This window comes from Streptosporangium sp. NPDC003464 (genome assembly GCF_053588315.1).
Map to the genome: position 1 here is coordinate 1 of NZ_JBSFPS010000038.1, position 46,799 is coordinate 46,799.

Here is a 46,799-nt window from a genome sequence, read left to right on the forward strand (position 1 = left end):
CGTCGAAGGGCGCGCTGATCGTGGACTGCCTCCTCGACGCGTTCGGCCCGGCGCCGCTGGAGGGTGCTACTCGAGCCGAGCTCATGTCCTCGGCCCGCCGCCGACGGCCTCCGCGACGTCGACCTCGTCGTCCCCGGCGGATGCGCGGTGGCCGTGGTCGGCCGGTCGGGCGCCGGCAAGTCGCTGCTGGCCGCCCTCGCCGGACGCCTGGTGGACCCCCTCCACGGGACCGTCCGCCTCGACGGCGTGCCGCTGCCCGACCTCTCCCGCGAGGCGCTGCGCCGGGCCGTCGGGCACGCCTTCGAACGCCCCGTCCTGGTCGGGGAGACCGTCGCCGACGCCATCGGCCTCGGCCTCGACGGCCCCGCCCCGGAGACCGTGCGCGCGGCCGCCCGCGCGGCGCGCGCCGACGCCTTCGTCCGGCGGCTCCCGCTGGGATACGACACCCCGCTGCGGGAGGCTCCGATGTCCGGCGGGGAGCGGCAGCGGATCGGCCTGGCCCGCGCCTTCGCGCAGGGGGAGCGCCTGCTCGTCCTGGACGACGCCACCTCCAGCCTGGACACCGTCACCGAACGGCAGGTCGGCAGGGCGCTCGCCGGCGAGCTGCGCGGCCGTACCCGCCTGATCGTGACCCACCGGGTGGCGACCGCGGCGGCCGCCGACCGGGTGATCTGGCTGGACGGCGGCCGGGTGCGCGCCTACGACACGCACCGGGCGCTGTGGGACGACCCCGGATACCGGGCCGTCTTCCAGGCGGACGCCCCGTGAGCCGCGGCCGCCGTCCCCCGCCCCGGACTGCCCCCGCCGACGGCCCCCGCGCCCGCCCCGCGACCGGTCCTGCGGGCGGCAGCCACCGCGCCCGCCCCGCGACCGGCCCCACGGGCGGCGGCCACCGCGCCCCCGCCCAGGCCGGCCCGGTCGACCGCCCGATCCGCCGGGCGCTCCGGCGGGACCCCCGCCTGCTTGTCAGGCTCGGCCTCTGGTCGGTCGCGGAGGCCGCGCCCGCCCTCGTCATCGGCCTCGCCATCGCGCGGGCCGTCGACGAGGGGTTCGCCGCCGGCCGGCCCGGCACCGGGGCCGCCTGGCTGGCCGTCCTCGCCGGCGCCTGGCTGCTGGCCGCGGCGGGCGCGCGGCAGGTCGTGCTGGCCGTCGCCGCCATCGTGGAGCCGTTCCGGGAGGAGCTGCTCGGCCACGTCGTCGAGAGCACGCTGGAGCGGTCGGCGGCATCCGGGCACGGGGCGGACACCGCGGCGGTGGCCCGGTCGAACCTGCAGGTCGAGCTGGCCCGCGACGCCCTGGCCTCGGTCATCACCGTCGTCAGGTCCTTCGTCTTCACCGTGGCCGGCGTCGCGCTCGGCCTGATGACGTTGATCCCCCAGGTGCTCGTGCTGGTCCTGCCGCCCTTCGTCGCCGGCCTGGGCCTCTTCCTGCTCTCGCTGCCGGCCATGGCCCGGCGGCAGCGGGCGTTCCTGCTGGCCGACGAGCGCACCGCCGAGGCGGTCACCGCCGTGACCGGCGGGCTGCGCGACGTCGCCGCCTGCGTGGCGGACGACCGGGTGGCCGCCGGGGTCGGCCGGCAGGTGGCGGAGCAGGCCGCCGCCGGGCGCGCGCTCGCCAGGGTCACCGCCGTGCGGACGCTGTCGCTGGCGGTGGGCGGCCGGCTGCCGGTCCTGCTCGTGCTGGCCGGCACCCCCTGGCTGCTGGGCCAGGGGGCCGGGGCCGGGGTGATCCTCGGCGCCCTGGCCTACGTCACGCAGTCACTGGCGCCGGCGCTCGGCAACCTCGTGGAGGGCCTGGGCATCAGCGGGGTCCGGCTGCGCGTGTCGCTCGACCGCATCCTCCGCTCCGGCGCGCCCGCCCGCCCGGCGACCGCGCGGAGCACGGCCCGGGACGTGGAGGTGCGGCTGAGCGGCGTGAGGTTCGCCTACGGCCCGCACGCCGAACCGGTCATCTCCGATCTCGACCTGTCCGTCCCCGAGGGGGACCACATCGCCGTGGTGGGGCCCAGCGGCATCGGCAAGTCCACCCTCGCCGCGCTCGTCACCGGCGTGCTCCGGCCGGACGCGGGGCAGGTCACCGTCGGCGGCGTCCCGGCCGACCGGCTCGACCCGGCCCAGCGGGTGCTCATCCCCCAGGAGGCCTACGTCTTCCGGGGCACGCTCCTGGAGAACCTGACCTACCTGGCGCAGGCGCCGCGGCAGGCCGTCGACGACGCCGTGGCGGCGGTCGGCCTGACCGCCCTGGTGGCCCGGCTGGGCGGCCACCACGCCGAGATCCACTCCGGCCTGCTGTCGCCGGCCGAGCGCCAGCTGGTGGCCCTGGCCCGGGCCTATCTGACCCCGGCCCGCCTGGTCATCCTCGACGAGGCGACCTGCCATCTGGACCCGGCGGCCGAGGCCCGCGCGGAGGAGGCGTTCGCCCGCCGCGGGGGCACCCTCCTCGTCATCGCCCACCGGCTGACCTCCGCGCGGCGCGCCCGGCGGATCCTCGTCATGGACGGCACGAGCGTCCGGCTGGGAGGGCACGAGGAGATGCTCGCCGCCTCGCCGCTCTACGCCGACCTGGTCGGCCACTGGAACCCCTCGGACACCCAGGAGCTGGTGCCATGATCTACCCACCCGCCGGGCGGCAGCCGATCGTCGACCACCTCCACGGTCACGCCGTACCCGATCCCTACCGATGGCTGGAGGATCCGGCGAGCGCGGCGACCCGGGACTGGCTGGCCGCCCAGGACGGGCTGTGGCGCGACCACGCCGCCACGCTCGCCGGGCGCGACGCGTGGCACGCCCGGGTGGCCGAGCTCTCCGGCGCCGGGACGGTCAGCCCGCCGGTCTGGCGCGGGCAGCACCGCTTCCTGCTGCGCCGTACGGCCCGGCAGGAGCACGCGGTGCTCTACACCGCCGGGCCGGGACAGGCCGAACAGGCGCTGGTCGACCCGGCGGAGCTCGATCCCAGCGGCCTGACCACGCTCGACCACTGGCAGCCCGACCTCGACGGCCGGCTGCTGGCCTACCAGCTGTCCAGGAGCGGTGACGAGCGGTCGGAGCTGTACGTCATGGACGTCGGCACCCGGCAGGTCGTCGACGGTCCCATCGACCGCTGCCGCTACGCGCCGGTGGCCTGGCTGCCGGACGGGAAGGCGTTCTTCTACGTCCGCTCCCGCCAGGTCTGCCTGCACCGGGTCGGCACCCCGGCCGGCGACGACGTGGTGATCTGCCCCGCCGACCGCTCCTACGGCCTGGGGATCAGCCACGACGGCCGCTGGCTGACGGTGGCGGCGGCGGCCGACGGCGGCGGCAACGACCTGTGGCTGGCCGACCTGTCCGCCGCCCCTCCCGACCGCCCCGAACTGCGGGTGGTCCAGGAGGGGACGGGCGCGGTGACGGCGCCCGCCGTCGGCCGCGACGGGCGCCTGTACCTCCTCACCACCCTGGGCGCGCCCCGGGGCCGCCTGTGCGTCGCCGACCCGGCGCGCCCCGGACCCGAGCACTGGCGCGAGCTGGTCGGCCCGGATCCGGAGGCGGTGATCGGCGACTTCGCGGTCCTCGACGGCTCGGTGCTCCTGGTCGGCTGGACCCGGCACGCGATCAGTGAGATCAGCGTCCACGACCTGGCGACCGGCGAGCCGCTCGGCCAGGTGCCGCTGCCCGGTCTCGGGACGGCCGGGCGGATGTCCACCCGGCCCGAGGGCGGCCACGAGGTCTGGTTCACCTACACCGACAGCGTCACCCCCGGGAGCGTGCACCGCTACGACGCGCGCACCGGCCGCAGCTCGCTCTGGGCCGCCGCGCCCGGCACGGTCGAGGTGCCGGAGCTGTCGGCCCGCCGGCTCGTCTACACCTCGGCGGACGGCACGCCGGTGCGGATGGTCGTGCTGGCCCGGCCCGGGACCGGCCCCCGCCCGACGATCCTGTACGGCTACGGCGGGTTCGGCCTCTCGCTCACCCCCTCCTACTCCAGCTACGTCCTGCCCTGGGTCGAGGCCGGCGGGGTCTTCGCCTTCGCCCAGCTGCGCGGCGGCGGCGAGCAGGGCGCGCAGTGGCACCGCGACGGAATGCTCGACCGCAAGCAGAACGTCTTCGACGACTTCGTGGCGGCGGCCGAACGGCTCATCGCCGACGGCTGGACCAGCGCCGACCGGCTGGGCATCTGCGGCGAGTCGAACGGCGGGCTGCTGGTCGGAGCCGCCCTGACGCAGCGGCCGGACCTGTTCGCCGCGGCGGTCTGCTCGGCCCCGCTGCTCGACATGGTCCGCTACGAGCGCTCCGGGCTCGGCCTCTCCTGGCGCTCGGAGTACGGCACGGCCGCCGACCCCGAGCAGCTCGGCTGGCTGCTGGGCTACTCCCCCTACCACCGGGTCAGGGACGGGGTGGACTACCCGGCGACGCTGCTGACCGCCTTCGGCGGCGACTCCCGAGTGGACCCCTTCCACGCCCGCAAGATGTGCGCGGCGCTGCAGGGGGCGACCTCGGGCTCCCGGCCGATCCTGCTGCGCCATGAGAGCGACGTCGGGCACGGGCCCCGGGCGGTCAGCCGGTCGGTCGGGCTGGCGGGCGACATGCTCGCCTTCCTCGCCGCGCACACCGGCCTCGAACGGCCCCGCTAGCCGGCCTCCGCCGGCCTCAGTTGACGTCCCGGTAGCGGATCAGCCCGATCTCCCGCACGTCGTCCGGCCACAGCCAGCCGGCCTCCCGGGCCATGGTGACCGCCTCCACCCGCGTCCGGGCACCGATCTTGGACAGGATCCGCGACAGGTAGTTGCGGACCGTGCCGCCGGACAGGAAGAGCCGGTCGGCGATCTCGCTGACCGGCGCCCCCTCGGCCGCGGCCTTGAGGACCTCCAGTTCCCGGGTGGTGAGCGGGTTCTGCCTGGCGTTGAGCGCGGCGACGGCGAGGTCGGGGTCGATGACCCGCTCACCGGCGGCCACCCGGCGCACGCACTCGGCGAGCTGCCCGGCCGGGGTGTCCTTGACGACGAACCCGCGCGCCCCGGCGTCCAGCGCCCGGCGCAGCGCGGCCGGCGTCGCCAGCCCGGTCAGGATCACCGCCTTGCACGAGGGGAGCCTGCGGTTCAGCTCCGCCGTGGCGGCCAGGCCGTCGGTGCCCGGCAGGCCGATGTCGACGAGCGCGATGTCGGGCCTGTGGACCAGGCAGGAGGGCACCACGTCGTCGCCGTGCCCGACGTCGTCGACCACTTTGATGTCGTGCTCGGCGGAGAGCAGGGCGACCATCGCTCCACGGATGAGATGCATGTCCTCGGCGATCAGGACGCTTATCACCGGTTTTTCCCCTTTTCGGTGACCCAGTGGTGTCTCCCGGAGCATGACTGCTACCCCAGGCAGTCAGCCGACTACCCTGGATAGCCGAGTTAAGCACCGGATCATCGATTCCGGGTGGGAAATCATGGCCTTCCCGGAGACGGCCCGCCTCACACCCCCGTCCCTCGGACCGGAACGACAGGCAGCCATGACCGTATTGCCCTTATCGTCCGGTCCGCTGATGATGAAGGTCGTGTCCGCCGCGCCGGAATGAGGGCCTGTTGCTCTACAACCCGTTCGACCACGCGCTGCAAGAGAACCCCTACCCCACCTACGCGCGGCTCCGCGAGGAGGCGCCGCTGTACCACAACGCCGAGCTGGACTTCTGGGCGCTGTCACGGCACGCCGACGTCAACGCGGCCTTCCGGGACCCGGCCCTGTTCTCCAGCGCGCACGGCGTCACCCTGGAGATGTGGGACGCCGGCGCGTCCGAGCTGGTGGGGTTCCTGGCGATGGACCCGCCCCGCCACACCCGGATGCGGGCCCTCGTCTCCCGGGGCTTCACCCCCGCCCGGGTGGCCGGCCTGGAGCCCGCCGTACGGGCGCTCACCCGCGAGCTCCTGGCCCCGGCGCTGGAGGCGGGCAGGTTCGACTTCGCCGGGGTGGTCTCGGCGGTCCCGGTGTACGTCATCTCCGAGCTGCTCGGCGTCCCGCGGGAGGACCGGGCGGAGATGCTGCGCCTGTCCGAGATCATCATCACCCGCTACGACGGGGACACCGGGATACCGCAGACGTTCTGGGACGCCGCCACCGCCCTGACCGCCTTCTACGAGGAGCTGATCGCCGAACGGCGGGCCCGGCCGCGCGAGGACCTCGTCAGCGCGCTCGTCCTGGCCGAGATCGACGGGGACCGGCTCGGCGACGACGAGATCGCCGCCGTGCTGTCGTTGATCGGCGTCGCGGGCAACGAGTCGGTGACCAAGCTGGCGGCCAACGCCTGGTACCAGGGCTGGCTCCATCCCGGCCAGCGCGCGATCGCCTGGGCGGGCGCCGTCGCGGCGTGGGTGGAGGAGACGCTCCGCTACGACGGGTCCGCCCAGATGGTCGCCCGCCGCCTCACCCGCGACACCGTCCTGCACGGCACGACGGTCCCGGCCGGCGCCCGCATGGTGCTGCTCGGCGCGTCCGCCAACCGCGACCCCCGGGCCTTCCCGCACGCCGACCGCTACGACCTGACCCGCGACACCGGTCAGGCCATCGCGTTCGGGTCCGGCCCGCACTTCTGCCTCGGAGCGGCCCTGGCCCGCCTCCAGCTCAGGGTCGTCCTGGAGGAGCTCGTCGCCGCGGTGGAGGGCTATGACGTCGACGAGACGGGCATCGAGTTCGTGCACTCACCGAACCTGCGCGGCTTCCGCGCGCTGCCCACCTCGGTCAAACTCCGCTAGGGAGCCTGCCGACCCCGCCGTACAGCCCCGTGGGCGCGGGGGCGGGGTCGGTGGGACGCCAGAACGCCAGGTCCACCATGCCCGGCTCCAGCAGCTCGAACCCGGCGAACAGGTCGGCGACCTCGTCGCGGGTGCGCACGTAGGCCTGCGACGCCTTGCGGATCTGCTCCTTGCGGTCCTCCCAGCCCTCCACCACGCCGTGGGAGATCGCCAGGAAGCTCCCGTCGGGGAGGGCGTCGCGGAAGGTGCGCACGATCCGCGCGGGGTCGGCCTCGTCGGGGACGAAGTGCAGCAGCGCCACCATCAGCAGGCCGACCGGCTGGGACCAGTCGATGAAGTCCCGCACCACCGGCTCGTCCAGGATCTCCCGCGGCCTCGTGGCGTCGCCGCCGACGATGCGCACCCGGTCGGAGCCGGCCATGAGCGCGCGGGCGTGCGCCAGCACGATCTCGTCGTGGTCGACGTAGACGACGCGGGTGTCGGGCGCGACGGCGTGGGCGATCTCATGGACGTTGCCGCTGGCCGGCAGGCCCGCCCCGATGTCGAGGAACTGGCGGACCCCCTGGTCCACGAGGTGGCCGACCACCCGGCCGAGGAAGCGGCGGTTCTCCACGAACGACCTGCGCGCGTCCGGGTTGAGCTCCAGGATCCGCTGCGCGGCCTCGCGGTCCGCGGGGAAGTTCTCCCTGCCGCCGATCATCCAGTCGTAGACGCGCGCCGGGTGCGGTCTGGCCGTGTCGAAGTTCACGCGTGATCACCTTCACTGTCGGGGGGCGGTGCGCGCCGCCACAGTAGTCCCCCGGCAGTCCCCCGGCGCGGGCCGGGCGGCCGGGACACCGGTCACGTCAGCGCGCAGAGCCTGTCGCGGATCTCCGTGAGCACGTCCGGTGTCTCCTGCGGCATGCACGCCGCCACCGTCAGCCTGGCGAACGCCTCGTGGTAGCCGTCCACGTCCGTGCCGTCCAGCACGAAGTCGTTGTCGAACTGGTGGACCGAGACCACCGGGTCCATGTCGGGGAAGCGGAACATCGTGAACGGCGCCGACCTCGGCACGTACGACGACACCAGCCGCGTCACCTGCAGCGTGACGTGCGACAGCTTCGACACTCCGATCAGGTGGCTCAGCTGGTCGGCCTGGACCTGCGGCCCGGCGATGCAGCGCATCAGCGCCGCCTCGTCGACGACCGCCCACAGCGCCGGGCCGCCCTCCCGGGCCAGCGCGTCCTGCCGGCGCGCCGTCGTCTCCACCGCCCCCGCGATCAGCTCGGGTGACGGGAACGGGTTCTGGGAGACGCGGACCGCGGCCGTCGCGTATTCGGCGGTCTGCAGCAGCGGGGGGACGAACTGGAGCTGGTAGGTGCGGATCAGCTCCGCGCGCTGTTCCAGCCCGAACGTCGCCGACACCCACAGCGGGATGGCGGGCATGTCCCACCAGCCGGGCTCACGCTCGCCACGGGCGATCGACAGGATCGCCTCCCGCTGGAAGCGGGCGGTCACGCCGTAGAGGGTGAGCAGCGCTTCGACGTCGTCGAGTGGGGTCTCAGCCTCGGCGGCGCCGTTCTCCACGGACATGACCACCCGCTCATCGACGTCGACCATGTCCCCGGCTTGCGCCGGAGACAGCCCGCGCGCCTCCCGCAGGAGCCGCAGCCGCTCGCCCAGAACAGCGCGCTGGCCGGCGTCGAGCTTTCCGACGAGGCGCGGCGGGTTCTCCTCGATGTCGGGGAGGACCGGACCGCTGTCGCCGGAAGAGAAAGGGCTAGGGATGTCATCCCCCACAAGCCATCCCACAGGCACCTGCAACAGCACGGCGAGCGCCGTGAGCTGCTCCAGGGTCGGATTGGTCCGCTGGCCCTTGCTCAGCTGGTGAATGTAGACGTGAGTGGTCTGTACTCCCGCGTCCGTGACGGCTCTCGCTGCCCTCCGGGTGGAGTAGCCGCGATGACGCAGCGCCTCCCCCAGCCGGTCGGCGAGGTTCGCCACACATACCTCCTGTCCGGAACAGCCTGTACATGACGCGAGAAGGTCAGAATACGCGCGTTAACCCTCAGTTAACAAGGGTCGGTTTGGCACTCGACAAACGCTCTGATCTGCTGATATAGGCATCACACCTAATCAAAACCCGGTGCATGTAGGTGCATGTAGTCGGCAGTCCCGATAATCGCCGTCTCCGCCGGTAACTCAGATCAGCACCGGCCCGACCAGAAGACGCCCATGCCCGACAGCCGGCCGGTGACGGTGACATGCGGAATCGACCGGACGGAAAAACACCATGACGTCGCCCTGCTCGACAAGACCGGCAAACCGGTGGCCGAACGGCGCATCAGCGACGACGCCGACGGCTGGCGAGTTCTGGTCGAACTGCTGACGAACACGGCGGCCGAGCTCATGCGCCCCGCCGAGGCCGCCTCCGACGAGACCCTCGTCCGGCTCCTGCATCCCGGCTGGATGACACAGAGATTCAGGCCGAGGTGGACCAGATCTCCGATGCGCGGCCGGCGCCGGTGCTGGATCCGTCCGCGTCGCCTGGGGAAATGACCGAGCCCGGCCAGGACAGCGGGGATCCGGCCGCGTACGAGCAGCAGGACGGGCCCCGATCAGAAGTCGACAGGTAGGGAATCGCCGGCCGCTTACGCCTTATCTCGTTCATGAAGGAACTGAGCAATGGCCACCCACGAGTCAGCGAGACGTTCGAGTCGCTCCATCAGCGCCAGATCAGTGATCGTTTCTGCGTTGTAGAGCAGACGAGCAGCATTCGCGATCGCGATATCCACCGTTGTGGTGATGTCTGGCTGGTTCACCGTAGGTTCCATCCATCTTGCTGGCAAAGGGGCCCGGCGGCGCGCCGCAGCACGAGGAGCCTAAGGCACGACGATATGCCCGGTCGCCAGGGTTTTGACCGTCGCGAGGAGGCCTTCTCCTGGCTGTCGAACAGGACCTCCTCGACCAGGCGGAAGATCCGCGCTGAGAAGGAGAAGGCGCTCGGTGCCCTTACCCCTGAGGCGGAGGAGGCTGCGAACGCTCGCGTGCGCGCCGCCCAGGCCCAGCTACGCGACCACCTCGCCGGCATGTCCCAAGCTCGCGCGCCTGCCGTACCGGGAGCAGATCGGGCCGGCAGCGTCCAGGGCCCCGCGGACCCGAGGGAGGCCCCGTCAGCGACCTACAACCGCCCGTGGCCCAGACACTGCCCTAGCTGGGAATCTTGTCCTGGTGACGCGGGCACAGGGTGACGACAGCCGCACCTGCCACGTATCCGGAAGTCTCAGCGCCAAGCTCATCGGCGTTGCTCACTGCAACATCGATCAGGCTCTGCCCTCCGTCCATGGCTTTGCATACCGCTCGGCCGAGCCGTATGAGGTCAGCCGCGCTCTTGTCCTTCAGATCAGCCCGCTGCCGCATGGTGGCCATGAACGCAGTCCTGTTCTCCTTGTCCTTCCCACCCGGCAGGTCAGTCGAGGTGTTCTTCCCGTCCGGCAGATCAGTCGAGGTCGTCGTCGGCTTCTCGCCCGGCTCAGCCTCGGCCGTACTGGACGGCTTGGCGCTCACCGATGCGCTCGTCGACGCGACCGGCTTCTCATCCCTGCCCAGCAGGGCGACCAGTCCCCCCAGCAAGGCAAGGACACCCACCACCGCGATGACCACACCGATCACCGCTCCCTTCCCGCTCTTCTTCGGCGGCCGGTGCTGGCCTGGGCCCGGCTGCCATCCGGGCGGCGGCCCCATCGGAGGCTGTTGCTGCCAGCCCGGCGGTGGCCCCGGCTGCGGATACTGCTGAGTCGGCTGCCCGTATTGCTGGGGCTGTCCGTACTGCTGAGTCGGCTGCTCGTACTGTTGGGGGTACCCGTACTGTTGGGGCTGAGTCGGCTGCTCGTACTGCTGAGGCTGCCCGTATTGCTGAGGCTGCTCGTGCTGTTGGGGGTGCCCGTACTGTTGGGGCTGAGTCGGGTACGGCTGCTGCGGAGGCTGGCCCGGCCACTGCTGGGGCTGCTGCGGAGGATGCACCCGCGCACCATACGCCCCACCCCTGACATTTCATCCCAAAACGCCGGGATGGATACCCAAAAGGAGTGCCGGAGCGGTCCAAAACACTCCGGTCGGCCAGGCACGGCCGTCCACCACCGCGCCCCCAAGGAGCTTCGCCGGGCAGGACCCGAAGCCCCCATCGGCGAACAGACCGAATAAGTCTTGTCAATCGTTGACTACGCAGTCCAAGCGCGGACTCGCTGTCCGGCCTTTCCATGCAGTCATTCGGTGCGTAACCCTCAGTTGACAGCCCTGATCTCAGATGTTCGGCGGGCGGTCCTTCTCCGGACGCGTCAGCGACCGGGGTGCGGGGAGGCGTCCCGGCCGGGCTCCGCGAGGGCGAGGGGACGGCCGAGGAAGCGGGCGACGTCCTCGACCTCGGCCGCGAGCAGGGGCCCCGCCCCGGCGGGGAGCGTCTCGAACGGGCGGACCGCGAGCCCGGCACCGGTCAGGCTCCAGGTGCCCCGCAGGACCCCGTCGACGAGCACCGTGGGACGCAGGACGCCTCCGCCGGGGTGGACCGCGCGGGCGTGGGCGTCGGCCAGGACGGCGGAGCGGGTGTGCCAGCCCAGGAGATACTCGTCGAAGGCGGGCAGGAGCCGTACGACGTGCGGCGCGGGTCCAGGTTCGGACCCGGGGCCGGGGTCAGGGGTGCTCCCCCGCAGGCGCCAGCCGCCCCCGGGCGCCTGCTCCAGCGAGCCGGCGATCAACCGCCAGCCGGTCCGGGCGTCCCCGAGCGGCAGGCCGGACCAGGCGGCGAGGTCGGCGGGGGTCGCGGGGGCGTGCGCGCGCAGATAGCGGCGGGCGAGTTCGGCCAGGGAGCGGTCCCGGTCGAACGGGGAGAGCACCGGGGCGCCGAGCCAGTCGGCCGCGTGCACGTAGGTCGGCTTCCCCGCGCCCGGCGCGCCGCCCCGTCCGGAGCTCCCCGTCCCCGGGGCGGGAGCGGCCGGCCCGCGGGCCCCGTCCGGCCGCCTGCAGGGACCGAGGACGGCCAGGCCGTGGGCCGCGGCCAGCGCGGCCAGATGGACGATCGCCTGGCCCGTGGCGGGGACGCCGCGGGAGGCCAGCCGCTCCCCCAGCTCGGCCTTGGTCAGCGGCCCCTGCCCTTCGAGGGCCAGGGTGACGGCGGCCAGCAGCGCCTCGGGAGACCCGCTCACCCCCTCCTGGCCGATCCGGCGGACCGCCTGGCGCGCCAGCGCCGGGCCGGACAGGGACGTCAGCCAGCCCAGGTCCTCGGGCAGGACGTAGTGCAGGGTGCCGCGCGGCCCCCAGGCGCGGACGATCGAGCGGTCTTGACGGGCGCTCTCGACGTCCGCCCGGGTCAGGGCGGTCGAGCGGGCGCGGAAGGCCAGAGCCGCCGCGGCGACGTCCTGGGCCTGTACGGCCAGCAGCCGCCCGACGAGTTCGGGCACGCCCACGGGGCCGGGCCGGTACAGCGACTGCGCCGCGAGCCGTTCCCTCCGAAGGTCGTCCATGTCGCCCCCTACCCGTGCCGTCCGGCCGCGGCGCGGGTGGCGAGGGCCCGGCCGGACCCGTGCCCGAGTGCCGCGGCGCGGGAGGCGGGCGCCGCCGCCACGGCGGGCGCGGCTGCGATCCCGGCGGCCGTCCGATCGCCCCGCGACGGGGGGATACTCATCGGTAACTCACCCTGTATGCCACTATTAATTGACCTTCATCCCCGTTTACCGGGGTTACCCTAGCGTGTCGGTGACGGCGGTCGCAGCGTGGACGCTCACCCGGCGTACGGGCCTGGATTGTCGGGCGAAAGCCTTACGGTAGGGCGCGTGCCAGACACCAACCACGAGATCACGCTCGACTCGGCCCTCACCGAGGAGGCCGTGCTCGCGACCTACCGCCGGATGTTCGCCGCGCTGGCGCGCGACAGCGGCGCGGTGGTCGACGAGCCCGCGCTGGTCGACATCGCCGAGACGCTGTTCGCGGCGTTCGCCGAGGCCGGCGAGGAGTGGCTGACCCACGAGCAGATGCGCCACGTCTGCCGGGCCTACCCGCTCGACCAGTTCGAGAACCGGCTGCGGGTGCTCAAGGGTCTCGGCGCGATCCGCGAGGTGTTCCCCAAGCCCAACCAGCTCCGCTACCGCGCGTCGTTCACCAGCGTGGTGGGGCTGATGTTCATCCGGCGGATGATGGACGACGGCGGCCAGTCGGAGATGCACCGGCTGCTCGCGCTGGAGGACCTCAACGTCGCCGACCCCCGCACGACCATGGAGGAGGCGCGGCTCAGCGCGCAGAACCTGTCGCGGGCCTTCCGGCTCTGGGCGCTGGAGCTGATCACGCTGACCAGCGGCACCATCGAGGAGCTGCGCGAGCAGGCCCCCAAGCTCTGGGGCACCGAGGAGATCGCCCGCAGGGCGCAGAGCCTGCACGGCACGATCCTCACCCGCTGGCCGGATCTCGACCGCACCTGCACCGAGCTGCGCGCGGCGATCTACGCCTACAGCGACGCCTCCCGCCGGGCCGCCGGGCGGCTGGCCGACTCGGCCGGCACGACCAGGAACCTGACGCTGCTGCCCGCGGAGACCTGGCGCACCTTCGCGCAGACCGCCACCAAGGAGCGCCTGGCCGCCGTGCTCGACGGATTCGTCTTCGACGCTCCCGCCCCCTGGCACGACCCGGCGGCGATCGTCCGGGCGGTGGACGAGAGTCCCCGGCCGGCGCCCGCCCAGCCCACTCCCCCGCGCTCGGCCCTGCCCGATCCCGGGCCCGCCGACTCCTACGACCCCGGCACCGGAGGTCTCGACCACCTGAGCGCCGTCGCCGAGGCCGCGCTCGCCGGACGCGACTCCGCCCGGCTGGAGGAGCTGCTCACCGCCGACGGCGAGTGGGTCTCCGCCCGCCGCCTGCTGGCCGATCTCGTCTCGGCCGACCTGCGCCCCGAGTCCCCCTACTGCCTGCGCTGGTCCGACTCGCTCACCGCCGCCCCCGACGCCGAACCCACCTGGCTGTCGCACGGCCGCCTGGAGAGGACCGGACATGACGCCTGAGCTGGCACACACGCGGGCCAGGGCGGCCGGCCCGCTCCCGCTCGACGCGGGCGAGCCCGCTCCCCCGGGCATGGCCCGGCTGGCGCACGGCGACGGGACGGGCCTGGCGCTGCCGGTCTGGCCGGACGGGGCGACCCCCTCGCTGCTGGAGGAATACCAGGTCGCACCGGTGAACGTGGAGCGGTCGGGTGAGACCCGGCGGGTGCTGGCCGCGGCGCTGAAGTGCTGCTGGCGCGACCTGACCGCCGACCCGTGGCCGGGCGTCCCCGCGCCGGTGGACGACGTGCTGGCGGCCTACCGGGCCCTGATCGGGCGCGGCGACGACCTCATGCGCAACTGGGCGGTCGGCGCGCTGCGCCGTCTGCACGACTCGGCCTGGCTGGAGGTGGACGGCGGTGTCGTACGGCTCGGCCCCCGCTGCGCCTGCTGGCCCGCCGGCTCCCACGCCCAGCTCAGGGAGCTGATGCGCCGCCTGCCCACCGGTGAGGAGGAGCTCACCGGGCTGGACGTGCTCCCGGCGGCCGAGCCCGCCCCCGCCGGGGCGGCCGCGAGCGTCGTGGTCCCCGAGAGCGTGGACGAGGACCTGCTCGGCCCGTTCGACGAGCGGCGCAGGGCCGAGATCGTGGCGGCGTTCATGGCGGTCGAGCACGCCGCCGAGCCGGTCCACGAGGCGCGCCTGCCCGCGCTGCGCGACCCGGTGCTCCGCCGTACTCTCGCGGAGATGCTGCAGCGGCGCGGCCGGGTCCTGATCCAGGACCGTGAGGCGTGGACCTCGGGCTACGCCCCCGAGACGGCCGCCGAGACGGGCACGACGGTGGGCGAGGCCGAGCGGGCGGTGCTGGTGCTGGTGCTGATCCACTCGGTGGCGATCCCGCGGGCCGACGGCCTGCTGCCCGCCGACAGCTGGCTGTCGCCGTTCCCCGCCCAGCTGGAGGAGCTGCGCCGGCACACCAGGCTGCCGATCGGCGAGCTGGAGGCCGCGCTCCGGACCCTGCGCCACGCGGGCCTGGTGACCCAGGTCAAGGCGGGCGAGGAGGCCGGGGGATACACCCCCGGCCCGCAGTTCCACCGACTGACCCCGCAGGCCAGACGCCGCCTGCAGGAAGAGCTGATCCTCGCCGCGGGGCCGCACACCCCGCTGGCGGCGGCAGTGAGAGCGAACCGCAGATGAAGGGAACGACGGGGTTGACCGGACAGCCGGGCCAGGCGGCCAGGAGCTCGCGCAAGCGCGGAGCGGACGCGGCCCAGGACGAGGAGAGCGCCAAGCGGACGCACGGGAGCCAGGCGAGCCTGGTGCCGGTGGAGGTCCGGGCCGACGCTCCGAGCGAGAACGTGGTCGGCGACCGCGTGCTGATCGCCGTGCAGGCGGTCAACATCTCCCGGCTGTCGACCCATCCGGTGCCGACCGTGCCGGGCACGCTGATCGTGGTCGCGGGCGCGGGGCCGAAGGACTCCAACGGCGCGGGCAAGTCCTCGTTCATCGCGATGATCACCGCGCTGCTCGGCGACGAGCAGTGGCGTTTCGCCTCCGGCGCCAAGTCGGTGTCGGAGCTGCTGTTCAACGCCGAGCTCGCCGCGGGCGGCGGCGGCAGGTCGTGGGCCAGCGCCGACCACGGCTACATCGTCGGCGTCTTCGCCGGGGCCGGATCCGTGGACGACGCGGTGACGGTGTGGCTGCGGGTCAACCAGGAGGCGCCGCACCTGGAGATCAGATGGGTCCCGGGGGTGCGCGTGGCGGCGGCCGCCTCGGAGGCGGAGCGGGTGGCGCGGGCCGACGAGGTGTGGGCGGCGCTGCCCCGCTCGGCGGGGCGCCGCGACGTGGTGGCGCGCGACCTCACCAGGTTCCTCTACGGCGACCGGGTCAGGTGCGTGTCGTTCCTGTCCACCTCGGTGCGGAGCAAGGTCGCCACGAACCTGCTCTCCCAGCCGCTCAACGAGATCTCCCCGGAGCGGGTCTTCGAGGCGATCGCCGCGCTGACCGGGCTGGACACCGAGCTCGACCAGGAGCGGGAGGCCCGGCGCGACGAGCACGTCAAACGGGGGCGGGCGGCACAGGCCGTGGAGCTGCTCAGGGAGTTCGAAGACGAGTCCCGGACGCTGCTGGAGACCTTCGACCGGCGCGACCGGGCCCGGACGCGGCTGGCGGAGGCGCTGCGCTGCTGGCGGGGACGGCTGGCGCGCAGGCTCGCCGACGCGGCGCAGCGGGACGGGGTGCTCGCCGCCGACCTGGAGCGCTCCCGCGCGGCGGGCGAGCGGGCGGTGGAGGCGATCGGCGTGGTCAAGGCGGAGATCGCCACGCTCAAGGACGACACTCTGGAGCGGGCCCTGTCCGAGGCGCGCAGGGAACTGGCCGCCCTGCAGTCCCGGGCGGCCAAGCTCGACGCCGACCGGGCCGTCGCGGAGAACTCGGCCGACGAGCTGCGCGGCTGGATCCCCGGGCTGGAGGAGCAGCGGCGGCTGGCCGACGGCCGCGACGTGAAGACCGCCGACGCCGAGCTGGCCCAGGCCAGGCTCCGGCTCAACGAGGCGCTGAAGGCGCTGGGCGTGGCCGACCGGGAGGTCGAGGGGGCCAGGGCCGCGCTCGACGACGCCGAGGGCGGCCCGGCGGCGGCCCAGCTCAACGCGCTCGCCGGGGCCGGTGTCGGGGCGACCGGGCTGCTCGACGCGGTCGACGTGGCCGAGCACGCCCGCGACGAGGAGTCGGCGTCCGGCCGCGCGGGGCAGGCGGCGACGGCCCTGGGGGCCCGTGGCTGGCCGCAGGAGCACGCGGTGATCGTGGACGCGTCCGACCTGGCGGCGGCGGCCCGGGCACTGGCCGCCCTGCCCGGATCGGTGCTGGTCAGCGCGGCGGGCGTCACCGTCGTGGGCTCGTTCGAGGCGGTGGCCACCGGCCGGGAGGCCCGGATCAAGGCCGCCGAGCAGCGGCTGCACCGGGCACGCGACGCGCAGGAGACGGCCGCCGCGGCCGTGCGGGGCGCCGAGGACGGGGTGGCCGAGGCCGGCCGGCGGCTGGAGGGCGCCCGGGCCGCCGTGCAGCTGGCCGACATCGAGCGGCGGATGGCCGAGCGGCGGGCCGCGCTCACCGAGCTGACCGAGGCGCTGGCCGAGGTCGGGCCGAAGGTGGGCGAGGCGGAGCGGCGGGCGAGCGCGCTGGACTTCCGCGCCCGGACCAGGAACATGGAGGTCGAACGGCTGGAGGGCCGCCGGGCCCGGCACGAGGCCGAGCGCGACCAGGCCAGGGACCAGGCGGCGAAGGTCACCGCGGACCGCGACGCACTGGGGATGGACGCGCTGGCCAGGGACTGGGGCGGCACGGTCGACGGGGCCCGCGAGTGGCTGGAGGCGCTGAGCGAGCAGGAGCGCCCGCTGACGGCCGAGGAGTGGTGGCGGGCCGCCGAGCGCCGCCTCGACGAGGCGCTGCGCGACACCTTCCCGGGTGAGGACGGGGAGATGCCCGAGGAGCTGCGCTTCCTGGTCAGGGAGCGGACCGAGCCCGGCGCCGGGCGCACGGCGCGCGAGCAGGCGACCTTCCCCGGCGTCTGTGCGGCGCTCTCGTCCTACCTGCGCGGCCAGGAGGAGTACGAACGGCACCAGCGCCGCCAGATCCAGACCCAGATCGCCACCCGGCAGCGTGACCTGACCGCCGCGGCCAAGGGCGCCGAGGAGGCCGCGCAGTCCACCGCCGTGCACCGGGCCGCGCTGACCGCGGCGATCAAGGCGCGGCTGACCCGGGTCGCCGAGGAGTTCGACAAGCTCGACACCTCCTACGGCGGCTACGGCGCGACGCTGGAGTTCCCGGTGCCGGCCGCGCCCGCCGACCCGGAGCAGCGCTGGGCGTGGCGGGTCACGCCCAAGTGGCGCCGGGGAGAGGGCCAGGGCTACGTGCCCTACAACCGGCGGGCCAACACCGCTCTGATGGACGAGAAGGCGGTGAAGCTGGTCTGCGCGGCGGCGATCGCCTCCTCCGGCGGCGGGCACCTGTGCCTGGTCCTCGACGAGCTGGGCCGCAACCTCGGCAAGGAGCACCGCCGGGAGGCGGTGGCACTGTTCCGGCGGATCGGCGAGACCTACGGGATCACGGTGATCGGCGCGCTCCAGGACGACATGGAGCCCTACGCCGTCGACGCCTGCGGGCAGTACATCAAGCTGCGCCGCTCCTCCGACGCCATGCCGTACAACGAACCGCCGGTGATCATCGGTCACGACGACCATGCCGAGCGCGTACGTGTTCTGGCCTCCGCGGTGAGCAGATAACCTCAGCGGAGGTTGGTCTCGGAGAGGATCGAGGGAGATCGGTGTCGGCGTCGTCGCTGGAGCAGTCCCCTCCCCGGCCCGACCTCTACCGGGCCATGGTGCTGGCCCTGCGCGTGGGCGAGCTGCTGCTCGGCAGCGGGGAGGGCACCGAGACGGTGTCCGGCAGCATGCGCAGGATCACCAACGCCTACGGCGTGCCGCACTGCGAGGCCGACGTCAACCTGTCGGCCATCACGCTGTCGCACGTCCCCTCGGACGGCAGCGCACCGGTCACCGCCGAGCGGCGGGTCCGCCGGCGCCTGCCCGACTACGACCGGCTGATCGCGGTCCACGACATGGTCAAGGAGGCCTCCGGCGGCTCGCTGCCGCTCGACGACGCCGAGAACCGGCTGCGGGAGATCACCCGGCGGGTCCCGGTCTACCCGAACTGGGTCCTGATCACGGCGCTCGCGCTGATCGCCTCCTCGGCGAGCATCCTGGTCGGCGGCGGCGTGCCCGTCGCGGTGGCCGCCTTCTGCGCCACCGTGCTGGGCGACCGGGCCGGCGCCTGGCTGGCCCGGCGGGGTGTGGCGGAGTTCTTCCAGCTCGCGGTGGCGGCGATGCTCGGCTCGCTGGTCGCGGTGCTCATGATCTGGCTCGACGCACCGGTGCAGGCCGCGGCCGTGGTGGTGGGCGCGGTCGTCGCGCTGCTGCCCGGACGTCCCATGGTGGCCTGCGTGCAGGACGGCATCGCCGGCGAATACGTCACGGCGACCGGCCGGCTGTTCGAGATCTTCTTCATGCTGACCGCGATCATCTCCGGGATCGGCGTCACCCTCTACGCGGCGGTCCGCCTCGGCGTGCCGCTCAGCGTGGAGAACGTGCCCGCCGCGCCCCTGGTGATCAGGCCCGAGCAGCTGCTCGGCGCCATCGGCCTGACGCTGTCGTTCGCCGTCGCCCTGCTGGTGCCGCCCCGTCACCTGGTCCCCGCCGCGATCGGCGGCGGGATGGTCTGGGTGGTCTTCGTACAGCTCTACAGCTGGCAGGTCCCGGTCATCCTGGCGACGGCCGTCGCGGCGGCGGTCGTCGGCCTGTTCGGCAGCGCCTACGCCGGCCGCGCCCGGGTGCCCTCGATGGTGGTCACGATCCCGGCGATCGGCTCGCTGCTGCCCGGCACCGCGCTCTACCGGGGCATGCTCGAGGCCAGCCTCGGCCACACCGACGAGGGGCTGGTCAGCCTGTTGCAGGCCCTGTCGACCGCTCTCGCCCTGGGCGCCGGGGTGATGCTCGGCTCGGAGATCCTGCGTGCGGTCACCGGCTCCGACCTGACCAGGCGCGTGCGGCGCCCGGCCGGCCGGCGCAGGCCGTTCATCACCCGCCCGGCCGCCCGCCGCACCCGCGGCTTCTGACCCGCGCCACCGTCACCGGTCACGCGTCCGCAGGCCGTCCGTCAGCAGGTCGAGGAGGCGGTCGGCGTCGCCTCCGCCGTGCTCGCCCGCCCAGGCGATCGCGTTGACCAGCTTGACGAGGTCGGCGCCGGTGACCTCCGGACGGATCGCGCCGGCGCGCTGGGCGTTGGCCAGCAGCCGGTCGCCGTTGCGCTGCATCGTCTCGCACGAGCCGTGCAGCTCGGAGCTGGGGTCACGGATGCTGCTCATCAGCGTGGCGGCCAGGCCCCGATAGGTGGTCGCGTGGGCCACCAGGTGGCGCAGCCACACCAGGAGCGCCTCCTCCGGTGACGGAGACTCCAGCAGCTCGCGGGCCCGGGCGTCGATGGTGGCGATGCCGTCGTGGAGCACCGCCTCCAGCAGTGCCCGGCGGGTGGGGAAATGCCGGTAAAGGGTGCCGATGCCTACCTCAGCCGAGCGCGCGATGTCCTCCAGGGACGCCTCGGTGCCGTGTTCGGCGAAGGCGTCCCGGGCCGCGGCGAGCAGCCGTCCGTAGTTGCGGCGCGCGTCGGCGCGCATGGGGCGCTGAGTGGTCGTCACCACGACTCCCTGCTGATCGGGGCTCCCCCCGCAGATGCGGCGGAGTCGGCCTCCGAAAGGCTACCGCGCCACCGGCGCGCCCCACCCCCGCCTCTTTCCGGACCGGTACGGACTCTTTCCGGACCGGTACGGAGGCCGCCCCCGCCTGGAGACCGCCCCGGCCCCTGGTCTCCGAACCTGTCCGGAGACCGCCCTGGCGTCCACCCCGCCGGGCAGGCCCGGGCCACGGGACGGCTGCGGGAGACGGGACAGCCGCAGGCCACGAGACGGCCACAGGACATGGGACGGCCGCGGACGCTAGACGGTCACCGAGAGGGTGGAGCCGCGACGGTCCTTGCGGACCCGCAGCTGCGCGGGGACGCGGGTGCGCAGCTCGGCGACGTGGCTGACGATGCCGACGGCCCTGCCGCCGTCACGCAGGCCGTCGAGGATGTCGAGCACTCCGTCGAGGGTGTCCTCGTCCAGGGTGCCGAAGCCCTCGTCGACGAAGAGCGTGCCGAGCTCCACTCCCCCGGCCTCGGCGGTGACCACGTCGGCCAGGCCGAGCGCGAGCGCCAGCGAGGTGATGAAGCTCTCGCCGCCGGACAGGGTGGCCGGGTCGCGGTCCACTCCGGTCCAGCCGTCCAGGATCCGCAGGCCGAGCCCGCCGCCCGACCTGCTCCGATCTCCGGCCGAGCGGCTGAGGTTGTGTTCGAGGAGGTAGCGGCCGCCCGACATGTGGTCGAGCCGCTCGTTGGCCGACTCGACCACCTGGCGCAGGCGCTCGCCCAGCACGTAGGACGACAGCCGCATGTTCCACTGGTTGTCGGTGGAGTTCCCCCCGGTCAGGGCCGCGAGCCGGTCGGCGAGGCGGTGCCGCTCCGCGGCGGGCAGCCAGCTCTCCAGGCACCGGGTCAGCTCGGCGCGGAGCTCGGCCAGCCGCGCCTGGCGGGTCTCGGCCCGGTGCCGGGCGGAGAGCAGGCCGGCGTGGGCGGCCTCGGCGGCGTCCCGCGCGCGCTGCAGCCCGTCGAGGTCGGGCTCGGGCCCGGCCGCGGCGGCGACCAGCTCCGGATCGGCCAGCACCGCGGCGACCGCGAGGCGCTCCTTGTCGAGCTCGCGGAGGCGGGCGGCCTTCTCCTCCTGTTCGGCGGGAGGGCGCAGTGCCGCGCGGGCGTCGTCGAGCCCGAGGAATCCCGCCTCCGCGGCGGCACCCTGTGCTCGCGTCCGGGCCGCCGCGAGCTCGGCGGCGGTGATCTGCTCCTCCCGGGTGGCCTCGACCGCCTCCTTGAGCAGCTCGGCCTCGTCGGCCAGCCGCTCCAGCCTGGCGGCCAGGGTCGGGTCCTCGCCGCGGGCCCCGTCGATGCGTGCGACGAGCCGCTCGCCGTCGGCGGTGAGCGTGTCCACGTCCGAGCGGCGGGCGGCGAGCGTGACCGCGAGCGCGCGCGAGCGCTCCTCCAGCTCACCGAGTTCGGCCGCGGTCCGGTCCGCCTCCGCCGCCAGCGCCGGTTCGGCTCCGGCCGACTCCCGCAGCCGGGCCAGCTCCGTCTCGGCCTCCCGGAGCTCCCGCGCCGCGTGCTCCGCGCTGAGCTCGGTCCTCTCGCTCGCCTCGCGGTGACCGGTCGCGAGGTCGGCGACGCGGACGGCCACGGTGAGGGCGGCACCGAGCAGGGCCGCCTCCTCGGTGAGGCGGCGGCGGCGGGCCTGGACGGTGGGGTCGGCGCCCCGGGCCTCCTCCAGGCGGGCGGTCAGCCGGTCGCGCTCGGCCTGCCACCCTGCCTGGCGGGCCCGCCCCTCGGCCAGCGTCCGGGCGATCTCCGCGGCCCGGGCCTGCGTGCCCTCCAGCTCGGCCGCCAGGCGGTCCGACTCCGCGCTGAGTGCCGTCTCGGCCCCGGCGGCCGCGGTCAGGGACTCCAGCTCCCGCCGGGCCCCGGCGAGGATCTCCTGTGCCTGCTGGGCGTTCAGCCCGCCCGCCGCGGTGCGGGCCTCCTCCAGCCGCGAGGTCAGGGCCGTGACGGTGTTCTCGGCGGCCCGGCGCCGGTCCGTGGCGGCGTCGTAGGCGCTCTGGGCGGCGCGTTCGTCCTGCGCGGTGGGGGCCGCGGCGGCGGGGGCGGCCGGGGCCGGGTGGTCGGGTGAGCCGCAGACCGCGCAGGGTTCGCCGGGGGCGAGCTTGAGCGCGAGCTCGGCGGCCATGCCGTCGATCCTGGCCTGGCGGAGGTCCAGGTGACGCTCCCGGAGCCGCTGGGCCTGGTCGGTGGCTCCGGCCTGGGCCGCGCGCGCGGCCTCCAGCTCGGCGCCGAGGGCGTCGCGCCGCCGGACGGCGTCGAGCCGGGCGGCGGCGGCGTCCGCCTCCGCCTGTGCGAGGGGGATCCTGGCCGTCCGGGCTCTGACCGCCGCCAGCCTCGCCGAGACCTCCGTCAGCGCGGCGGGCAGCCTCTCCTGACTCTCGCGGAGCGCGGACTCCTGCCCGGCCGCGTCACGGAGCCCGGCGTGGAGCCCGGCGAGCAGCTCGGCCAGCTCGGTGAGTCTGGCCTCGTCGGCGCGGAGGCCCTCCAGCCCGGCGAGCTCCTCTCTGCGCTCGCGTTCCCAGGAGGCCAGCAGCTCACGGGCCACGGCCCCGTCCGGGACGGCGGGCGCGCCGGTGCCGCCCGTGGCGGAGGGCAGGGCACGGAACCTGGCCGCCAGCTCGTCGCGGGCGGCGGCCAGCGCGGCGGCGAGGCCGTCGCGGTGCTCGGCGGCCCGCAGGCGGCCGGCGGCGGCCTCCCTGGCCGTCTCGGCGGCCGGGATCCGGGCGGCGTCCAGACGGGCGGCCGTGAGGCGGGCGTCCACGTCGCGACGGAGGCCGGGCAGGAGCGCCAGGCGGGCGTCGGCCGCGGCCAGCGCTGCGGTCAGGCCGGTGATCTCGCGGGCGGCCGCCTCGCGTTCCTGGACGATCTTCGCCAGGCGCGGCTCCTCGGCCCGCAGCTCACCCAGCCGGGTGATCTCCCGGTGCCGGTCGCGCTCCAGCTCGGCCAGCCGGTCCGGGGAGACCCGGTGCCCCGCGGCGGCCAGGCGGTCCGGAACAGCCAGGCGGTCGGGAACAGCCAGGCGGTCCGGAACGGCCAGATGGCTCGGAGCAGCCGGATGATCAGGAGCGGCCAGGTGGTCCGGGGTAACCGGATGATCGGGAGCGGCCAGGCGGTCGGGGGCCGCGTCCCGGTCGGTGTGGATCAGCGGGAGGGCGCGGGCCACCGCGTCGGCGGCCAGCCGGTGTGCCTTGGCCGCCGCCTCGGCCCGCTGCTCGACCGCCTGGATCAGGGGCAGCACCCGGTCGGCCCGGACCGCCTCCGCCAGGATGGCCTCCAGGTCGGCCCGCTCCTCGGCGCTCTCCTCCAGCGCCCGGCTCCGCGTCAGCGCCTCGGCGTGGCGGCGCCGCCGCTCGGCCAGCGCGGCGCCCCGCTCCAGCTCCGCGCGTGCCTGCCGTACGGCCGCCTCACCCTCACCGTGGCCCTGGCTCAGCCGGGCGACCGCGCCGGCGGCCAGTTCCTCCAGCGCCCCGGCCCAGCCCAGCGGATCGTCCTCCGCCGAGACCGCCGAGACCGTCACGGCCGGCGGCCCGCCGCCGTCCGCGAGCTGGTCGGACGGGCCGGACAGGGCCGGTGACCCGGCCTGCCCGGCGCCGGAGGCCGACGGGGAGGCGGCGGCCATCGACGCGAGGAGGTCGGGGCCGGCGGCCTCCTCCAGGCGCTTGACGACGAAGTCCACCTCCCTGCGGAACGCCTGCTGCTCGCGGTGGGCCTCGGTCCGGCGCTCGGCGAGCCAGGACTCGGCGGCGGCGTAGATCCTGACGGAGAACAGGCGCTCCAGGACCCGGCGCCGGTCTTCGCCGTCGGCGCGCAGGAACTTGGCGAAATCCCCCTGCGGCAACATCGCGACCTGGAAGAACTGCTCGGCGTTCATGCCCAGCAGGGTGCCGATGAACTCCCCCGCCTCGTCGACCCGCGTGGTCAGCCCGGTCCACTCCCCCGAAGGGGTGAGCTCCTGCAGAAGGGCCTTCTCGTTCTCCCTGGTGGTGCCGGTCCCCCGGCGCTTGGGGCGCTGCCAGGCAGGCGACCGGCTGATCTTCAACCGCCGCCCCCTGACCGTGACCTCCAGCGCCACGGCGGGCCCCCGGTCCGGTGGCGCGTGGTCGCAGCGCAGGCTCTTGGCGCTGTCGCGCTTGCCGGGCACCCTGCCGTAGAGGGCGTAGCAGAGGGCGTCCAGCACGGTGGTCTTGCCCGCGCCGGTGGGACCGTGGATGAGGAACAGCCCGGCCTCGGCGAGGGCGTCGAAGTCGACCTCCTCCTCACCGGGGAAGGAGCCGAACGCGCTGATCCACAGACGGTGCGGGCGCATCTACGCCATCGCCTCCTTGGTACGGCTGGCCTCGACGGCTTCCTGGATCAACCGGATCTCCTCGGCGTCGGCGGCCTCGCCGCGCACCTCGCGGACGAAGTCGAGGGCGACCTCGATCTCGGGGCGCCCGGCCAGCTTCGGCCGCGCCACGGCCTCCCGGACGCCGCCCTCGGGTTCGAAGGAGAGCGCGAGGGTGTGCCCGAAACGGGACCTGAGCCGCTCCATGGCGCCCTTCGGCCGGACCTGGTCGGTGAGCGTCACCTGCAGCCAGTGCTCCTCGTACGGGGCGTGCTCGGCCGAGGTCAGCAGGTCGTCGAGCCGGCCGCGGAGCCGGTGGACCGGCCGGGGCACCGGGGCCTCGACGAACTCCGCGCTCACCCGCCCCCCGGGGTCGAGGTCCACCAGCCAGGAGCCCTTCACCTGGCCGGCCTCGGAGAAGGAGTAGGCGATGGGGGATCCGGAGTAGCGGACGGTCTCGCTCATCTTCTGGCGCCCGTGGAGATGGCCCAGCGCCACGTAGTCGACGCCGTCGAAGGCCGAGACCGGGACGTGGGCCACTCCGCCGACGCTGATGTCGCGCTCGCTGTCGCTGGCCTGTCCTCCGGTCACGAACGCGTGGGCGAGGACCACCGACCGGGGACCCCGGCGGGCGAGGTCGGCGCGGATCAGGGACATGGCGTGGCCGATCGCCGCGGTGTGGGTGCGCTCGGACAGCTCCCACGGCCCGCGCATCAGCTCTGGCTCCAGGTAGGGGATGCCGTAGAACGCCACGTCGCCGACGACCACGGGCTCGCCCACCCGCCCCGGGTCGGTGCGCAGGTGGACGCCCGCGGCGTCGATCAGGTCGGCGCCGAAGCCGAGACGGCGCGCCGAGTCGTGGTTGCCGCTGATCAGCACCGTGCGCACCCGCTCGGCGACCAGCCGCCGCAGGGCCTGGTCGCACAGGTCGACCGCGTCGACCGAGGGCAGCGCCCGGTCGTAGACGTCGCCGGAGACGACGACCACGTCGACCCGCTCCGCCCTGACCGTCTCGATCAGGTGGTCGACGAAGACCCCCTGGGCGGCCAGGAGGCTCTCGCGATGGAACGGACGGCCCAGATGCCAGTCCGATGTGTGCAGCACCCGCATGTCGCTTGAAGCTAACAGGCCCCAGTCACAAATGCGTCCACTCTGACCACTCCGACCGCACCCCCTGTCAACCGCTCGCCCCCTGTCGTGGGATCGGGAAGGTGAGTACGCTTATTGATCAGAGGGAACGATACCGGCATACGGTCCTCACGGAGGCGGGCGACGATCGGGGAGCGGATCGGCATGCGGGTTGGCCGAGGCGTGTTGAGCGTGGCCGCGGGCTTGATCCTGGTGGCTCTCGCCACGGTGGGTTACGCTCTGCCGCCTCCCTTCGATCCGCCGCCGCTGACCGTGGACCCGGTCTTCCAGACGCTGCCCGCCCAGCCCGCGGCCGAGACCAGGCCCGTCGCGACGGCCGGGCAGATCGTCACGCAGGACATCACCGTCGACGCCGGTGACACCACCCTCGAAGCCACGATCCGCGCCCCGCTCACCCCCGGCAGGCACCCGGCCCTGGTCTTCGTGCAGGGCGCCGGGCCCGGCGTGCGGGGCGAGTTCACCACGCAGGCGGAGCTGCTGGCCAGGGCGGGCATCGTCACGCTCGTCTACGACAAGCGGACCGTCCGCTACGACTTCCGCAACCGCGACTTCGAGCTGCTGGCCGACGACGCGCTGCGGGTCCTGGCCCGGCTGCGCACGCGCGCCGACGTCGACCCGGCCCGGATCGGGCTCTGGGGGGTGAGCGAGGGGAGCTGGGTGGTCCCGATCGCGGCCGCCAAGAGCGACGACGTCGGCTTCACCGTGCTGGTCTCGGCCCCCAACGTCTCGCCCATGCGGCAGGTCACCTGGGCCATGGGCGAGCAGCTCGACCGGCTGTACGCGCCCAGGGGGGTCCGTGAGCTGATCATCCGGGCGATGAGCGCGGTCCACATGAACTTCCTGCGCTACGACGGCCTGCCCGCGCTGCGCGGGATCCACCAGCCGGTCCTGGCCCTGTACGGCACGCGTGACCCGTCGATCCCGTTCGTGGAGAGCAGCAAGGCGCTCACCGGCGCGCTCGCCGAGGGCGGCAACGCCGACTACACGATCCGCTACCTCGCCGGCGCCGACCACGGCATGCGCATCCACGGCGGGCCGTTCGCGCCCGGCTACCTGGAGACGCTGGCCAACTGGGTCAAGGGCCTGCCCGGCACGGCCAGGCCGGTGGTGCACATCGCGGGCGCCACCCCGGTCCAGCGCTACGAGGCCAGCGAGGTCCCCACCGCTCCGTGGTACGCCGGGGGCACGGTCCTCGGGCTCACGCTCTGCCTGGCCGTGGTGGGTTACGTGGTCGGCCCGGTGGCCGAGATGGTGGTACGGCTGCGCGGCCGGCGGTTGTCGGCCGAGGCCAACGCCCTGATCTGGCAGCCCATCCGGCTCCGCTTCCGCCGGATGGCCTGGACCGGGCTCGGGCTGCTGGTCTCGGTGCTGGCCTTCATCACGCTGCTGGTGCTGTTCTCGGTCAACCAGGCCGGAGCCTGGCCGGCGGTGCTCGCCGGCTGGCTGGTCATCCGGATCCTGGCGGTGCTCATGCTGCTGCAGGAGGTCACCGCCGTGGCGGCCGTCGTCTCGGGGCTGCGGGACGGCTGGCAGCCCAGCCGCCCGCAGAGCGTCGCGATCGCCGGCGTGCTGGGCGGCACCGGCCTGCTGCTGGTCGCGGCGGCCTACTACAGCCTCTTCACGATCCCGTGGTAGCAGGTGAGTTCCCGTGGTAGCAGGTGAGCCAGCGGTCCATCTCGGCGAACACCTGCTTGCGCGCGGGCCCGGGTGACAGCACCAGGTCATGTATGCCGCCCGGCACCCGCAGGCACGTCACATGGGGGCCGATCCTGGTCGCCCAGTGCGCGATCTGCCCGGGGTCGAGCACGATGTCGGCCCCCTGCGCCTCGGGGGCGAAGTCGCGCAGCCGCAGGCCCTTCTCGGCGCAGAGCACCAGGATCGGGACGTCCGCCTGGAGACCGCCGTGCAGGCGCCGCTGGGCCCGGCGGATCGCGGCCAGCCAGACGGCGTGCACCGCGAACCCGCCGATCGGCTTCCACTCCAGGTCGAAGTCCCATTCGCCGTGGTGGTCACGGTGCAGGCTCGTGCCGTAGGCGGTGGCCAGCCCGAGGGGCAGGACGGCGCGGGCCGGCATCCTGGACAACGGCCCCTTGAGCAGGTCGGCGGCGATCCGCAGGGGTGAGGGGACGTTGAGGTCGAGGAAGGGGCTGTTGAGCACCAGGCTCTGGATCAGCCCCCGGCCCCGGACCCGGTCGGCCCAGAGGGCGGCGACCAGTCCGCCGGTGGAGTGGCCGTTGAGGATCACCTCGCCGTGGCCGTCGTCCTCACGGATGATCCTGATCGCCTCGTCGATCTCCGGGAAGTACTCGGTGACGCTGCGCACGAACCCCCGCGTCTGGTGCGGCAGCAGCGAGCGACCGTACTTGCGCAGGTCCAGACCGTAGAAGTCGATTCCCTGGGCGACGAAGTGGTCGGCCAGATGGGTCTGGAAGAAGTAGTCGGTGAAGCCGTGGACGTAGAGAACGGCCCTGCCGGTGGGCTCGGAGGCGCGCCGCCGTACCAGCGAGGCGACCACCGCCCCCTCGTAGTCGTCGGCCATGGGCAGGACCGTGAGCTCGTAGTCGGGACCGAGAACGTCAAGCATGCGGTCAGGTTAGTCCGTAGGGGTTGACGGGCCAGGAGGGGACCGCGTCCGGAAGATCCTCGCTGACCTTCATCGGGAACTCCGCCGGGCGCTTCTCCAGGAAGGCCGTGACGCCTTCGGCCGCGTCGGGGGCGGCGCCGAGGGCGTTCATGAGGAAGGAGTCGGCGCGGTGGGCCTCCCACGGGGAGGCCGCCGACAGGCCGGACCACATGAGCCGCCGGATGGCGGCGACCGAGACCGCCGAGGTGTTGTCGGCGATCTCGCGGGCCAGCGCGTAGGCGGCCGGCAGGAGTTCCTCCGGGGCGTGGACCCTGGAGACCAGGCGGCCCTCGAGCGCCTCGGAGGCGGAGAAGACGCGGCCGGTGACCGCCCACTCCATGGCCTGGGCGATGCCGACGATCCGGGGCAGGAACCAGCTGGAGGCCGCCTCGGTCACGATCCCGCGCCGGGCGAAGACGAAGCCGAACCTGGCGGTGTCGGAGGCCAGCCTGACGTCCATGGGGAGCGTCATCGTCACCCCGACGCCCACGGCCGGACCGTTGACGGCGCCGATGACCGGTTTGAGGGAGCGGGCGATGCGGAGCGCGACCGTGCCGCCGCCGTCGCGGGGCGAGCCGTCGACGGTGTCCTCACCGCCGTACATCTCCTCGCTCCTGCGGTGGTTGAAGGTGTCACCGCCGCCACCGAGGTCGGCTCCGGCACAGAAGGCCCGGCCCTGCCCGGTGACCACCACCGCGCGCACCTCGTCGTCGGCGTCCGCCCGGTCGAAGGCCTCGATCAGCTCGCCGCGCATGACGTAGGTGAAGGCGTTGAGGCGGTGGGGGCGGTTCAGCGTGATGGTGGCGATCCCGTCGGCCACGCCGTACTCGATCTCGGTGAAAGGCATGGCAGAACCTTATTCCAGTGGAAATGTCAGGATAAAGCCGGATTGCTTCTCATACTGTTCACCTATTCGCCGCCCACGGGCTCCGATCCCCGCCTTACCATCTCCCGTGCGACGCCCAAGTCGCGGAGGAATTGGGGAGCAGGTGCGGGACAGATCAAGGCCGTCCGGGGTCGGCGCGGTCATCGGATGGACGGCCCTGTCCGCCATCGCGCCGGGGGCCGCGCACCTGCGCGCCGGATGGCGCAGGACCGGACTGGTGCTGCTGTCGGTCTACGCCGCGCTGCTGCTGGCCCTGCTGTGGGTGGCGCTCACCGCCGACCTCGGCGACCTCGCCGGGAAGCTGGTCGCCTCCTCCTGGCTGACCGCCGTCACCGTGGCCTCCATCGCGCTCGGCGCCGCCTGGTCCGTGCTCGTCGTGCACTCCTTCGTGGTGCTGAACCCGGGCACACTCCCCCGGGCCGGCCAGGCCGTCGCCGGGGCCCTCGCGGGAGTGCTCGCGGTCGTCATGCTGGTGCCCTTCGGCCTGGTCGGGCAGTACGCCGCGGTCTCGCAGTCGGCGCTGGACGAGGTCTTCAGCGCCCCCACCACGGCGCCGCCCTCGACGGGTCCGGCCGGCGAGGAGGACCCGTGGGCGGGCCGGGACCGGGTGAACATCCTGCTGCTCGGCGGCGACGCCGACACCCACCGGGTGGGCGTGCGGACCGACAGCATCAACGTGGCCAGCATCGACGTCGAGACCGGCAACACCGTGCTGCTGAGCCTGCCGCGCAACCTGGAGAACGTCCGCTTCGTCCCGGGCTCGCCGATGGCCAGGCGCTTCCCCGACGGCTTCCGGCTGCCGGCCAACCCGGACGGCTCGCGCGAGGACCTGCTGTTCGCGGTCTGGGAATACTCCGACGCCCACCCGGAGATCTTCGGCGGGCGCAGGAACCAGGGCACCCGGACGCTCATGGAGACGATCGGCTACACCCTCGGCCTGAAGATCGACTGGTATGCCCTGGTGAACATGTGGGGCTTCGCCCGGCTGATCGACGCGATCGGGGGCGTGCGGCTGACGGTGCCGCAGGACGTGGTCTTCGGGAAGTACAACGAGGGCCTGGTCAAGGCGGGCACCCGCAAGCTCCGCGGGGCCGACGCGATGTGGTTCGCCCGCTCGCGCACCAACAGCAGCGACTTCGTCCGGATGGGACGCCAGCGCTGCGTACTGGGCGCCCTGCTCGCCCAGGCCGACCCGGCGACCGTGCTGTCCCGGTTCAACCGGATCGCGCTGGCCACCAAGGAGCTCCTGCGGACCGACATCCCGCGTCCGATGCTGGAGCACCTGGTCCCGCTGGCCCTGAAGGTGAAGGGCGCCAAGGTGACCAGCGTGCAGTTCGTGCCGCCGCTGATCAACACCGGCTACCCCGACTGGGCCAAGATCCGCACCGTCACCGCCAAGGCCGTCCGCGCCTCGGCCGCCACTCGCCGGCACCTCACCGCGACCGCCGGACCCACCGCTCCGGCCGTCACGCCCGGCCCCGGCTCCGGCAGCCCCACGGCCACCACTCCCGGCCCCGGCTCCACCCCCACCGTCACGTCCAGCCCACAGTCCAGCGCCAGGCCGGCGGACGCGGCCGAACCCAAGGGGATCACCGACGGCTGCGGCTGACCCGGCCCACCACGCGGCAGATCTTCCGATGACACCCGGCAACGGAGAACCTCAGGCCAAGGTAGACGAGTGTCCCGCCAGCGGTGGTGAAGGATACGGCGTTGCTCTGATCTCGGCTTGGACCGGCCACCGGGTCTGGACGGGGAGCTTCTCCTAACCGAGAGCAGATCAGCGGTCGAACTCGCCGGACTTGACGCCGCCGACGAACGCCTCCCACTCGGCGGGGGTGAAAAGCAGCCTGGGGCCGTCGGGGTCCTTGCTGTCACGGACCGCGACCATTCCGGGCAGGTTGGCGGCGACCTCGACGCACTGGCCACCATTTCCTGAATATCGCGACGACTTCCACCACACGGCGGCGCTCAGGTCCGCTCGCGTCTCGCTTCCTCGATCATCTTGAGGGATATACGCTCAAGATAGACCCATAGCCGTATCACCTCATATCGCTCCTGGACGGAAGCTGCGAATTCGCAGTCATTCGTGACGTCCCCCTGAACCGGCAGGTCCGCATGGATGGTGATCGGCTGCCCACCCGGGGGTTCGGCGATCATGAAAGCACCTGCCAATCCGGGAAGACATTCCGGGCCGACAATTTGAACGGAGACAGTGGGACGCCCAGAAGCCTCCAGCAGGTGATCGAGTTTTTCGCACATCACCTCGGATTCACCAACCTTCCGGCGCAGCACGCCCGCGTCGATAAGCCCAAGGGCGAAGGGCGGATTGTCCCGATCGAGGATCTGCTGCCGCCGCATCCGGGCCTCGACCCATTCCTTCACCACTCCAAGAGGTTGCTCGGGGTTCCAGGTTGAAAATGTGCCGGGCGTACAACTCTGTCTACAGGAGGCCCGGTACCAGGAGGGGATCCCAGGAGCGCAGTACGAGGGCGATGGGCTCGATCTCCTCGGCCCAACTCCGGAACCAGACCGGGCCGCCGCGCTGGGCGACGATGCGCTGGTAGAGCCGGATGAAGGAGGCACTGTCAGCCGTCCCGAAGAGCCGGTCCAGCCTCTCTGCATCGGACTTCGAGGGGGTCCGGGTGGCCTTCTCCAGGCGGCACACCTGGGTCTGGGTGCAGCCGAGCCGGGAGGCCGCGGCAGTCTGCGAGAGCCCTGCGGCCTCTCGCGGTCGGCGCATCTCAGCACCGAACCGTACGCGCGGGGAGCCAGGGTCGAGAGGGCACACTATCCATCGCATTCCTCCCGGATTAGAAAAAACGGACCTATCATTCAATCGGCGATACCGAGTCCAGTGCGGATAGATCAACGGCTGTCATCATTCGCTCTAGCCTGGATTATCGATCCAGTAGCCAGTCAACTGCCCATGCGACATTCTAGGAACAGAAATTCTCTCCACGACAGCAGGAGAAATAAAGCAGTTCATCACCTTCTTAACCCGGGAGGCGGATCAGTCTGCACATGAATACGACAGTACTCTTCAATGCTCCCGTCACAAAAAATCAGCAAGTATCCGAAAGGTGAAACCATAGCGATGGTCAAGCTGTCGCCGGGCGGTTCGCGACTCCAGTCCGCGAGGACATGTACCCGCCAAAGCCGATGATGGCAGGTGGATCCTGTCGATCGACACGAAGACTGCTCTCACTGACGAACGGATACGGGAAGGGTGTGGCGAAGGCGGGCCGAGTGAGTAAGAATTGAGTACGTCCCGGTCTCAGCCATCCCCGGAGGTATTGGATGCGTTTCGCCCGACTAACGGTTGCCGGTTTGGCGCTGGTGATGGCAGCATCGGGATGCACTTCCGAGCCTTCACTGAAGGAGGCGGCAGCGGAGCTACAGAAGGACATGCAGCGTCTGGAGACCGATGACGTCTTCAAAAACCCGCTTATGAATCTGCGGATCGTACAGCGCCCGGACAAGGATCTTCCCTGTGGGGGGGACAAGGTCAAGCGGGTATTACGGGCGACGGCCGATGAGGAACATGTCGACGAATCACTGGACTCCCGTCTGGACAAGTCCCAGAGGGTTATGGAGAACACGCTGTCTCAGGCCTTGGGTTACAAAATGGAGTATGACATCAGCCAGGTAGACGCCCCAGAGGGACGATTCATCTATGGAAGAAAGGACGTGGGGGTCACCGTGAACGTGTATGTGGCGCCCGAGGCGCCGACCTGGCGATTGCATGCACAGACCGCATGTCTGCCACGATGAGGGAACTGGCACCCTCAGTTCGAGGTCTTCAGTAGATTCTCAGCCAGATTGCTGGCCTGGAATCGCGAGGAATGCTCGATCTTTTTATCGAAACTTTCATTGCTGTCCATCCAGCCCTCATAAGCACTCAATTTTCCCTGAAGCACCTCGTCCCATTTCTTATTGTCAGTGGCCTCTCGCTTGGCCTCAGCCACAAGCTCGTCATACGTCTTGAGTGCACCGGTGATTGTACTGACGAGCCACTCAGGAGGTTCACTCGCCGGATAACCGCCACCATAGAGAAGAGACGCCATTTCGTATTTCAAGCGTTTGGCGAGATCAGACCGCTTCTCAGTGACCGCTTCGACCTGCGTCTCGAAACTGTCGGCCCATTTATCCGAGACAGAGCTGACAATGTATGCCTGGGTGATATCCCACCCGAGCTCGGCGAACTGGCCCACAATGGGAGCCCCACCGAGGAAGAAACCTGCGGTGTTCTTGGTGAAATCGCGAGCCAGGTCGGCGACGGCGTCTTCCTCACCGAGCACGTCTTTTGCTGCCCTGAACGCGATGCTGCCGAAATCACCGAACATCATTGAGATATCACGGAAATGGTCAGTGTTGCCCTGCGCGTCCAGGCGGGCAGCTGCCAGCAAGGTGTCATGACGGAACTGCGCCACCGTCGAATCGAACTCGTCGGCGAGCTTCTTCTCGCCGACGAAGGTTTTCATGAATCCATAGGTGTCGCCAGGGCTGAGGTAGAACGCGGGGGTCACCCCAGGGAAGGCTTCCCAATGCTTGGGGATCTCCATTCCGGAGGCACGGTCAGCGGCCTTGTCGAAGCGCCCGCCCGAAACCAGCTCATGCACATACGACTTCGCGATTACCCCCATGGAGTCCTTGGCAGCCGTCGGCAGGCCGTCGCCGAAGGAGCCCGCTGCTCTGATCGCGTCCAGGGCGAAGGCTGCGGCGGCCGGGCTGTGCTGCCCGGCCTTCTCGGTCGCGACCTCGGTGCCCGCCTCCAGCACCCGGCCAAAGGCGTCGGCGACCGCGTCTCCGGTCTCGATCATCTTGGCGTAATCGAAAAGCTGTTTCATCTTGTCGACCTGGCTTAACTTGACGTCCGTACCGCCCAACTTGGCGAACGCGTCCCGCACGGCCGCGCCATCCCCGGCGAGCACCTCCAACCCCATAGCGACCAGGTCGGAGGAGTATCCGTACGCCTTCGTCTCGGCGGGGCCGACAGCGCGGCGGTCCTGGCGGGGCTCCTTGGTGAAACCATCCAGGGCAAGTGCGCGGGCCGCCGCGCTGCGGACACCGGAGGGGGCGTTCGCGCCCTTGAGCAGCGCGAGCCGGTTCCAGGCGGTGGTTTTGTCCGTCGGCTTCACCAGATCGCTTCTGACCTTGGCGAACGCCGGAACGAGGGCGGGGGCGCGCAGGGCGGCGCCGAGGGCCGCGCTGAAGGCAGCCAGGTCCTGCTTCGCGATCTTGCTGCCGGTACGCGCGATAAGGCTCGGCAGGCTGTCGCGGGCCGTCGCCGGCAGCAGGGCGAAGAACGCGGCGGCGGCCTGGGGATTCTTCGCGAGCTGGGCGACCTCGTCGGCGTGCTCGTGGATGAGCGTGGCTTGGAACTCGCCCCCGTGGTTGACGAGGATGTCGTCGCCGTACATGTTCGCCAGGCCTCGGGCGGTCTCGAAGCCTTCCAGCTCATCAGGGAGACGGACGAGTGACGACCGATCACCTCCGCCGCCCAGCTCCGGGGCGCCCTTGCCCAGAGCGTTGATCAGGTCGATCCGGCCGTGGAGCATGGAGACCTGCGTGCCGCCCCAGTCGGCGATGTCGGCGATCTCCCGCAGCGCAGGGGTGCTGATCCCGTGCCGGCGGAGCTTTTCCTCGAACTCCTTGCTGAACCCGGTCAGCCGGTCGGCATCGCCACGCAGGAAGGTGGCGAGCTGTCCCATCCCGTCGGGATCGATGCCACAGAACTCATCGGCAGACGCCATGGAGCCTCCTCCTCAACGGTCACGGCGGTCACGTGCGTCCGGCCAGCTCCCGGCGCATGGCGTTCGCCTCGGTCTCGGTCACCAGCGGAGGATGCCGACGCAGCTCCTCCTCGATCACGTCCACCACGCGCTGCGCGAGCCGCCCCAGGCGCTGGTGCCGATCTTCCAGCTCGGTGGTCCATTTGTCTGCCGTCGGCCCCGTCCAGACCTTTCCCGATCGCATCGCCGAGGAGGCGCGCTGGTATGCCTGCCGTACCTCGTATGCCCTGTCCCCTGCCTCCACAAGGAGGCGCTTCAGCTCCGCGTGCCGGGGATTGGGCACCATCGGCTCGGCCACGCCGCCCCGTCCTCTCCAGGACCCCGTGATGAAGAAAATTTAATACCACCCTAGGTATTGATCATCTATGCCGACAAGGCCCGGACGCCGCCGGCATCGCGCTTCTGTCGCCGTAGCCATAGCCGTGAGAGCCGATGGGGCTGATATTCCGGTCATTCCATCTCACACCGGACCGACTACTCCGCCCACCAGCGCCGGGGTAACGAATGCCCTTTCCCGAAGATCACATCGATGCGATAGAAACCGCCGCCAAAACCGCATCATGGATGTGTTTTTCCGCTGTTTCGCGCTGCTCTTCACCGGCCATTCAGACATGCCCATGGCCATCGCGCTCGCCGTCATCTGGATGTCCCGCATTGCCATGTACCAAGTCGAAACCCGAGCACACTGGGACGAGAGGGACGCCGAAGAACGGGAGCTACGGCATGAGCAGCAGCGCGAGTACCGTGAACGAGAGCTGCGTCTCCAGATCCAGCGGCAACAGCGACCGGAACGTTAGCCCCACGTTGCCGCCCCGGTCATCACACCCGCCCACGGCCGGGTGCGTTCCGCCACCGCGCGATCCCATGGACGCCGCTGTCGGGAATCTCTGGAGCACCTCAGTTCCGGGCCGATGGGAGCCAACGCTGGACCAGGTGCCGTGGGATGGTGGCGTCGACACGCCACAACTTCCTGGCCCCGTACCACTCAGGGCGTATACCGGCAGCTCGTAACGCGCGTTTGAACTCGTCCTTCTCGTTGAAGGGGACGCATATGTAGAGGCGTCCGTCCAGCACGTCCCCGGCTCTGACATCGGGCACCGAATCCGGCTCCGGCCCCGGCGGTGTTTGTTTCCAGGTACGGGCGGGGCGCTCCATCCGCGCGCGGTCGACGATGTGGCGGACTCGCAGGCAGGAGGACGGGTCAGTGATCCGCATCATCAGGTCAGTGGCGCCGGTGTTGGCGAGAAGGTTGAGCGAGCCGTGCCACAGCACGGCATCGTCGACGATCATGACTTTCTCGTGCATGCGCTCGCGTATCTCGACCAGGCAGCCGGCGGCCTCAAGCTCTTGTACGAGAGCGCGCCTGCGCGGGTCATCGGCCTGGTCCCGGGTATGGACGGTGACCTGCACCCCGCTTTTTATTCGTGGGGTGAGGTGCCGCAGCCATCTGCTGACGGGGGCAGGATCCAGGAAGGCGCAGTAGATCTCGATGCTGCGCTGAGCTTGTTCGATGTCCCACGCGATGGCGCGGGGCACCTCGTCAGCGGGGAAGAAGGCAGGACGAGCCAGTTCGTCCTCGCCCAGCCCTGCCAGGTCGGCTGCGCAGCGGAAAGGTACGAGGTCATCTACCGAGAGCAACTGCGCATGGCACTCCAGGTGGGCGAGCATCCGTGCGGCTTCACTGCCCGGACTGAGATTGTCGTGGAGGAATCGGGTGTCGGCGACGACGACGATATGGTCCTGCGCCCGGCTGAGGGCCACGTTGAGCAACCGGCAGGTGGAGGATGACAGACCGGAGCCCTCGTAGAAGTAGCCGAGCCTGTCGCCTGCCCCGGCCACGGTATCGATCACCACAAGAGAGCGCTGGCTGCCCTGGAATCGATGGACGGTGTCCACCAGCCCCTCGTAGCTCTCGCCGAACCGGTGGGTCAGGCTGGTCTGAAGCGCTTTCACCTGGTCTCTGTACGGAGCGATCACGGCCAACCGGTCGGCCGGCCGGTCCCCGGCGGCCAGGCCCGTCCACTTGCGAGCCGGCAGGACCTCGTCGTACTGAAGGCCCCGAACGAGCTCATGAATGACCGCCTCGTGCACCGTGTTGGTCTTGTGTCCGCCGTAGCGGCCTTTCGGGTTGGGCAGGCGGCGTGGGGTGGTGTCGACAAGGATCAGCGGGCTGTCGATCAGCGGCGAAGGCGGGAGGCGACTGCGGTCATCACGCCCGGTGCGCAAGGGCGCGTCGGGGTAGGCGACGACGTTGACCATCTCGCAGATCGACGGGCGCATACGATACTGCGTGTCCAGGCAGACCATCCGCCGGTCTTGGCGGGCCGAGCCCGCCAGGTCCACCAGCCCTGCCGTGGCGAAGACATCGCGGTCCATCCAGAGCCCGGCGTGCTGCCTGTCCTCGGGTGAGGCGTTCCGGTCGCCGGAGGCCTTGGACACGGCGGGCAACTGCCGGAAGTCACCGGCAACGACGACCCGCCGGGTGGCAAGCCCGGCGGCGCACCAGGCCGAGGGGGTGTTCACCATGCCGGCCTCGTCGATGACCACCACGTCGATCGAGCTGAGTAGTTTGCGGGACTGTACCGCCTTGGCGACGGTGGTGCCCATGACGCGGCAGTTACCCCGGACCACTTCGGTGATCTTCTGCTGTTCCTGCTCCAACGCAGTGAGCTGCTGTTGCATTCTCTCGACGGCATCCCGAAGAGGGCCTGCCGCGGGAACTCCCCTTAGCCGGTCGTGCAGCATGGCCAGCTCCGGCTCAAGCTTGGCGATCTCGATTGCACAGTTTCGCTGGACGGTCAGCGCGGTGTGCAGTCGCTGGTCAAGCACGGCGACGGCATACCGGTGCTCGCGGTGCGCACGGCCGAGATCGTCGAGCTTGGCCTGCCGCTTCTTGGCGAAGAGCCCGGACGGAGTGCCGATCTCGCGGATCTGCTGCTCGGTCCTGGCGAGGGCGGCTTGCCCGGCCTGGATCTGGTGGTGCAGGGCGGCAGCGTGTCGCCCGACCTCGTCGCGCCGCGTGCTCAGGTCCCGCAGCTCGCCTGAGATGCGCTCGGCTTCGGTGTGCAGCCCGAGGTCCTGGCGCGCCGCGTCCAGCAGTTCGCGCGTTTCGGCGATCCGCGCGGCCATGGCGACGGCAAGCCGTCCGGCGATCCGTCCGGCGCTGATCTGCTCACCGAACTTGGTGGCCAGGGAGGTGAGCTCGATGTCTCCGGCGCGCTGTACGAGCCCCGTGTCGAAGCCATCCTCACCGGAGAGCAGATCGCAGATCCGCTCCAGCGCCTGGTCCACGGCGACCTTGGTCGGGGCCACGAAGAGCACCCGCATCCCCTGCCGGTAGCAGCCCTCGACGATGGAGGCGACGACGTCGGTCTTGCCGGTTCCCGGCGGTCCCCATATGAAGGTGAGCTCGCTGTCGAGGGCCTGCTCGATCGCCTGCCGCTGCCGAGGATTGAGTTCGCGTTCGCGATATTCCCGGATGAAGCGTTCCGGGGTGGCGCAGCGGTCGATGCGTGGCCGTCCTTGGCCGAGCATCCAACCCGCAGTGGTGAGATTGACCAGACCATCGCTCCCGCCGGCGGACTCCAGCCGCTCGGCGAGGGTCTCCATGCCCGCCGACTCGTCCTTGCGCAGCTGAGCGTTGCCCGGCTGGCTGCCCAGATCGGCCGCGGCGCGGACCATGACCTTGCCGTCGGGCATCCGCACGGCCTCGGCGCTCACCCACGGGTCGCGGGAACGTGAGAGCCGGACGAGCAGTTTCTCCCCGGAGAACGCCTCCTTCCAGCTTCTGCAGGAGAACAGGTATTCCTGGACCTCCCCGTCGCCTCCGACCTTGCGTCCGGCGGTCAGCGAGACCTTCTCCCCGTCACCGTCGCTGCGGAGCTCGGCGGCGATCTCCAGACGTACAGCCCGCAATAGCTCGTCAACAGGAAAGGGCTTCTGCTGGCTGCCTGTCATCGCGCTCCTTTTAGGGGGTAAGGAGAACAGTGTGCCGGTACAGATTGGAAATCTACCCTTGCCGAGCAGTAGCTAAGGAGTAGTGCCGTCACTTCGATACTCATCGGGCCGACCGGAGGGAGGAACCGCGTCGTCGGGCACGAAGGCACGGGACGGGTCAAATCGGCGGACCAGGTCATCGGCCACTTCCTGTTTGCCGTACGTGGCAAGATAGTCGGCTATCTCTCGGGTGAACAGGGCACGTTGCGGGTCGCCGCCCGGGAAGTTCGCTGCATCCAGAAATGCCCCGAAATAGTCGACGGCGGATGGTTCGTGCTCCAGATCAGGCGTGGACAACTCCTCATCCGCTGAATGCGGGGAGGGAGGCCACGGCACCAGGTAGCGGAAGCACTCGGGCACCTCCTGGTTATTCGCCGCGGAGGAGACCTGGGCGAGAATACCCAGGTCCTGCACCACTTTCTCCACGCGGTCGTCGTTCTTGGCAAGCCACCAGACCACCGCACTACCGGGGTCCTTCAGTACATCCTCTCCGAGATACTCCCGCTTGCTCTGCTCGTACTTCCTCTCGTGTTCCCAGACTGCTTTCTCCTTGCGTATCTCGGCGAGTCTGTCCAGCCGCTGCCGGTCGTGATCGGAGAGAGTGAGCGTGACAGACTCGGCCATCGACTGCACGCATTCCGTGGCGTCCGACTGCATCGTGCCCAGCGCGCCGTTCAGTTCGTGCTGGACGAGCGAGGCCCTGCCAGGAGGCCTGTTCCTCGTGATGACCTTGGCGCGTTCCAGAATCGCGTCGACCGCCAGGCCGCTGAGGTTGGCCCCGGGTTCGCCCATCGTCCTGCCGGTCGGCGACCAGCGCACCGTCGCCGAGAACAGGAAGTCGTAGTCCTCCTCCATGCTCGGCAGCGCGACCTCGACGCGCTGCTCCCGAGGCTCCACCGGTGGCGGCGGGGAGTACATCATCTCCACCGGTGGTGCGGCATCCGCTCCACGGCCGACGCCCCTCATGGACAGGAACGCGGCGGCCCCGGTCACGGGGGCGAGCACCGCCCACACCCAGGGCGGCAGCGGAGTGAACACGACGAGGCCGGCGAGAATCAATCCCGCGAAGACGACGAAGTAAGCCGTAACTGTCCTGCGACCAGAACCCATGGCGTTGTCTTCCTGTTCCGTTGTTACGACGATGGCTCACGCGGCCTGGAAACCCAGAGCAGCGTTGATCTTCCGCCGGACGAGGCTGACGAGAAAAGCGTGGCGTTCTCGTCCATCCGCTGAGGGAGGGACCAGGTCGCGGGCGATGACATACAGGGGAGCCAGGAGGGCCGTACGCTGTTCGCCTCCGTCGACGAGTACGTCGAGGAGATGCTCGCAATGCTGTTCGTCCTCGAAGGCCGCCTGGATCCAGCGCTCCGCCTGCGCGCGCCAGGTCTCGTACGGATACCGGCGGAAGGCAACGTGCCAGCCGACGGTCAACTCTTCCCGTACAACGGGATCGGACAGAGGGGCGCGTGTACGTGGCCCGAGAGTTACAAGCGGCACCGGATCAGCGAACTCCAGGAACAGTCTGGCGTCGGCCTGCCGCCACTTTTCGCTTCCCAACTGAAGTCGCTGAACCAACCGCTTCAGCATCCAGACGCGGAGTTGAGCGTCAGCGCCCACTATCTGAGCGAGCGCGTCGCGGGCGTGTGTGGTTCCCGATTCCTTGCGGGCCAGGTGATGAAGTCGGACCATGGCCTGGTCCGGGTGATGCACGGCCATCACCTTCCAGCACGTCACGACGAGCACCTGAGCGAGCCCTCTGGAGAGGGAGGTCTCAGATGCCCACTCGCGGATCTTCTGACGGAAAAACTGGCCGTGCTCCTCGTGCTTGAGCCCTTGCCGTAGCGCTTGAACGGCCGCGCCCATCCGCACGTCGTTCCCGGGGTTCTCGGCGCACTGCGACACGAGAGCCAGCAACTGATCCCGATGCCTGTCCTGCAGGCACTGCCGAGCGAACCGCTCGACCAGTTTGTTACGGTCGTCCGTCTCTAATCCGGGCAGGCCTACGGTGTTACCAACCCATTTCCGGATGAACTCCCGTAGCTCCGGCCAGTGGGTCCAAAAGTGGACCCGAACCGCCGAGTCGTATCCGAACTCGTCGAATCGCACCCGGCCGGAGGCGTCGGCTGTCGCGTTGATCTCCTTGAGGCGCACGGTGAGGTCCGCGTGCTCCAGTAGAGGGAGCACGTTCTGTGGATGTTCCGCTATGTCAAGTAGCGAGGCGGTGGCACGTTGGATGGCCTCGGCGCGGGCTCCGTGCAGCATGGCAGTGGCCAGCAGCAGCGCCCGCTGCGGCCCTTGAGGTAGAGTGGCGAGCCTTTCCGTGACGCGCATGCTCTGCTTGTTGTCCAGCACGGCCAGGGCGCTGTCACACCAAGCGGCGAATCCTGCTGATCTCGCCGTGGTCCGTACCTCGATGACAAGCGTGGCGAAGTCGGCGATTCCTCGCATCGAAGGGTTTCTGGCCAGAAATTCCGAGAGGGCCTCAGGCGCCGAGTCGGTCTCGGCGACGGGTATGTCTTTCGCGCGTAGATAGCGTTGGAACACCGCCCCGGCCGAAGGGCGAGTGATCCCGATGCGGTAGGTGCCGAGATCCGCCCGAAGTGATTCGATCATCCCGCTCGGAAGCACCACCACCAAGCGGGACGTGTGGCTTTGCACGACTTTGCGGAAGCTGGGAAGCTCATCCTGGACTGTGGCCCAGACCTGCTCGCTGGTGATCGCCGACAAGTCCACCAGCAGCAGGGCGCCCTCACCGACCTGGCTGGTATCAAGATCAAGATAGGGCGCCCCTTCCTCCCCCAGCAGGATTTCGTGGAACGTTTCGGTCCCGGAGTACAGCTCCTGCAGGAGCATCCACGCGGCGGCTTTCCTTCCGGCGCCTGGCGCTCCGTCCAGGAAGACGGTGCCGTGGGATTCCAGGACCTCGCATGCCCGGGCGAAGCCTCCGGGCGGAATGAAACGCTGCCGGAGCCATGCCAATTGGTCGTCGGCGACGCCCCGGGGATCCTTACCAGCGGCCTGGGCCAGTTGCATGAAGACGTACTGATCACCGCTGCCAGCGTTCATCGCTCCGTAGTTGGCCGAGACGAAGGCCCTGAACTGGTCGCTCAACGCTCATCCTCTCCGTCCTTGCGGGAGCCGCCGAACCGGTGACCGATCCCCCCGTGGTTGTCGCCAGCGACATACGCCGCCCCATCTCCGGAGAAGTACTGGGAGCCGTTGTAGTTGTTGACGTTGCCCTTGCCCATGTGAGCCGTCCCGTAGTTGTTCTTGATGACGGTGTCGGCGTCACCGACGGTGACACCGCCGGTGGTGATGTCACCGGTGGTGATGTCGCGCCCCTGAATGGCCGGGCCATACACGTTGTCGGCCGAGTTGGAGACGGAGCCGGGGACCGGCGGCCCGGGGACCGGACGGATGACCGACCTGAGCGACGGGATCCACTCGGCGAGCCTGGTGACCAGACGTGTGAGGTCGGCCTGGAGGTCCTCCACGTCCAGGCGCTCCGACTGGATTTCGGCGAGCCACTTCAGCTCCTGCGGTAGCTCCGCCGGGTCCAGCCGTCTGGGCCCCGCCCCTTCCCGGACCGGCACGACCGGTATCCCGAGGTCGAGCGCCGCAAGGAGCTCCCGGCGAACCCAATCGTCCTCGTCACGCAGCCTGAGTGACTGGGCCCAGCTAGGACCGATGACGGCGAGAAGGACGGTGGCGCGCCGTACGTTGCCGAGCAGTTCCTCGGGGAATCGCTGGCCGGGCCTGATGGATCTGGTGGCGCGGAAGATCTGCTCCTTCCCTCCTATGATCTTGGAAAGCTCCTGTTCGATGAGAAGAGCGGTCTTCTCCCCGTCTCCGGTGCGGTAGTTGATGAATACGGTGGCCATGGGGATTTCCTCTCTACGGGACGATGTTCTGCAGGGCCGTTCCGAGTTCGGGAGCGAGCTCGCGTACCGACCGGTTGCGCGGGTGACGGGCCAGGGTGTGGGCGAGGTTGCGCAGGTCCGTGGCAATCGTGGCCGAGCTCACCGTGACGATGTCGTCGAGCAGCCGGTTGGTGAGATCACACGCGCGGTCGATCTCACCGGCCGCGGCGTGGGCGAGCGCGCAACGCACCCCGTAGCGGACTCGGGTGCGCAGCGCCTGGGGCGACACCCGCGCCAGCTGCGCTTCCATGACTTCGGCGGCTTCGGCTGGCCGTCCCAGGTCGTACAGGCACCAGCCGGTGATCATCGCGACCGGGTCGGACAGGTTGGTGGTGCCGATGACGGGTGCGTCAAAGTCAGGCGTCTGACCGACGAGCAGCGCACGCGCCCGGTCCAGACTGCGCTCGCAGGCGCCGTGGTCACCTGCGAGTGCGTGGCCCTGCGCCTCCCGCTGCGCGGCCAGGCCGCGGATCCGCGGCGGGACCTTGCCGTTCTGTGCCCGCTGAGCCAGTTCGACGGTCTGTGCCACGTCCTCGCGATAGAGCGTGACCAGTGCCCGGCGGACCAGTCCGTACGCGGCAAGGTCATGATCACCGCCGACGGCCGCCAGATCAACGGCGCGTTGCGTCCACCACAGCGCCGCCTGCTCGTTTCCCGTCTCCTGCACCAGCCAACCGACATACTCGGCGTACCGGGAACCGAGCCTCAGCAATCCCTGACGGGTCTGGGAACCGGCATGGGCGGACAGCTCCCGGAGCGTATGGGTCTGCGCGATGAGCACGGGGAGCAGAAGTCCGGGATTGACCGTCTGACCGAGCTGCCGATACTGGTCGAACAGTGATCGGGATACGCCCAGGAGCGTCGTGTCCTCGGTGCTGGACGAGGTTCTCGGGCCGCCGATGCTCATTCCCGCGATCGCAGCCGCGCCCACGGCCATCGCCTGCCTCCGGCTCATGGGCTGGAACCGGTTCTGCCCGTCCGAGGACAACTGCATCAGCCACACCTCATCCCCGTCACCGCTCTCCTGCGCGAGTCCTTCTCTGGGAGGCTGTTCGCGGACCAGAGCGGCAAGCCGGCCTCCGGCGTCGAGTGCGACGTCGCAGAGACGGGCCAATTCGCGGCTCGGCGCTTTGATACCTCGTTCGACCTTGCTGAGCTGGCCTTTGCTGTAATGAACCAGCCCTGATAAATCGGTAAGGGTGAGATCGGCGGCGAGGCGCCGCCTCCGGAGTTCTCTCCCGAAGGGGATTGGCTGCTGGATCACATGAACCTCCGTCCCCGCCTGTCCGAGCAGCCGCGAACCACCGCTTACAAGAGTGTGTCAGCCAATGTCGGGCAGGCAAGACCTGTTCCGGTGTTTCCCGTTTCCAACTCTGAAGGCAATAGGAAACGACGGTTCTTGTCCAGACCGTCTCGAGCTCTTCTCTGGAACTTCCCTTCCTCGCGGACACCGGTTGTCCTGCGGGATCAGACGCAGGAAGCCGGCCCGGGACCAGCAATCGAAAAACCACAAAAGGCACTTACGGAAGGTAATTCGGTCATCATTTGAGTGGATTTATCACTCAAAACTTCGATATGTCCAGGTCTGCAATCATCAAACCAATCAACCGTCGACATTTTCCGATTTCATAAATCGCGTTTTCGGACAATCTTTATAGCGGGTCGCCCATGGTCGCGGAGGCCACTATCCGAAAGGTAAAATCCACGCTGTCCGCATCAACCGCTGACAGGACTTCGGTGTGACCGCCAGGACGATACGCAAGCTCTAGATATCGGTCGTGACCGTTCTGGCGGACATGATCATCGCTACCTCGTATGAGGTTCTGCCAACGCTGCAGGTCGAGTGGTGCAAACTGTTTCCCGAGCAGCGCTCCGCGATCGCCCCCGGCGCCACCCCGGAACGGGTCGTCACGGCATATCTGCAAGCCGTGGCGGCCAGGGACGACGACACCGCGCGGGTCCTGTCCGCGCCCTATTTCGCGAGGTATGGCGATAGGGGCATCGGCTGCTCCTATCGCCGTCTTGACCTGATCTGGGTCGGCGAACCCCGTACAGACGGTTCCGCATATGCCCGGCTCGTGATTGCCGTTCCTACCCGGTACAAGGCCGACCTGGAGGATGAGGGACCCGAAATGGACGGGGAACGTCGTTACGACTTCCTGGTCGGCCGGAACGCTCCCTCGGAGCGATGGCGGATCATCGACTACGGCGACGGACGAGGCGGGGCCGGCAAACATATCGGGCCCGGAACCAGGGCCCCTTCACGAGCCGGTTGCCCGCCCCGCTGCCGGAGAGCGCCGGCGGCGCTCAGGCGGCGTAGGACTCCTTGGCCAGACGGCGGACGCGGGCCACGTCGACGGTGTGGCCGAGGCCCGGTTGGGTGAGCGGCACGGCCACGACGCCGCCGGAGGCGCCGACCGGCGGGGTGACGATCTGCGCGCTGCGCGGCGGCTCGGCCACGTCGCAGGGCAGGCCGCAGCCGGGCAGGCTGGCCGCGGCCACCGTGGCCGCCCGGGCCAGGCCGGTGCCCTGGCCGCCGGCGCAGGCGATCTCCCAGCCCGCCGCCAGGGCGCGGTCGTGGACCCGCCGCACCTCGCGCAGGGAGCCCAGGACGGCCGGGCGCAGCAGCAGCGCCCGGCCCGCCCCGACGAGGATGGCCTCGTCGAGCTCGGCCAGCGAGGACACCTCGAGCAGGACCGGGGCGGCGACCCGCTCCTGCAGGTCGGCGTGGTCGGCGAGGCCGGCGAACGGGCGCTCGATGGACGAGAGCGTGTAGGCGTCCAGCGCCTCCAGGGCGCCGACGTCGGTGTAGGCGCCACGGGCGTCCACGCCGATACCCAGCGCCGGGTACGCCTGGCGGACGGCGCGCAGCGGCTCGATGTCCCAGCCGGGGTGGACGTCCAGGGTGATGTGGGCGTAGCCGGCGCAGACATGGCGGTTGACCCGCGCGACCAGGCTCTCCAGGTTACGCTCGGCGCCGATCCTGACGGTGGCCATCAGCGAGGTGCGGCTGCCGCCCAGCGCGTGGGAGAGCGGCACCCCGCGCATCCTGGCCCACAGGTCCCAGCAGGCCATGTCGGCCGCGGGGCCGCCGAGGACGGCGCCCAGCTCGTCGGGGTGCTCCCAGTCGACGCCGATCAGCGCGTGGGCGAGCCCCTCCTCCAGGGAGGCCCAGGTCTTCGGGTCGGGGTCGACGACCTCTCCCCAACCGGTCATGCCCCCGTAGTCGGTGAGCCGGACGAGGATGCTCTCCGGCCGCCTGCCGTACGGCAGGACCAGGCGGAACATCTCAAGCTCGCGCACGCGCGGCATGAATTTCCCTCATCTCTGCTCGGAAACGCGAATCCCGCCCGGAGGCGGGACTCCCCCTCAACGCGGAGGAGGGCGGCGTTCTTCCCATAGTGCCACGGGGTCAGTCCCTGAACCGGCCCGCGACCAGCACGCCCGTGCTCGCCATGAGCGCGGTCAGCGCGAAGCACACGAGGTAGACGGGCCCGGCCGTGCCGAAGGCCGCGACGATCGCGCCGACGACGGCGACCGTGACCACGGTGAAGACCGACTCCCCGATCCCCATCGAGGCGCTGTTCTCACCCTCCTCACCGGGGCGCGACAGCTCCAGGACGAGCACCGACAGCGTCGGGTAGACGATCCCGATGCCGAACCCGAGCACGGCCTCGCCGACGAAGGCCAGGGCCACGGGGACGGCCGCGAAGACGGTCAGGGCCATCAGCACGATGCCCGTGGCGATCAGGGCGGGGCCGGTCCGCAGGATCAGGACCCGGTCGTAGCGCTTGCGCCCGACGACCCACGAGCCGAAGGACCAGGCGAGCGCGCCACCGGTGAGCACCATCCCGGCCTGGGCGGGCGACAGGCCGCGCTCCCCGGTGAGCATGAGCGGCAGGAACACCTCGCCGCCGAAGACGGTGCCGGCGGCGATCCCGCGCAGGGCGATCACTGAGGGCAGGCCCCGCGCGGCGCGCAGGGTGCCGGGCGGCAGCAGCCGGGGCAGCGTGAGCACCAGGACGAGCAGTCCGGCGGCCAGCAGGATCAGCCCGGCGCCGCGCGCCGCTCCGCCGTACTGCATGAGCGCGGCGCCCACGGCCGTCAGCGCCACCC

At 71.1% G+C, this 46,799-nt stretch carries 36 protein-coding genes and 1 pseudogene; 12 read left to right on the forward strand and 25 right to left on the reverse strand.

All coding sequences use genetic code 11. The features are described from left to right. Positions 1–63 precede the first annotated feature (63 nt). The 3 genes from ACWDS7_RS11465 to ACWDS7_RS11475 are packed head-to-tail and all read left to right on the forward strand — an operon-like array spanning position 64 to position 4,606. Entirely contained in the window at positions 64–768 is a 705-nt protein-coding gene (locus tag ACWDS7_RS11465) for an ATP-binding cassette domain-containing protein (RefSeq protein WP_451929189.1), read from the forward strand. After that, positions 765–2,609, forward strand: coding sequence for an ATP-binding cassette domain-containing protein (locus tag ACWDS7_RS11470; protein WP_451929190.1), 1,845 nt, complete (start codon positions 765–767; stop codon positions 2,607–2,609). Before ACWDS7_RS11465 ends, ACWDS7_RS11470 begins: the two co-directional genes overlap by 4 nt. Beyond that, on the forward strand, positions 2,606–4,606 hold the full coding sequence (locus tag ACWDS7_RS11475) for a prolyl oligopeptidase family serine peptidase (protein WP_451929191.1): 2,001 nt from the start codon (positions 2,606–2,608) through the stop codon (positions 4,604–4,606). Before ACWDS7_RS11470 ends, ACWDS7_RS11475 begins: the two co-directional genes overlap by 4 nt. Before the next feature lie 16 nt (positions 4,607–4,622). Here ACWDS7_RS11475 and ACWDS7_RS11480 read toward each other — a convergent pair whose 3' ends face one another. Beyond that, positions 4,623–5,279, reverse strand: a complete 657-nt coding sequence (locus ACWDS7_RS11480) for a response regulator transcription factor (RefSeq protein WP_306868144.1) — start codon at positions 5,277–5,279, stop codon at positions 4,623–4,625. Positions 5,280–5,539: 260 nt separating this feature from the next. Between ACWDS7_RS11480 and ACWDS7_RS11485 the strand changes: the two genes are divergently transcribed. Further along, positions 5,540–6,703 (forward strand): cytochrome P450, encoded by a 1,164-nt coding sequence (locus ACWDS7_RS11485; protein WP_451929192.1) that lies wholly within the window; start codon positions 5,540–5,542, stop codon positions 6,701–6,703. Here the strand turns inward: ACWDS7_RS11485 and ACWDS7_RS11490 are convergent. The 7 genes from ACWDS7_RS11490 to ACWDS7_RS11520 all read right to left on the reverse strand — a co-directional run bounded on the left by ACWDS7_RS11490 (position 6,690) and on the right by ACWDS7_RS11520 (position 12,362). Further along, a complete protein-coding gene (locus ACWDS7_RS11490) occupies positions 6,690–7,451 on the reverse strand; it encodes an SAM-dependent methyltransferase (protein ID WP_451929193.1) in 762 nt (253 codons plus the stop codon). The two genes, ACWDS7_RS11485 and ACWDS7_RS11490, sit on opposite strands and share 14 nt — an antisense overlap. Before the next feature lie 92 nt (positions 7,452–7,543). Beyond that, the gene (locus ACWDS7_RS11495) at positions 7,544–8,686 is read right to left on the reverse strand and encodes a Scr1 family TA system antitoxin-like transcriptional regulator (RefSeq protein WP_451929194.1); all 1,143 of its coding nucleotides are present in this window, start codon (positions 8,684–8,686) and stop codon (positions 7,544–7,546) included. A gap of 198 nt (positions 8,687–8,884) precedes the next feature. After that, positions 8,885–9,142, reverse strand: a complete 258-nt coding sequence (locus ACWDS7_RS11500) for a hypothetical protein (RefSeq protein WP_451929195.1) — start codon at positions 9,140–9,142, stop codon at positions 8,885–8,887. A 191-nt stretch (positions 9,143–9,333) separates the two neighbouring features. Continuing rightward, on the reverse strand, positions 9,334–9,504 hold the full coding sequence (locus tag ACWDS7_RS11505; RefSeq protein WP_306868099.1) for a hypothetical protein: 171 nt from the start codon (positions 9,502–9,504) through the stop codon (positions 9,334–9,336). Positions 9,505–9,892: 388 nt separating this feature from the next. Beyond that, positions 9,893–10,354, reverse strand: coding sequence for a DUF732 domain-containing protein (locus ACWDS7_RS11510; RefSeq protein ID WP_451929196.1), 462 nt, complete (start codon positions 10,352–10,354; stop codon positions 9,893–9,895). A 665-nt stretch (positions 10,355–11,019) separates the two neighbouring features. Continuing rightward, positions 11,020–12,201: a winged helix DNA-binding domain-containing protein gene (locus ACWDS7_RS11515; RefSeq protein WP_451929197.1), complete on the reverse strand. Its 1,182-nt coding sequence runs from the start codon at positions 12,199–12,201 to the stop codon at positions 11,020–11,022. Between the two features lie 8 nt (positions 12,202–12,209). Then, entirely contained in the window at positions 12,210–12,362 is a 153-nt protein-coding gene (locus ACWDS7_RS11520; RefSeq protein ID WP_451929198.1) for a hypothetical protein, read from the reverse strand. A 148-nt stretch (positions 12,363–12,510) separates the two neighbouring features. On the opposite strand from ACWDS7_RS11520, the gene ACWDS7_RS11525 reads away from it, so the two are divergent. Genes ACWDS7_RS11525 through ACWDS7_RS11540 form a run of 4 tightly spaced genes read left to right on the forward strand, consistent with a single transcriptional unit; the run spans position 12,511 to position 19,370 of the window. Then, positions 12,511–13,728: a hypothetical protein gene (locus tag ACWDS7_RS11525; RefSeq protein WP_451929199.1), complete on the forward strand. Its 1,218-nt coding sequence runs from the start codon at positions 12,511–12,513 to the stop codon at positions 13,726–13,728. Continuing rightward, complete coding sequence (locus ACWDS7_RS11530) at positions 13,718–14,899, forward strand: hypothetical protein (RefSeq protein ID WP_451929200.1); 1,182 nt, start codon at positions 13,718–13,720, stop codon at positions 14,897–14,899. Before ACWDS7_RS11525 ends, ACWDS7_RS11530 begins: the two co-directional genes overlap by 11 nt. A 14-nt stretch (positions 14,900–14,913) precedes the next feature. Then, entirely contained in the window at positions 14,914–17,982 is a 3,069-nt protein-coding gene (locus ACWDS7_RS11535) for a chromosome partitioning protein ParA (protein ID WP_451929201.1), read from the forward strand. 41 nt (positions 17,983–18,023) lie between these two features. Further along, on the forward strand, positions 18,024–19,370 hold the full coding sequence (locus ACWDS7_RS11540; protein ID WP_451929202.1) for a threonine/serine ThrE exporter family protein: 1,347 nt from the start codon (positions 18,024–18,026) through the stop codon (positions 19,368–19,370). Between the two features lie 12 nt (positions 19,371–19,382). Here the strand turns inward: ACWDS7_RS11540 and ACWDS7_RS11545 are convergent, their stop codons facing one another. From ACWDS7_RS11545 to ACWDS7_RS11555, 3 genes are all read right to left on the reverse strand, one after another. Beyond that, positions 19,383–19,949: a TetR/AcrR family transcriptional regulator gene (locus ACWDS7_RS11545; RefSeq protein ID WP_306868087.1), complete on the reverse strand. Its 567-nt coding sequence runs from the start codon at positions 19,947–19,949 to the stop codon at positions 19,383–19,385. 297 nt (positions 19,950–20,246) lie between these two features. Then, positions 20,247–24,299: an AAA family ATPase gene (locus tag ACWDS7_RS11550; protein WP_451929203.1), complete on the reverse strand. Its 4,053-nt coding sequence runs from the start codon at positions 24,297–24,299 to the stop codon at positions 20,247–20,249. Beyond that, on the reverse strand, positions 24,300–25,427 hold the full coding sequence (locus tag ACWDS7_RS11555) for an exonuclease SbcCD subunit D (RefSeq protein ID WP_451929204.1): 1,128 nt from the start codon (positions 25,425–25,427) through the stop codon (positions 24,300–24,302). Positions 25,428–25,610: 183 nt separating this feature from the next. Between ACWDS7_RS11555 and ACWDS7_RS11560 the strand changes: the two genes are divergently transcribed. Beyond that, entirely contained in the window at positions 25,611–27,101 is a 1,491-nt protein-coding gene (locus ACWDS7_RS11560) for an alpha/beta hydrolase family protein (RefSeq protein WP_451929205.1), read from the forward strand. Here the strand turns inward: ACWDS7_RS11560 and ACWDS7_RS11565 are convergent. Together ACWDS7_RS11565 and ACWDS7_RS11570 are read right to left on the reverse strand one after the other, a co-directional pair. After that, entirely contained in the window at positions 27,085–28,050 is a 966-nt protein-coding gene (locus ACWDS7_RS11565; RefSeq protein WP_451929206.1) for an alpha/beta hydrolase, read from the reverse strand. The genes ACWDS7_RS11560 and ACWDS7_RS11565 overlap by 17 nt on opposite strands. Positions 28,051–28,054: 4 nt before the next feature. After that, complete coding sequence (locus ACWDS7_RS11570) at positions 28,055–28,936, reverse strand: crotonase/enoyl-CoA hydratase family protein (RefSeq protein WP_451929207.1); 882 nt, start codon at positions 28,934–28,936, stop codon at positions 28,055–28,057. Positions 28,937–29,078: 142 nt separating this feature from the next. On the opposite strand from ACWDS7_RS11570, the gene ACWDS7_RS11575 reads away from it, so the two are divergent. Further along, positions 29,079–30,584: an LCP family protein gene (locus ACWDS7_RS11575; RefSeq protein ID WP_451929208.1), complete on the forward strand. Its 1,506-nt coding sequence runs from the start codon at positions 29,079–29,081 to the stop codon at positions 30,582–30,584. Positions 30,585–30,752: 168 nt separating this feature from the next. Here ACWDS7_RS11575 and ACWDS7_RS11580 read toward each other — a convergent pair whose 3' ends face one another. Genes ACWDS7_RS11580 through ACWDS7_RS11590 form a run of 3 tightly spaced genes read right to left on the reverse strand, consistent with a single transcriptional unit; the run spans position 30,753 to position 31,775 of the window. After that, positions 30,753–30,986, reverse strand: a complete 234-nt coding sequence (locus ACWDS7_RS11580; RefSeq protein WP_451929220.1) for a DUF397 domain-containing protein — start codon at positions 30,984–30,986, stop codon at positions 30,753–30,755. Continuing rightward, on the reverse strand, positions 30,944–31,444 hold the full coding sequence (locus tag ACWDS7_RS11585) for a Scr1 family TA system antitoxin-like transcriptional regulator (protein WP_451929221.1): 501 nt from the start codon (positions 31,442–31,444) through the stop codon (positions 30,944–30,946). Before ACWDS7_RS11585 ends, ACWDS7_RS11580 begins: the two co-directional genes overlap by 43 nt. Next, entirely contained in the window at positions 31,416–31,775 is a 360-nt protein-coding gene (locus tag ACWDS7_RS11590; RefSeq protein ID WP_451929209.1) for a helix-turn-helix domain-containing protein, read from the reverse strand. The genes ACWDS7_RS11585 and ACWDS7_RS11590 overlap by 29 nt, the downstream gene beginning before the upstream one ends. A 497-nt stretch (positions 31,776–32,272) precedes the next feature. Here ACWDS7_RS11590 and ACWDS7_RS11595 point away from each other — a divergent pair, with 497 nt between their 5' ends. Next, entirely contained in the window at positions 32,273–32,746 is a 474-nt protein-coding gene (locus tag ACWDS7_RS11595; protein WP_451929210.1) for a hypothetical protein, read from the forward strand. Between the two features lie 14 nt (positions 32,747–32,760). Here ACWDS7_RS11595 and ACWDS7_RS11600 read toward each other — a convergent pair whose 3' ends face one another. Together ACWDS7_RS11600 and ACWDS7_RS11605 are read right to left on the reverse strand one after the other, a co-directional pair. Further along, on the reverse strand, positions 32,761–34,728 hold the full coding sequence (locus ACWDS7_RS11600) for a hypothetical protein (protein WP_451929211.1): 1,968 nt from the start codon (positions 34,726–34,728) through the stop codon (positions 32,761–32,763). Positions 34,729–34,756: 28 nt separating this feature from the next. Continuing rightward, positions 34,757–35,065, reverse strand: coding sequence for a hypothetical protein (locus ACWDS7_RS11605; RefSeq protein ID WP_451929212.1), 309 nt, complete (start codon positions 35,063–35,065; stop codon positions 34,757–34,759). 262 nt (positions 35,066–35,327) lie between these two features. Between ACWDS7_RS11605 and ACWDS7_RS11610 the strand changes: the two genes are divergently transcribed. Next, entirely contained in the window at positions 35,328–35,564 is a 237-nt protein-coding gene (locus ACWDS7_RS11610; protein ID WP_451929213.1) for a hypothetical protein, read from the forward strand. Positions 35,565–35,664: 100 nt separating this feature from the next. Here the strand turns inward: ACWDS7_RS11610 and ACWDS7_RS11615 are convergent, their stop codons facing one another. The 7 genes and pseudogenes from ACWDS7_RS11615 to ACWDS7_RS11645 form a co-directional block, all read right to left on the reverse strand. Next, complete coding sequence (locus ACWDS7_RS11615; protein WP_451929214.1) at positions 35,665–38,724, reverse strand: AAA domain-containing protein; 3,060 nt, start codon at positions 38,722–38,724, stop codon at positions 35,665–35,667. 72 nt (positions 38,725–38,796) lie between these two features. Continuing rightward, positions 38,797–39,873: a hypothetical protein gene (locus ACWDS7_RS11620; RefSeq protein WP_451929215.1), complete on the reverse strand. Its 1,077-nt coding sequence runs from the start codon at positions 39,871–39,873 to the stop codon at positions 38,797–38,799. Between the two features lie 36 nt (positions 39,874–39,909). Then, positions 39,910–41,874, reverse strand: coding sequence for a hypothetical protein (locus ACWDS7_RS11625; protein WP_451929216.1), 1,965 nt, complete (start codon positions 41,872–41,874; stop codon positions 39,910–39,912). Further along, a complete protein-coding gene (locus ACWDS7_RS11630) occupies positions 41,871–42,644 on the reverse strand; it encodes a toll/interleukin-1 receptor domain-containing protein (RefSeq protein WP_451929217.1) in 774 nt (257 codons plus the stop codon). Before ACWDS7_RS11630 ends, ACWDS7_RS11625 begins: the two co-directional genes overlap by 4 nt. Before the next feature lie 13 nt (positions 42,645–42,657). Next, the gene (locus ACWDS7_RS11635; protein WP_451929218.1) at positions 42,658–43,947 is read right to left on the reverse strand and encodes a helix-turn-helix domain-containing protein; all 1,290 of its coding nucleotides are present in this window, start codon (positions 43,945–43,947) and stop codon (positions 42,658–42,660) included. 1,043 nt (positions 43,948–44,990) lie between these two features. Continuing rightward, complete coding sequence (locus ACWDS7_RS11640) at positions 44,991–45,995, reverse strand: enolase C-terminal domain-like protein (protein WP_451929219.1); 1,005 nt, start codon at positions 45,993–45,995, stop codon at positions 44,991–44,993. Positions 45,996–46,095: 100 nt separating this feature from the next. Continuing rightward, positions 46,096–46,799: pseudogene (locus ACWDS7_RS11645) on the reverse strand (MFS transporter); the annotation flags it as partial.

Bases quoted from the DNA above. Each gene is read 5' to 3' on its own strand.
- ACWDS7_RS11475 (WP_451929191.1), top strand. From the start codon at position 2,606: ATGATCTACCCACCCGCCGGGCGGCAGCCGATCGTCGACCACCTCCAC.
- ACWDS7_RS11500 (WP_451929195.1), bottom strand. From the start codon at position 9,142: ATGCAGGAGCCGGACGAGGGTCTCGTCGGAGGCGGCCTCGGCGGGGCG.
- ACWDS7_RS11515 (WP_451929197.1), bottom strand. From the start codon at position 12,201: ATGGACGACCTTCGGAGGGAACGGCTCGCGGCGCAGTCGCTGTACCGG.
- ACWDS7_RS11520 (WP_451929198.1), bottom strand. From the start codon at position 12,362: ATGAGTATCCCCCCGTCGCGGGGCGATCGGACGGCCGCCGGGATCGCA.
- ACWDS7_RS11530 (WP_451929200.1), top strand. From the start codon at position 13,718: ATGACGCCTGAGCTGGCACACACGCGGGCCAGGGCGGCCGGCCCGCTC.
- ACWDS7_RS11550 (WP_451929203.1), bottom strand. From the start codon at position 24,299: ATGCGCCCGCACCGTCTGTGGATCAGCGCGTTCGGCTCCTTCCCCGGT.
- ACWDS7_RS11555 (WP_451929204.1), bottom strand. From the start codon at position 25,427: ATGCGGGTGCTGCACACATCGGACTGGCATCTGGGCCGTCCGTTCCAT.
- ACWDS7_RS11560 (WP_451929205.1), top strand. From the start codon at position 25,611: ATGCGGGTTGGCCGAGGCGTGTTGAGCGTGGCCGCGGGCTTGATCCTG.
- ACWDS7_RS11565 (WP_451929206.1), bottom strand. From the start codon at position 28,050: ATGCTTGACGTTCTCGGTCCCGACTACGAGCTCACGGTCCTGCCCATG.
- ACWDS7_RS11570 (WP_451929207.1), bottom strand. From the start codon at position 28,936: ATGCCTTTCACCGAGATCGAGTACGGCGTGGCCGACGGGATCGCCACC.
- ACWDS7_RS11590 (WP_451929209.1), bottom strand. From the start codon at position 31,775: ATGCGATGGATAGTGTGCCCTCTCGACCCTGGCTCCCCGCGCGTACGG.
- ACWDS7_RS11595 (WP_451929210.1), top strand. From the start codon at position 32,273: ATGCGTTTCGCCCGACTAACGGTTGCCGGTTTGGCGCTGGTGATGGCA.
- ACWDS7_RS11600 (WP_451929211.1), bottom strand. From the start codon at position 34,728: ATGGCGTCTGCCGATGAGTTCTGTGGCATCGATCCCGACGGGATGGGA.
- ACWDS7_RS11610 (WP_451929213.1), top strand. From the start codon at position 35,328: ATGGATGTGTTTTTCCGCTGTTTCGCGCTGCTCTTCACCGGCCATTCA.
- ACWDS7_RS11615 (WP_451929214.1), bottom strand. From the start codon at position 38,724: ATGACAGGCAGCCAGCAGAAGCCCTTTCCTGTTGACGAGCTATTGCGG.
- ACWDS7_RS11620 (WP_451929215.1), bottom strand. From the start codon at position 39,873: ATGGGTTCTGGTCGCAGGACAGTTACGGCTTACTTCGTCGTCTTCGCG.
- ACWDS7_RS11630 (WP_451929217.1), bottom strand. From the start codon at position 42,644: ATGGCCACCGTATTCATCAACTACCGCACCGGAGACGGGGAGAAGACC.
- ACWDS7_RS11640 (WP_451929219.1), bottom strand. From the start codon at position 45,995: ATGCCGCGCGTGCGCGAGCTTGAGATGTTCCGCCTGGTCCTGCCGTAC.